46 protein-coding genes and 1 riboswitch are annotated in these 51,446 nt (G+C 70.8%); of the genes, 14 read left to right on the forward strand and 32 right to left on the reverse strand.

Annotation, left to right across the window (positions count from 1 at the left end):
* Positions 1 to 135: 135 nt before the first annotated feature.
* The 4 genes from ACFWXC_RS42530 to ACFWXC_RS42545 form a co-directional block, all read right to left on the reverse strand.
* The gene (locus ACFWXC_RS42530; protein WP_384487750.1) at positions 136 to 1,164 is read right to left on the reverse strand and encodes a 6-phosphofructokinase; all 1,029 of its coding nucleotides are present in this window, start codon (positions 1,162 to 1,164) and stop codon (positions 136 to 138) included.
* 135 nt (positions 1,165 to 1,299) lie between these two features.
* Positions 1,300 to 1,959, reverse strand: coding sequence for a response regulator (locus tag ACFWXC_RS42535; protein ID WP_384487827.1), 660 nt, complete (start codon positions 1,957 to 1,959; stop codon positions 1,300 to 1,302).
* Between the two features lie 11 nt (positions 1,960 to 1,970).
* Entirely contained in the window at positions 1,971 to 3,185 is a 1,215-nt protein-coding gene (macS, locus tag ACFWXC_RS42540) for a MacS family sensor histidine kinase (RefSeq protein ID WP_384487752.1), read from the reverse strand.
* A gap of 50 nt (positions 3,186 to 3,235) precedes the next feature.
* Positions 3,236 to 3,958, reverse strand: a complete 723-nt coding sequence (locus ACFWXC_RS42545; protein WP_384487754.1) for a lysophospholipid acyltransferase family protein — start codon at positions 3,956 to 3,958, stop codon at positions 3,236 to 3,238.
* 180 nt (positions 3,959 to 4,138) lie between these two features.
* Here ACFWXC_RS42545 and ACFWXC_RS42550 point away from each other — a divergent pair, with 180 nt between their 5' ends.
* The 4 genes from ACFWXC_RS42550 (at position 4,139) to ACFWXC_RS42565 (ending at position 7,265) form a co-directional block, all read left to right on the forward strand.
* Positions 4,139 to 4,918 carry an alpha/beta hydrolase gene (locus tag ACFWXC_RS42550; RefSeq protein WP_384487756.1) on the forward strand — a complete coding sequence of 260 codons (780 nt, stop codon included), beginning with the start codon at positions 4,139 to 4,141 and terminating at the stop codon, positions 4,916 to 4,918.
* Positions 4,911 to 5,474, forward strand: coding sequence for a hypothetical protein (locus tag ACFWXC_RS42555; protein ID WP_384487758.1), 564 nt, complete (start codon positions 4,911 to 4,913; stop codon positions 5,472 to 5,474). Before ACFWXC_RS42550 ends, ACFWXC_RS42555 begins: the two co-directional genes overlap by 8 nt.
* A gap of 170 nt (positions 5,475 to 5,644) precedes the next feature.
* Complete coding sequence (locus tag ACFWXC_RS42560; RefSeq protein WP_384487759.1) at positions 5,645 to 6,268, forward strand: RNA polymerase sigma factor; 624 nt, start codon at positions 5,645 to 5,647, stop codon at positions 6,266 to 6,268.
* The gene (locus ACFWXC_RS42565; protein ID WP_384487761.1) at positions 6,261 to 7,265 is read left to right on the forward strand and encodes a CU044_5270 family protein; all 1,005 of its coding nucleotides are present in this window, start codon (positions 6,261 to 6,263) and stop codon (positions 7,263 to 7,265) included. Before ACFWXC_RS42560 ends, ACFWXC_RS42565 begins: the two co-directional genes overlap by 8 nt.
* A gap of 105 nt (positions 7,266 to 7,370) precedes the next feature.
* On the opposite strand, the gene ACFWXC_RS42570 is transcribed toward ACFWXC_RS42565, so the two are convergent.
* The 6 genes from ACFWXC_RS42570 to ACFWXC_RS42595 all read right to left on the reverse strand — a co-directional run bounded on the left by ACFWXC_RS42570 (position 7,371) and on the right by ACFWXC_RS42595 (position 12,793).
* On the reverse strand, positions 7,371 to 8,117 hold the full coding sequence (locus ACFWXC_RS42570) for an endonuclease/exonuclease/phosphatase family protein (RefSeq protein WP_384487763.1): 747 nt from the start codon (positions 8,115 to 8,117) through the stop codon (positions 7,371 to 7,373).
* A 139-nt stretch (positions 8,118 to 8,256) separates the two neighbouring features.
* Positions 8,257 to 9,210: an ROK family glucokinase gene (locus ACFWXC_RS42575; protein ID WP_384487765.1), complete on the reverse strand. Its 954-nt coding sequence runs from the start codon at positions 9,208 to 9,210 to the stop codon at positions 8,257 to 8,259.
* Between the two features lie 277 nt (positions 9,211 to 9,487).
* Positions 9,488 to 9,949, reverse strand: a complete 462-nt coding sequence (locus ACFWXC_RS42580) for a DUF5304 domain-containing protein (RefSeq protein WP_384487767.1) — start codon at positions 9,947 to 9,949, stop codon at positions 9,488 to 9,490.
* 63 nt (positions 9,950 to 10,012) lie between these two features.
* Positions 10,013 to 11,167, reverse strand: a complete 1,155-nt coding sequence (locus tag ACFWXC_RS42585; RefSeq protein WP_384487769.1) for an ArsA family ATPase — start codon at positions 11,165 to 11,167, stop codon at positions 10,013 to 10,015.
* Between the two features lie 241 nt (positions 11,168 to 11,408).
* On the reverse strand, positions 11,409 to 11,849 hold the full coding sequence (locus tag ACFWXC_RS42590) for an SRPBCC family protein (protein WP_384487771.1): 441 nt from the start codon (positions 11,847 to 11,849) through the stop codon (positions 11,409 to 11,411).
* 146 nt (positions 11,850 to 11,995) lie between these two features.
* The gene (locus ACFWXC_RS42595; protein ID WP_384487773.1) at positions 11,996 to 12,793 is read right to left on the reverse strand and encodes a metallophosphoesterase; all 798 of its coding nucleotides are present in this window, start codon (positions 12,791 to 12,793) and stop codon (positions 11,996 to 11,998) included.
* A 316-nt stretch (positions 12,794 to 13,109) separates the two neighbouring features.
* Here ACFWXC_RS42595 and ACFWXC_RS42600 point away from each other — a divergent pair, with 316 nt between their 5' ends.
* Positions 13,110 to 14,906, forward strand: coding sequence for an AMP-dependent synthetase/ligase (locus ACFWXC_RS42600; RefSeq protein WP_384487775.1), 1,797 nt, complete (start codon positions 13,110 to 13,112; stop codon positions 14,904 to 14,906).
* 16 nt (positions 14,907 to 14,922) lie between these two features.
* Here ACFWXC_RS42600 and ACFWXC_RS42605 read toward each other — a convergent pair whose 3' ends face one another.
* Positions 14,923 to 16,506 (reverse strand): GMC oxidoreductase, encoded by a 1,584-nt coding sequence (locus tag ACFWXC_RS42605; RefSeq protein ID WP_384487829.1) that lies wholly within the window; start codon positions 16,504 to 16,506, stop codon positions 14,923 to 14,925.
* A gap of 127 nt (positions 16,507 to 16,633) precedes the next feature.
* The gene (locus ACFWXC_RS42610) at positions 16,634 to 17,776 is read right to left on the reverse strand and encodes a glycosyltransferase family 4 protein (protein ID WP_384487777.1); all 1,143 of its coding nucleotides are present in this window, start codon (positions 17,774 to 17,776) and stop codon (positions 16,634 to 16,636) included.
* 111 nt (positions 17,777 to 17,887) lie between these two features.
* Between ACFWXC_RS42610 and ACFWXC_RS42615 the strand changes: the two genes are divergently transcribed.
* The gene (locus tag ACFWXC_RS42615; RefSeq protein ID WP_384487779.1) at positions 17,888 to 19,123 is read left to right on the forward strand and encodes a glycosyltransferase 87 family protein; all 1,236 of its coding nucleotides are present in this window, start codon (positions 17,888 to 17,890) and stop codon (positions 19,121 to 19,123) included.
* Here the strand turns inward: ACFWXC_RS42615 and ACFWXC_RS42620 are convergent.
* A complete protein-coding gene (locus tag ACFWXC_RS42620; protein WP_384487781.1) occupies positions 19,084 to 20,409 on the reverse strand; it encodes an MATE family efflux transporter in 1,326 nt (441 codons plus the stop codon). The genes ACFWXC_RS42615 and ACFWXC_RS42620 overlap by 40 nt on opposite strands.
* 94 nt (positions 20,410 to 20,503) lie before the next feature.
* Between ACFWXC_RS42620 and ACFWXC_RS42625 the strand changes: the two genes are divergently transcribed.
* Positions 20,504 to 21,049 carry a PadR family transcriptional regulator gene (locus ACFWXC_RS42625; RefSeq protein ID WP_384487783.1) on the forward strand — a complete coding sequence of 182 codons (546 nt, stop codon included), beginning with the start codon at positions 20,504 to 20,506 and terminating at the stop codon, positions 21,047 to 21,049.
* Here ACFWXC_RS42625 and ACFWXC_RS42630 read toward each other — a convergent pair.
* The 5 genes from ACFWXC_RS42630 to ACFWXC_RS42650 form a co-directional block, all read right to left on the reverse strand.
* Positions 21,022 to 22,218: a hypothetical protein gene (locus tag ACFWXC_RS42630; protein WP_384487785.1), complete on the reverse strand. Its 1,197-nt coding sequence runs from the start codon at positions 22,216 to 22,218 to the stop codon at positions 21,022 to 21,024. The two genes, ACFWXC_RS42625 and ACFWXC_RS42630, sit on opposite strands and share 28 nt — an antisense overlap.
* Positions 22,219 to 22,248: 30 nt before the next feature.
* Positions 22,249 to 23,262, reverse strand: coding sequence for an NlpC/P60 family protein (locus ACFWXC_RS42635; RefSeq protein ID WP_384487787.1), 1,014 nt, complete (start codon positions 23,260 to 23,262; stop codon positions 22,249 to 22,251).
* 263 nt (positions 23,263 to 23,525) lie between these two features.
* Entirely contained in the window at positions 23,526 to 24,560 is a 1,035-nt protein-coding gene (locus ACFWXC_RS42640; RefSeq protein WP_384487789.1) for an NlpC/P60 family protein, read from the reverse strand.
* Between the two features lie 210 nt (positions 24,561 to 24,770).
* Positions 24,771 to 26,114: an NYN domain-containing protein gene (locus ACFWXC_RS42645; protein ID WP_384487791.1), complete on the reverse strand. Its 1,344-nt coding sequence runs from the start codon at positions 26,112 to 26,114 to the stop codon at positions 24,771 to 24,773.
* A gap of 40 nt (positions 26,115 to 26,154) precedes the next feature.
* Positions 26,155 to 26,394 (reverse strand): hypothetical protein, encoded by a 240-nt coding sequence (locus ACFWXC_RS42650; protein WP_009309707.1) that lies wholly within the window; start codon positions 26,392 to 26,394, stop codon positions 26,155 to 26,157.
* A 152-nt stretch (positions 26,395 to 26,546) separates the two neighbouring features.
* Here ACFWXC_RS42650 and ACFWXC_RS42655 point away from each other — a divergent pair, with 152 nt between their 5' ends.
* Together ACFWXC_RS42655 and ACFWXC_RS42660 are read left to right on the forward strand one after the other, a co-directional pair.
* Entirely contained in the window at positions 26,547 to 27,290 is a 744-nt protein-coding gene (locus ACFWXC_RS42655; protein ID WP_384487831.1) for a rhomboid family intramembrane serine protease, read from the forward strand.
* On the forward strand, positions 27,287 to 27,568 hold the full coding sequence (locus tag ACFWXC_RS42660) for an Lrp/AsnC family transcriptional regulator (RefSeq protein ID WP_024882613.1): 282 nt from the start codon (positions 27,287 to 27,289) through the stop codon (positions 27,566 to 27,568). Before ACFWXC_RS42655 ends, ACFWXC_RS42660 begins: the two co-directional genes overlap by 4 nt.
* Here ACFWXC_RS42660 and ACFWXC_RS42665 read toward each other — a convergent pair whose 3' ends face one another.
* From ACFWXC_RS42665 to ACFWXC_RS42695, 7 genes are all read right to left on the reverse strand, one after another.
* Positions 27,569 to 29,716: a PQQ-binding-like beta-propeller repeat protein gene (locus ACFWXC_RS42665; protein WP_384487794.1), complete on the reverse strand. Its 2,148-nt coding sequence runs from the start codon at positions 29,714 to 29,716 to the stop codon at positions 27,569 to 27,571.
* Between the two features lie 68 nt (positions 29,717 to 29,784).
* The gene (locus ACFWXC_RS42670; protein ID WP_384487796.1) at positions 29,785 to 31,161 is read right to left on the reverse strand and encodes an aminotransferase class V-fold PLP-dependent enzyme; all 1,377 of its coding nucleotides are present in this window, start codon (positions 31,159 to 31,161) and stop codon (positions 29,785 to 29,787) included.
* A 144-nt stretch (positions 31,162 to 31,305) separates the two neighbouring features.
* Positions 31,306 to 31,422, reverse strand: a riboswitch (SAM riboswitch).
* A gap of 99 nt (positions 31,423 to 31,521) precedes the next feature.
* Positions 31,522 to 32,586, reverse strand: coding sequence for an anthranilate phosphoribosyltransferase (gene trpD, locus ACFWXC_RS42675; RefSeq protein ID WP_384487798.1), 1,065 nt, complete (start codon positions 32,584 to 32,586; stop codon positions 31,522 to 31,524).
* A 133-nt stretch (positions 32,587 to 32,719) separates the two neighbouring features.
* On the reverse strand, positions 32,720 to 34,384 hold the full coding sequence (locus tag ACFWXC_RS42680) for a cytochrome bc complex cytochrome b subunit (protein ID WP_384487800.1): 1,665 nt from the start codon (positions 34,382 to 34,384) through the stop codon (positions 32,720 to 32,722).
* Positions 34,381 to 35,439: a Rieske 2Fe-2S domain-containing protein gene (locus ACFWXC_RS42685; RefSeq protein WP_384487802.1), complete on the reverse strand. Its 1,059-nt coding sequence runs from the start codon at positions 35,437 to 35,439 to the stop codon at positions 34,381 to 34,383. Before ACFWXC_RS42685 ends, ACFWXC_RS42680 begins: the two co-directional genes overlap by 4 nt.
* Entirely contained in the window at positions 35,436 to 36,248 is an 813-nt protein-coding gene (locus ACFWXC_RS42690) for a c-type cytochrome (protein ID WP_384487804.1), read from the reverse strand. The genes ACFWXC_RS42685 and ACFWXC_RS42690 overlap by 4 nt, the downstream gene beginning before the upstream one ends.
* Before the next feature lie 77 nt (positions 36,249 to 36,325).
* On the reverse strand, positions 36,326 to 36,946 hold the full coding sequence (locus tag ACFWXC_RS42695) for a heme-copper oxidase subunit III (protein ID WP_351695412.1): 621 nt from the start codon (positions 36,944 to 36,946) through the stop codon (positions 36,326 to 36,328).
* Between the two features lie 178 nt (positions 36,947 to 37,124).
* On the opposite strand from ACFWXC_RS42695, the gene ACFWXC_RS42700 reads away from it, so the two are divergent.
* Positions 37,125 to 37,526, forward strand: coding sequence for a hypothetical protein (locus tag ACFWXC_RS42700; protein ID WP_384487806.1), 402 nt, complete (start codon positions 37,125 to 37,127; stop codon positions 37,524 to 37,526).
* Between the two features lie 104 nt (positions 37,527 to 37,630).
* On the opposite strand, the gene ACFWXC_RS42705 is transcribed toward ACFWXC_RS42700, so the two are convergent.
* The 4 genes from ACFWXC_RS42705 to coxB all read right to left on the reverse strand — a co-directional run bounded on the left by ACFWXC_RS42705 (position 37,631) and on the right by coxB (position 42,130).
* Complete coding sequence (locus ACFWXC_RS42705) at positions 37,631 to 38,893, reverse strand: Ig-like domain-containing protein (protein ID WP_384487808.1); 1,263 nt, start codon at positions 38,891 to 38,893, stop codon at positions 37,631 to 37,633.
* Between the two features lie 152 nt (positions 38,894 to 39,045).
* A complete protein-coding gene (locus tag ACFWXC_RS42710; RefSeq protein ID WP_384487810.1) occupies positions 39,046 to 39,444 on the reverse strand; it encodes a cytochrome c oxidase subunit 4 in 399 nt (132 codons plus the stop codon).
* The gene (gene ctaD, locus ACFWXC_RS42715; RefSeq protein ID WP_384487812.1) at positions 39,441 to 41,171 is read right to left on the reverse strand and encodes a cytochrome c oxidase subunit I; all 1,731 of its coding nucleotides are present in this window, start codon (positions 41,169 to 41,171) and stop codon (positions 39,441 to 39,443) included. The genes ACFWXC_RS42710 and ctaD overlap by 4 nt, the downstream gene beginning before the upstream one ends.
* Positions 41,168 to 42,130: a cytochrome c oxidase subunit II gene (gene coxB, locus ACFWXC_RS42720; protein ID WP_384487814.1), complete on the reverse strand. Its 963-nt coding sequence runs from the start codon at positions 42,128 to 42,130 to the stop codon at positions 41,168 to 41,170. Before coxB ends, ctaD begins: the two co-directional genes overlap by 4 nt.
* Before the next feature lie 324 nt (positions 42,131 to 42,454).
* Here coxB and ACFWXC_RS42725 point away from each other — a divergent pair, with 324 nt between their 5' ends.
* Positions 42,455 to 43,831, forward strand: coding sequence for a cysteine desulfurase/sulfurtransferase TusA family protein (locus ACFWXC_RS42725; RefSeq protein WP_384487816.1), 1,377 nt, complete (start codon positions 42,455 to 42,457; stop codon positions 43,829 to 43,831).
* Positions 43,832 to 43,914: 83 nt separating this feature from the next.
* On the opposite strand, the gene ACFWXC_RS42730 is transcribed toward ACFWXC_RS42725, so the two are convergent.
* Positions 43,915 to 44,889 carry a carbohydrate kinase family protein gene (locus ACFWXC_RS42730; protein ID WP_384487818.1) on the reverse strand — a complete coding sequence of 325 codons (975 nt, stop codon included), beginning with the start codon at positions 44,887 to 44,889 and terminating at the stop codon, positions 43,915 to 43,917.
* Positions 44,890 to 45,022: 133 nt separating this feature from the next.
* Between ACFWXC_RS42730 and ACFWXC_RS42735 the strand changes: the two genes are divergently transcribed.
* The gene (locus tag ACFWXC_RS42735) at positions 45,023 to 45,232 is read left to right on the forward strand and encodes a hypothetical protein (RefSeq protein WP_093503947.1); all 210 of its coding nucleotides are present in this window, start codon (positions 45,023 to 45,025) and stop codon (positions 45,230 to 45,232) included.
* A gap of 103 nt (positions 45,233 to 45,335) precedes the next feature.
* Complete coding sequence (locus ACFWXC_RS42740; protein WP_384487820.1) at positions 45,336 to 47,192, forward strand: hypothetical protein; 1,857 nt, start codon at positions 45,336 to 45,338, stop codon at positions 47,190 to 47,192.
* A gap of 66 nt (positions 47,193 to 47,258) precedes the next feature.
* Here the strand turns inward: ACFWXC_RS42740 and ACFWXC_RS42745 are convergent, their stop codons facing one another.
* Entirely contained in the window at positions 47,259 to 47,615 is a 357-nt protein-coding gene (locus ACFWXC_RS42745; protein WP_124004201.1) for an iron-sulfur cluster assembly accessory protein, read from the reverse strand.
* Positions 47,616 to 47,936: 321 nt separating this feature from the next.
* Between ACFWXC_RS42745 and nadA the strand changes: the two genes are divergently transcribed.
* Positions 47,937 to 49,121, forward strand: coding sequence for a quinolinate synthase NadA (gene nadA / locus ACFWXC_RS42750; RefSeq protein ID WP_384487823.1), 1,185 nt, complete (start codon positions 47,937 to 47,939; stop codon positions 49,119 to 49,121).
* A gap of 16 nt (positions 49,122 to 49,137) precedes the next feature.
* Here nadA and ACFWXC_RS42755 read toward each other — a convergent pair whose 3' ends face one another.
* Positions 49,138 to 51,363, reverse strand: coding sequence for a protein kinase (locus ACFWXC_RS42755; RefSeq protein ID WP_384487825.1), 2,226 nt, complete (start codon positions 51,361 to 51,363; stop codon positions 49,138 to 49,140).
* Positions 51,364 to 51,446 lie beyond the last annotated feature (83 nt).

Here is a 51,446-nt window from a genome sequence, read left to right on the forward strand (position 1 = left end):
GTGGGGGGGTTGTTGCGGGCTCTGCGGCGGGCCCCGGGCCGTTTCACCGGGGGCCGCCCGCCCGGGTAGTCCCCGCCGCGCGCGGCCACGGTTACCGTGCGGGCGCGCGGGCCGCGGAGAGGTGTCCGGCGGCCGTCAGCCGAAGAACACCCCGACCTCCTCGTACAGCTTCGGGTCGACGGTCTTCAGCTTGGCCGTGGCCTCCGCGATCGGCACCCGGACGATGTCGGTCCCGCGCAGCGCCACCATCTTGCCGAAGTCGCCGTCCCGGACGGCGTCGATGGCGTGCAGCCCGAAGCGGGTGGCCAGCCAGCGGTCGAAGGCGCTGGGCGTGCCGCCGCGCTGGATGTGCCCGAGGACGGTGGTCCGGGCCTCCTTGCCGGTGCGCCTCTCGATCTCCTTGGCCAGCCACTCGCCGACCCCGGACAGCCGGACGTGCCCGAAGGAGTCCAGCGACCCGTCCTTGAGGACCATCTCGCCGTCCTTCGGCATGGCGCCCTCGGCGACGACCACGATCGGGGCGTACGACGCCTTGAAGCGGGAGGTGACCCAGGCGCACACCTGGTCGACGTCGAAGCGCTGCTCGGGGATGAGGATGACGTTGGCGCCGCCGGCGAGGCCGGAGTGGATGGCGATCCAGCCGGCGTGCCGGCCCATCACCTCGCAGACCAGGACCCGCATGTGGGACTCGGCGGTGGTGTGCAGCCGGTCGATGGCCTCGGTGGCGATGCCGACCGCGGTGTCGAAGCCGAAGGTGTAGTCGGTGGCGGACAGGTCGTTGTCGATGGTCTTCGGTACGCCGACGACGGGCACGCCGTACTCGTCGGTGAGGCGGGCGGCGACGCCGAGGGTGTCCTCGCCGCCGATCGCGATGAGCGCCTCGACCTCCAGCTTGGCGAGGTTGTCCTTGATCCGGCGGATGCCGTCCTCCTGCTTCAGCGGATTGGTCCGCGAGGAGCCGAGGATGGTGCCGCCGCGGGGCAGGATGCCGCGCACGGCGGGGATGTCGAGACGGACGGTGTCGCCTTCGAGGGGTCCGCGCCAGCCGTCCCGGAAGCCGACGAAGTCGTAGCCGTACTCCTGCACGCCCTTGCGGACGATGCCCCGGATGACGGCGTTGAGCCCGGGGCAGTCGCCGCCTCCGGTCAGTACTCCGACCCGCATGGAAATGTCCCTTCGCCGCGGTTGCCTGGTGGGACTCACGCTAATGGTGATCCAGCTCACACAGGGATGGGCGCGGAAGGGCAATTCCGGTGAATTGTCGGGCGGTTGGTTTACGTTCGGGCCGCGAAGATCAGATCAGTCGCCTTCCGGGCCGTCGTCGAGACCGCGCTCGATCGCGTACCGGACCAGCTCCACCCGGTTGTGCAGCTGGAGCTTGCCGAGGGTGTTCTGGACGTGGTTCTGGACCGTGCGGTGCGAGATGACCAGGCGTTCGGCGATCTGCTTGTAGCTCAGGCCCTTGGCGACCAGCCGCAGCACCTCGGTCTCGCGGTCGGTGAGCCGGGGCGCGTCGGGCCCGCCGGCGTCCGATGCCGGCGCCGGCTCGGAGGCCAGCCGGCGGTACTCGCCGAGTACCAGACCGGCCAGGCCCGGCGTGAACACCGGGTCGCCGACCGCGGTACGGCGGACCGCGTCCAGCAGCTCCTCGGTCGAGGCCGACTTCAGGAGGTAGCCGGTCGCGCCGGACTTCACCGCCTCCAGGACGTCGGCGTGCTCCCCGCTCGCCGAGAGCACCAGCACGCGCAACGCCGGGTTGTGGCCGACGAGTTCCTTGCAGACCTGGACGCCGGGCTTGGCGGGCAGGTTGAGGTCCAGGACGAGGACGTCGGGCGCGGCGGCCCTGGCGCGGCGCACCGCCTGCTCGCCGTCCCCGGCGGTGGCGACCACCTCGAACCCGGACTCCGCCAGATCCCGGGCGACCGCGTCGCGCCACATGGGGTGGTCGTCGACCACCATGACCCTGATGCTCATCGCCGCTCCGCCTTCCCCAGGGAGACCTTCGGTACCTTCAGCTCTACTTCCGTGCCCTGCCCGGGAGTCGAGAACAGCTCGGCGCTGCCGCCGAGGTCGCGCAGCCGCCCCCGGATGGACTGCGCCACCCCGAGCCGTCCCTCCCCCTCGGCCTGGGCGAGCCGGCCCTCCGGGATCCCGGGGCCGTCGTCCCGTACGGACACCACGATCTCGCCGGGCTCGTCCTCGACCAGGATCCAGGCCCGCGCCTCGTCCCCCGCGTGACTGCGCACGTTGTCCAGGGCGGCACCGACGGCCGCGGCCAGCTCGCGTGCCGCACCCGGCGGCAGCTCCACCGGCGCACCGGGCTCGGCCAGGCTCACCCGGGCTCCGGCGTACGGCGCGAGCAGCGTGCGCAGGTCGACGGGACCGGAGTCGTCCGGCTCCTCGACGAGGCGTACGAGCGCACCCTCGGCCGTGTCCTCGGAGGCCCGCGAGAGCGGCACCAGACCGCCGGAGACCAGGGTGCGCAGCGCCACCTCCTGCTCCCCCGCCATCCGGCCCAGTGCGGCCGCCTCGCCGCCGAGGACCGCGCCCCGGCGCTGCACCATCGCCAGCACCTGGAGCACGCTGTCGTGGATGTCCCGGGCGAGCCGCTCCCGCTCCCGGGTCGCCGCCTCGATCTCCAGGGCGCGGGCGAGGGTGCGCTCGGAGGCGCGGGCCACCTCGACGACGTACCCGATGGCGATGGAGGCGACCCAGACCAGGATCACGTTGTGGACGGTGTCACGGGCCGGGTGGCCGCGCTCGACGAGGTTGGCGGCGGCGACCGGCGTGGAGGCGAACGCGGCCCAGCGCCAGCCGCCCTTGAGGGCGTAGGCGAGGACCGAGCCGGCGGTCCATATCGACGGCAGGGTCGGGCCGCCGCGGTCGATATGGCCCTGGGTGACCACCCAGGGGGTCAGCACGATGCCGGTGAGCGCGATCACGAGGTCGACGGCGAGGAAGCGCTTGGTGCAGGCGGCCGCGTTCTGGACGCGGGGCAGGGTCGCCAGCGTCCAGACGGTCAGGACGGCGTAGTAGGCGATGGCGACACCCGGACGGTCGTACTCGTCGTAGGCGGACGCGAACAGGCCGATCGCGTACAGCAGGGTCAGCAGGCGGTAGCCGGTCAGGGCACGCCACAGGGGCAGCTCGACCGACATCCGTATGACGCGTTCCCGCTTGGTCATCTCCCCCAGTCCCCCCTGGCCCCCTGGCCCCGGCCCCCCGTACCGCCGGTCTAGGACTCGACGGCCTTCTTCTCGGCCTTCGCCGCCTCTTTCTCGGCCTTGGCGGCCTCCGCGATCCGCCGTTTGGCCGCGGTCGCGTAGATGTCGACGTACTCCTGGCCGGAGAGCTTCATGATCTCGTACATGACCTCGTCGGTCACCGCGCGCAGCACGAACCGGTCGTGCTCCATGCCCTGGTAACGGCTGAAGTCCAGCGGCTTGCCGATCCGGATGCCCGGGCGCATCAGCTTGGGCATCACCTGCCCCGGCGGCTGGATCTTCTCCGTGTCGATCATGGCGACCGGGACGACCGGGGCGCCCGTCGCGAGCGCCACGCGCGCGAGGCCGCCCGGCTTGCCCCGGTAGAGGCGGCCGTCGGGCGAGCGGGTGCCCTCCGGGTAGATGCCGAACAGCTCGCCGCTCTCCAGCACGTCTATGCCGCTCTGCACCGCCGCCTCGCCGGCGCCGCGCGCGCCGGAACGGTCCACCGGGAGCTGGCCGACGCCCTTGAAGAAGGCGGCCGTGAGGCGGCCCTTCACGCCGGGCGTGGTGAAGTACTCGGCCTTCGCGATGAAGGTGACCTTGCGGTCCAGCACCGCGGGCAGGAAGAACGAGTCCGAGAAGGACAGGTGGTTACTCGCCAGGATCGCCGGGCCCTCGGCCGGGACGTTCTCCAGGCCCTCCACCCAGGGCCTGAAGGCGACCTTCAGCGGTCCCCCGATAGCGACCTTCATCGCGCCGTACAACAACCGAGTGCCTCCCGTTTCCGTCGATGAGACCTTAACCCGGAGCGCCGGGAATGGCCCCGACGACCCTGGTCGGTGTCAGTGCGGTCGCGTACGGTGAAACACATCCGAAGTCGTCGTTCGTGCCTCTCTCAGTTCCTGCCCCCTCTCATGAATTGGAGACCGAAGGTGCCGGTTCTCCCCGGAGCCGAGCCGTACCGCCATGACGGCGGAGAGACCGGTGTCCTGCTCTGTCACGGTTTCACCGGCTCGCCCCAGTCGCTGCGCCCCTGGGCGGAGCACCACGCGGCACACGGCCTGACCGTGTCCGTGCCCCTGCTGCCCGGGCACGGCACCCGCTGGGAGGACATGCAGGTCACCGGCTGGCCGGACTGGTACGCGGAGGTGGACCGCGAGCTGCGTCTGCTGCGCGAACGCTGCTCGCGGGTGTTCGTGGCGGGCCTGTCCATGGGCGGCACCCTGGCACTCAGGCTGGCCGCCAAGAACGGGACGGGTGTGGACGGCGTGGTGATCGTCAACCCGGCGAACAAGGTGCACGGCCTGTCTGCGTACGCCCTTCCGGTGGCCCGGCATCTGGTCCGCACGACCAGGGGCATCGCCAGCGACATCGCCAAGCCGGGCGCCGCGGAGGTGGGGTACGACCGGGTGCCGCTGCACGCCGCGCACTCGCTGCGGAACTTCTTCCGCCAGGTGGACGGCGAGCTTCCGCAGGTGACCCAGCCGCTGCTGCTCCTGCGCAGCACCCAGGACCATGTGGTTCCGGCGGTCGATTCGGCCCGGATCCTGAGCCGGGTGTCCTCCACGGACGTAACGGAGGTAGTGCTGGAACAGAGTTACCACGTGGCGACGTTGGACCACGATGCGGACCGGATCTTCGAGGGGAGCCTCGCCTTCATCGGCCGGCTCGCACCCAGTGTCGGCAAGGAAGGGACGGCCGCAGTTGGCTGAGCACGACTCCGACCGCGAGGACCGCGAGCCGGACGAGACAGGGGTGCCCTTCGACGAGGCGGCCGCCTGGGCGGCGATCGTCGCCGGGTACGGCGACGAGCCGCCGGACCCGCCGGGCGCGAAGCCCTACAAGCCGGTGGAGGACCTGGCGCTGCCGGCCACGGACGAGGACGCCGCCGAACCCGGGGCGCCCGAGGAGCAGCGGCCTGCGCAGCCCCTGGGCAGCTCCGTCTCCTTCGCCCCCGGGGTGGGCCCGCGTGACTACACGGCGCCGGAGCCGTCCGAGGACGACTTCGACGATGACGACGAGGGTCACTTCGTGCCGCCCGAGCCGCCGCCGCTGCCGGCCGCCGACACGACCGCCAGGTTCGCCTGGCTGGGCGTGGTGGGCGGGCCGATCCTGCTGCTGGTCGCGGTGCTGCTCGGCTGGGACATGACCTGGTGGCTGGCGACGGCGGGGATCGGCGGGTTCCTCGGCGGTTTCGTCACGCTGGTGACCCGGATGAAGACCGACGACGACGAGGACGGCGACCCCGGGCGGGGAGCCGTCGTCTGACCGATCCACGCCCGCCCGAGGGCCCGTCCGGAGTCGCTCCGGACGGGCCCTCGCGTTTCCGCGTGCGCCCCTGCGCCGAAAAGGGAACTCGGTTCGGCCGACCGGCGAAGGAGAGGTGAACCGCCAAACCCAAGCCTTCGAGGCGTTCGCACGAACGGAAAGGAGCCCCGATGACCGTAGGACCACCGGGCACCGGTACCCGCGACGAGGATCGTGAGGACAGCGACGCCCGGGTGATCGCGCGGTCCCGGGACGAGCCCGAGCAGTTCGCCATGCTCTTCGACCGGTACGCCGACGCCGTGCACCGTTACGCGGCCCGGCGGCTGGGTCCGGAGGCGGCGGAAGACCTGATGGCGGAGACCTTCATCACCGCCTTCCAGCGACGCCACACGTACGACCTCGCTCGCGCCGACGCCCGCCCGTGGCTGTTCGGCATCGCGACCAACCTCGTGGGCCGGCACCGCCGGGCCGAGGCACGCCGGTTCAAGGCGCTGTCCCGGCTGCCGGAGCCGGTGGTGCACGAGGAGCCGGTCGCGGACCGCGCGGTCGCCAGGGCCGGTGCCACGGGGGTGCGCCGGGAACTGGCGGCCGCGCTGGGCGGGTTGTCCGCCCGGCATCGCGATGTCGTGCTGCTGGTGGCGTGGGCGGACCTCGACTACGAGGAGGCCGCCGAGGCGCTCGGGGTGCCGGTCGGCACCATCAGATCACGACTGCACCGGGCTCGCGGCCGACTGCGCGAGGCACTGGGCGGAACCGATCCGACGGCTTTCCGGGAGGTGGACGCCCGTGCGTGACATCGACGAACTGCGCGAACTGAGGGACTTCGACATGGGGGCTCCCCCGCTCGACGACGCGACCAGGCAGCGGGCACGGGCCCGCCTGCGCGCGGCGATGGCCGGGCCCGCCCCGCGGGTGCGGCAGCGCCGCCCGGTCCTGCGCGTCGCCCTGACGGCCGGACTGGCCGCCGCGGTCGCCGCCGGCGTCCTGGTCGCCGTACGGGACGACGACGGCACCCGCACGCACCGCACGGCAAAGCCGCCGGCGACCAGTGCGCCCGCGATGCGGAACGTGAGTGCGCAGACGGTGCTCATGAGGGCCGCCGCATACGAGCGCAAGCACGAGCGGACGGTCAGCCCGCGCGACGACCAGTTCATCTACACCAAGGAGATCATCAAGGAGACGAACCAGAAGACCGGTGCGACGAGGAGCTACACCGACGAGAACTGGCGCTCGGTGGACGGCTCCAAGCGGGGCTGGACGATGGAGATCGGCAAGGGCTGGTGGTCGCCGCCGCTGCAGAAGGGCGAGAGCGTCTGGCCGCCGCAGGACTGGGGCAGGCTGCGGAAGCTGCCGACCGACCCCGAGCAGCTGATCCTGTCGATCACGAACGAGTTCGGCGGCCGGAAGACCTCGCTCGACGACCTCACCGACGAGGACTGGTCGCAGGTCCACTTCAGCCTCGCCGGGCTGCTGAAGCTGGTCCCGGTGGAGCCGGAGGGGCTGCGGCCCGCGGCGTACGAGGCGCTCGGCATGGTGCCGGGGGTGAGGGTCGTGCCGGGCCAGAAGGACGCGAAGGGGCGCACCGGGGTGGCCATCACGTACGACGACCCGACGCTCCCGAAGGGCTCGGTGGGCTTCGGCGGCTACTTCATCTTCGACCCCGTGACCTACGAGTTCCTCGGCTTCCGCGACGTGCGTACCTCGGGCGACGGCGCGGCCATGAAGACGTACACCCAGCTCTCGTATCTCGACAGCTGGGCCGTCGTGGACAAGGTGAAGCAGCGGCCGTAGACGGCCGGGCAGCGGCGGGGACCCCGAGGGCGGCCAGGACCGGGAGACGGTCGGTGGCCGCCCTCAGGGCGTGGCCCCCGACGGACTCGCTCCGGTGGCTCCGGTTCAGGCCGCGGGCACCCGGAGCACGGCCAGCACGGGCAGGTGGTCCGTCGCCCTGGCCAGGTCGGCCGCGGCCACGCCCGGCTGGTCCAGGGGCACGCCGCAGCCGAGCACCTCGATGCCCTTCGTCGCGAAGACCGCGTCGATGCGCTGATGGGGGTCGGTGGACCCGGAGGTGAACTCGCCGCCCCAGGGTGCGGTGGTACGGCAGTCCTGGAAGGCGTCGGCCAGGCGGCGGAAGGTGCGGCCGTCGGGGCGGTCGTTGAGGTCGCCGCCGGCGACGGCGTGCTCCACGCCCATGCCGGCGACCCGGTCGAGGAGCATGCCGCCCTGCTCGTAGCGCTCCTCCTGCTGGAGGCTGAGGTGGAAGCTGGTGACGCCGAGACGGACGCCGCCGAACCGGACGACGGCGGTCGCGAAGCCGCGGCGGTGCAGGCCGGGGGTGAGGGGCAGGAGGACGTCCTCGGTGCGCTCCACGGTGGCGCGGAGGTCGCAGAGGACGGCCGGGCCGGCCGCGGTCGCTCCGCCGGTGAGGATCACCAGGTCGGAGGCGGCGGCCAGGCGGGCGAGCTTCTTGCGCCAGCGGAAGAACCGGGGCGCTTCCTGGATCAGGACCAGGTCGGGGGCGCAGGCCTTGATGACACGGGCCAGGGCCTGGGTGTCGTCCCGCATGGAGCGGATGTTGTAGCTGAGGACGCGGATGACGGCGGAACCGTCGGGCTCTGTGTGGGAGTTGGGGAGCGGCGCCATGTGGATCAATGTACGCCGGACGAGGGGCCGGGCGCCTATGGGGGTGGGGCGCGAGGTGGATGTGCGACTGCCGGTGCGTGGTGGCTTGTCGCGCAGTTCCCCGCGCCCCTTGAAGGAAAGTGGGACCAGTGGGCGGCGCTTACATGATCGGGTCGGGCTCCCGTGCCAGGTCCGCCGCTCCGACCAGTCCGGCCTCGTTGCCCAGCTGGGCCGCGATGACCTCTGCCACCGGGCGCCAGTTGCCGCCTACCAGCCAGCGCTTGTAGGACTTGCGGATCGGGTCCAGGACCAGTTCGCCCTCGTCGGAGAGGCCGCCGCCGACGATGAAGGCGGAGGGGTCGAAGAGAGAGGCCAGGTCGGCGAGGCCGGCGCCGGCCCAGCGGGCGAGCTCGCGGTAGGAGTCGACGGCGACCGGGTCGCCCTGGCGGGCGGCCATGGAGATGTGCTTGCCCTCGATGCCCTCGGGGGTGCCGTCACCGAGGCCGAGCAGGATCTCGGCGTTCTCGGGGGTGGCGTTCGCGCGCTGCGTGGCGTAGCGGACGAGGGCGCGGCCGGAGGCGTACTGCTCCCAGCAGCCCTGCGAGCCGCAGCCGCACAGCAGCCCGTCCGGAACCATGCGGATGTGACCGAACTCGGCGGCGACGCCGAAGTGGCCGCGGCGCAGCTTGTTGCCGATGATGATGCCGCCGCCGAGGCCGGTGCCGAGCGTGATGCAGATGACGTTGCGGTGGCCCTTGCCGGCGCCGAACTTGTACTCGCCCCAGGCGGCGGCGTTGGCGTCGTTCTCCACGACCACGGGGAGGCCGACGCGGGCCTCGACCTTTTCCTTCAACGGCTCCTGGCGCCAGTCGATGTTGGGCGCGAAGTAGACCGTGGAGCGCTGCCGGTTCACATAGCCGGCGGCACCGATGCCCACGCCGACGATCTCGTGCCCGGCGCGCGCACCCTCTACGGCGGAGGCAATGGCGTCCACGATGCCCTCGGGCGTGCCCGGGGTCGGCACCTTGTGGGTCGAGAGGATGTTGCCTTCCTCATCGACCACGCCGGCCGCGATCTTCGTGCCGCCGATGTCGACGCCGATGGTGAGTCCCATGAATCCCTCAGTTTCGGTCGAGCCCCGCTACGGCCAACCGTACCCGAGGCCCTGCCATCGGGTTCCCGTCGTCCGCCCGCAGGGCGGGCCCGGCGGGGCCTGGTGCGTGCAGCTGCAAGGCGGAGGAGGGAGTCGACGCGGTGGGGGCACCCCCGGCCGAAGGCTGGGGGACGTCGGCGACCGACGACAACGCCGCTGGGGGTACCCCCTCTGGGGGAGTGCGTGCCAGGCCCCGCCGGGCAGGCGGGAACCCGATGGCAGGGCCTTCAGGGGGCTGTCAGTCGAGGTCGATGCGTTCGCCGGGGCCGGGGTCGTCGCCCTTGTCGTGGCCGCCGGAGGTCCAGCGGGTCTCCTGGGTCTGGACCGCGGAGCGGTAGGCGGCGAGCAGTTCGCCGCCGGCCGCGGCCAGGTGGTCGAAGACGTCGGGGTTGCGCTCTATGACGGGCTCGACCGCGTTCTTCGCCTGCTGCACGACCTGCCGGACCACCTGCGAGGCGGCGGGCCCGGCGACCGCCCCGAGGAGCGGGCTCTGGATACCGGAGAGCTTGTCGGCGACGGCGTCGACGAGCTTGCGCAGCTCCTCGGCGGCCGACCCCGGGGGCGGGCCGTACTGGGCGCGACGGCGGACCTTCTCCGCCGCCAGGTCCTCGGCACAGGCCGTGGCCCAGGCGTCGGCGTCGGTCGCCCGTACGTCGTCCGCGGCCTCGGAGGCGTCGGCTGTGGGGCGCTCTTCGCTCATGACGGACTCCTGACTACGGTTCGTCTCTACGACGTTACCCGAACGGGCGTACCGGATTCACCGTCAGCGCGGCCACAGATCCGGGTCCGGCGTGAAGCGCATCCGCAGCTCGCCGTCGCGCAGCGCGGCCCCGGCGACGGTGCAGCGGCGCAGGGCCGACGGCAGTGCCACGATCCGGCGGAAGCCGCCGACGGTGATCACGAGTTCGTCGCCGCGCCGGACGAGGTCGAGGCCGTCCCGTATCGCACCGGGCAGCGGGATGTGCCAGACGAGGACGCCGTCCTCCTCGATCCGGTCGGCGACGGGCCACTCGACCGGTGCGGGCGCGGTGTTGACGCCGGGCACGGCGAGCGCGGTGAGGTCCTCGGTGCCGCGCGGGTCGTGCCCGAGGTGGGGCACGGCGGTGACGTCGAACGTCTCCGACCAGTCGGCGAGGGCCTTGCGCTGCTGGGCGACGAGACCGTGCAGGGGGGTGTCCTCGGGCAGGACGCGGTTGGCGACGAGGGCCTCGGTGCGCAGGCCGCGCAGGGCGAGGCCGAGGCGGGTGGTACGGACCGCGTCGGCGCCGGCCGGGCCGGGCTCGGCGACCAGGCGTACGGCGGTGTGGCGGTCGGCGAGGACGGCCTCCACGGCGGCCAGCTCGACGTCCCAGCGGGCGGCCGTCTCGTAGAGCCAGTCGGCGGGCATGGGGACGCCGGCGAGCCGGCCGAGGACCGGGCGCAGGGCGCGGGCCGCCTGCCGCTCGGGCGGGAGCAGGCGGCGCAGGTAGCGGCGCAGCTCCTCGGGGAGGGCGAGCAGGTCGAGGGCGTGCGGGGCGGGCGGGAGGTCCACGACGAGCAGCTCGTACCGCTCGGAGAGGGCGGCGTCGCGCAGGGCGCGCAGGAGGGACAGCTCCTCGGCGCCGGGCAGCGGGGTGAGCTCCTCGGCGTCCAGGCGGGAGGCGCCCAGCAGGTCGAGGACGCTCGCGGCGCGGTTCTGGAAGGCGGTGAGGTCCTCGCGGAACCGGACGGCCGCGTCGGGGCGCCAGGCGGTGAGGGTGGGGGTGACCCGGGTCGGCGCCGGTCCTGTCGCCGTGCCCAGGGCCGCACCGAGGGTGTCCGTGCGGTCGGCGCCGAGCACGAGGGTCGGGATGCCCTCGCCCGCGGCGCGCAGAGCGGTGGCCGCGGCGACGGCCGTACGGCCACTGCCGCCTGGTCCGGTGATCAGGATGGTGCGCATGGGGGTGAACCGTAACTGACGCGGACGTCGCTCGAAGGTGCCCGGCGCTGGTGCCGGGGCGGGGGTGGGGTCGCTTACCGGCGCTTGCAGGGTGCCTCCCCCAGAGGGGGTACCCCCAGCGCCCACCCGTGCCGCCCCAGCGGCACGACTGCCCGCGGCTGAAGAGAAACGGCAGGCGAAGCGCCCCTTCAGGGGCGCGGGGAACTGCGCGACCAGCCACATCGCGCCCGCAGCCGAACGACTACGCGCCCGCCTCCACCCGCTTCTTCAGCCCCGCCAGAGCACGGTCGATGATGACCTTCTCGGCCTTGCGCTTGATCATCCCGAGCATCGGGATCTTCACGTCCACCGTCAGCGAGTACGTCACCTCGGTCGCCCCCGCCCCCGCCGGCTTCAGCAGGTAGGACCCGTCCAGCGACCGCAGCATCTGGGACTTCACCAGCGTCCAGGAGACCTCGTTGTCACCGGTCCAGGTGTACCCCAGCGTCTGGTCGTCCTTGATCGCACCCGCGTCCATGACGAGACGGACCTGCTCGGCCCGGCCCTTCGCGTCGGTCTTCAGCACCTCCGCCTCCTTCACCTCACCGGTCCAGTCCGGGTAACGGGTGAAGTCGGCGATCACCGCCATGACGTCGGCCGGGGCCGCCTCGATCGTGATGCTCGAGCTGGTGTGTTCCGCCATCGCCGTGGCTCCTCCAGATGCGGGCCGGTGAGACCAGTACTGAGACCAGTACAAGGGGTCTCCGTGCGCGAGCGTGCGCACGCGTGTGCAGCGTGAAGGCTACCGCGCGCCCGACCAGGCGACTTCACCCCCGTCCGGGGCCGTCGTCACCATTCCAGCGCCCAGGGCCGCCCGGTACCGGCGAAGTGCCCTACGTTCACGCACTCGGTGGCCCCGATCCGCATCCGCTTCACCAGCGGCTGGTGGACATGTCCGAAGAGCGAGTAACGCGGCCTGGTGCGCCGGATGGCGTCGAGCAGCGCCCGGCTGCCCCGTTCGAAACGGCGCGCCACCGTGTCGTACACCAACTCCGGCACCTCCGGCGGAATGTGCGTGCACAGCACGTCGACCTCGCCGAGCGCCTCGATCTTGGCCGCGTACTCCTCGTCGGAGACCTCGTAGGGGGTGCGCATGGGAGTGCGCAGCCCGCCGCCCACGAAGCCGAAGACCCGGCCCCCGATCTCCACCCGCTGCCCGTCGAGGATCGTGGTGCCCGGTCCCGCGTACTCCGGCCAGAGCGGTGGGATGTCGACATTGCCGTAGGTGGCGTACGTCGGGGTCGGGAACGCCGCGAACATCTCGGCGTACTGCTTGCGCACCGCCTTCTCGATGGCCGTCGCCCGGTCCATGCCGATCCCGCCCCACAGCCGGGCCCCGAGCTCCCGGGCCTCCTTGAAGCGGCGGGCGGTGCGGAGTTCGACGAGGCGGTCGGCGTTCTCGACGCCGAACAGGTCGGGGAAGATGCCGCGCGAGTGGTCGGCGTAGTCGAGGAAGAGGACCAGGTCGCCGAGGCAGATCAGGGCGTCCGCGCCGTCACCGGCGCTGGCCAGGTCACGGGCGTTGCCGTGCACGTCGCTGACCACGTGGACGCGGGTCGTTCGGTTGCCGGAGGGTGTGGCTGCCATGGTGATCAAGCGTAGGCCTGTGCGGCAAACGTGAACAGGCGATGGCCGGACCTGCGGTTACTGGTCAGTCACTAAAGCCGTGGACTACCGTACGCGAAGGAACACCAACCTGTGTGACGCACCGAACATCTCGCCGGGACCCCCTGTCGAAGAAGCCATACCGGCGGGTAACGTCCGGGCAGTCCAGTCGTGCTCAGGAATTCAACCAACGGATCTTCCGGCCCGTGGCGAAGCCCTGAGTACCTGCCCGAGCCTTGGACCGCACCGTCGCATCGCACAACGTCGTGGCGTCGGCGCCCTATGAGGAGCAGCAGTCTTGCGCGAGTTCAGCCTTCCGGCTTTGTACGAGGTCCCCGCGGACGGCAATCTGACCGACATCGTCCGCAGAAACGCCGCGCAGCATCCGGATGTCGCCGTCATGGCCCGCAAGGTCGGCGGTGTCTGGCAGGACGTGACCGCCACCACCTTCCTGACCGAGGTGCACGCGGCCGCCAAGGGTCTCATCGCCTCCGGCGTCCAGCCGGGCGACCGGGTCGGCCTGATGTCCCGCACCCGCTACGAGTGGACGCTCCTCGACTTCGCGATCTGGTGCGCCGGCGCGGTCACCGTGCCGGTGTACGAGACCAGCTCGCCGGAGCAGGTGCAGTGGATCCTCAGCGACTCCGGCGTGACCGCCTGCGTCGTCGAACTCGACACCCATGCGGCCGCCGTCGAGTCGGTGCGCGAGGCGCTGCCGGCGCTCAAGCACGTCTGGCAGATCGAGGCCGGCGGCCTGGAGGAGCTGGGCCGGCTCGGCCAGGGCGTCACGGACGCGACCGTCGAGGAGCGCAGCTCACAGGCGAAGGCGGACGACCCGGCGACCATCGTCTACACCTCGGGGACGACGGGCCGCCCCAAGGGCTGCGTCCTCACCCACCGCAACTTCTTCGCCGAGTGCGGCAACATCGTGGAGCGCCTGCGCCCGCTGTTCCGCACCGGCGAGTGCAGTGTCCTGCTCTTCCTGCCGCTCGCCCACGTCTTCGGCCGGCTCGTGCAGATCGCCCCGATGATGGCGCCGATCAAGCTGGGCTGCGTCCCGGACATCAAGAACCTCACCGACGAACTGGCCGCGTTCCGGCCGACGCTGGTCCTCGGCGTCCCGCGGGTCTTCGAGAAGGTCTACAACTCGGCGCGCGCCAAGGCGCAGGCGGACGGCAAGGGCAAGATCTTCGACAAGGCCGCGGACACCGCGATCGCGTACAGCAAGGCGCTGGACACGCCGTCGGGCGCGTCCCTCGGCCTGAAGATCAAACACAAGACCTTCGACAAACTCGTCTACAGCAAGCTGCGCGCGGTGCTCGGCGGCCGGGGCGAGTACGCCATCTCCGGCGGCGCCCCGCTCGGCGAGCGCCTGGGCCACTTCTTCCGCGGTATCGGCTTCACGGTCCTGGAGGGCTACGGCCTGACCGAGTCCTGTGCCGCCACCGCGTTCAACCCCTGGGACCGGCAGAAGATCGGCACGGTCGGCCAGCCGCTGCCCGGCTCGGTGATCCGGATCGCGGACGACGGCGAGGTGCTGCTGCACGGCGAGCACCTGTTCCGGGAGTACTGGAACAACCCCGGCGCGACCGCCGAGGCACTGGCCGACGGCTGGTTCCACACCGGCGACATCGGCACCCTGGACGAGGACGGCTACCTCAGGATCACCGGCCGCAAGAAGGAGATCATCGTCACCGCGGGCGGCAAGAACGTCGCCCCGGCCGTGATCGAGGACCGCATCCGCGCGCACGCGCTGGTCGCGGAGTGCATGGTGGTGGGCGACGGGCGGCCGTTCGTGGGCGCGCTGATCACCATCGACGAGGAGTTCCTGGGCCGCTGGGCGGCCGACCACGGCAAATCGGCGGGCTCCACCGCGGCGTCGCTGCGTGACGACCCGGATCTGATCGCGGCGATCCAGGACGCTGTGGACGACGGCAACGCCGCGGTGTCGAAGGCGGAATCGGTGCGGAAGTTCCGCATTCTGTCCTCCCAGTTCTCGGAGGAGTCGGGCCACCTGACGCCGTCCCTGAAGCTCAAGCGCAATGTGGTGGCGAAGGACTACGCGGACGAGATCGAGGCCCTCTACCAGAAGTAGACGGGCACTTGGCGGCTCAGAAGTCCTCGGCGAGAACCCGTTCCATCGTCCGCTCGGCGAGCGCGGTGATGGTCACGAACGGGTTCACGCCGATGTTCCCGGGCACCAGTGAGCCGTCCGTGACGTACAGCTTCGGATACCCCTTCACCCGGCCGTAGTCGTCGGTCGCCCTGCCGAGCACGCAGCCGCCCAGCGGGTGGTAGCAGAAGTCGTCCGCGAACACCTTGCTGCCCGACCCGAACAGGTCGTACCGGTAGATCGTCGCGTTGGCCGAGTTGATCCGGTCGAAGAGCTTCTTGGCCATGGCGACCGAGACCGCGCTCTGCGCCGCGGTCCAGCCCAGCTTCACCCCGTCGCTCGCGGCGTCGTAGGTGAAGGAGGCCCGTTGCGGGTTCTTGGTGATCGCCAGGTACAGGCTGATCCAGGTCTCGAACCCGATGGGCAGCGGGGCGATCTCCGCGAAGACCGGGTTGTCGGTGTTGGCCCAGTCGTCGATGCCCATCACCGGCATGGTCGCCTGGTTGGCGCCGGTGGTGTCCCAGATGTGGTTGGCGCGCCCGAGCATGGTGTTGCCGTTGGTGCTCCACCCGGCGCCGACACCGGAGTTGAGCGCGGGCAGCGCCCCGGTGTCCCGGGCCCGCACGAGCAGTTCGGTGGTCCCGAGACTCCCGCCGCCGAGGAACAGGTAGGTACAGCTGTACTGCTTGCTCTCCACGACGGCTCCGGTCACGTCGATCCGGTCGACGCCGAGCAGCCAGCTCCCGTCGCTCGCCCGGCTGACGGACCTCACCTTCTCCATGGTGTGGATGGTGAGGTTGCCGGTGCCGAGGGCGGCGGCGAGGTAGGTCTTGTCGAGGCTCTTCTTGCCGTAGTTGTTGCCGTAGATGACCTCCTGCGCGAGCGCGGATTTGGTGGCGGTGCCGGCGGCTTCCTTCTGCATGTACCCGAAGTCGTAGACGTTGGGTACGAAGGTGGTCTTGAGGCCGGTGTTGGCGGCGGCCTTCCTGGAGGTCCGGGTGAACTGGTACCACTCGGTCGACTCGAACCAGGTGGCGTCGACGGTGTTGACGCCGAGCATGGAGCGGGCGCGCGGGTAGTACGTGCTGTACATCGCGCTCGCGTCCACGGTCGGGAACTGCTCGCTGAAGTACGACTGGAGCGGGGTCACCGCCATGCCCCCGTTGACCAGCGAACCCCCGCCCACACCGCGCCCGACGTACACGGACATGTTGTCGTAGTGCACCCGGTCCAGGACGCCCGGATAGGGGGTGATGTCCTTGTTGACGACGTCCAGCCAGAGGAAGCTGGCGAGCGGGGCCTCCGTGCGGGACTTGAACCACATGGATCTCTGGTCCGGGGCGGCGGTGGAGCAGAAGATCTTGCCGTCGGAGCCGGCCGTGTTCCACAGCCGGCCCATCTCGATCATCAGGGTCCGCACGCCGGCCTGCCCGAGCCGGAGCGCGGCCACGGCGCCGCCGTACCCGGAACCGACCACGATCGCGGGCGCGTTGTCGACGGCGGCCGCCTCCTCGGCGGCCTGCGCCGACTGGAGTCCGACACGGGTGAGACCGGCCGCGGCGGCGGTCTGGAGGGCGATCATGCCCAGGATGTGACGTCTAGTCAGCTGACGCTGCATCAGTTTTGCTGTCATGCGCGCAGCATGTGCGGATTTTCCGGTTCCGCCTAGGGGTACGGCGCGCTTTGCCGCAACCCCTTGAACCTGCCTTTTACAGAAGCTCCTCGAGCCGCTCCGCCAGCAGGTCCCAGCGCCACTTCTCCTCGACCCACAACCGCCCCCGCTCCCCCATCCGCCGCCGCAGCTCCGCATCCCCCAGCAGCACGACGATCCGCTCGGCGGCCTCCTCCACCGAGCCACCCCGCACCACCCACCCGGTCTCTCCGTCCAGCACCGCGTCGGGCGCCCCGCCGGAGTCCCCCGCCACCACCGGCAGCCCGGTGGCCGAGGCCTCCAGGTACACGATCCCGAGCCCCTCCACGTCCAGCCCGCCCCGCCGCGTCCGGCAGGGCATCGCGAAGACGTCGCCCGCGCCGTAGTGCGCGGGCAGCTCGGACCACGGCACGGCCCCCGTGAACCGCACCGACGCCTCCACCCCCGTCTCCCGGACCAGCCGCCGCAGCTCCTTCTCGTACGGGCCGCCGCCGACGATCAGCAGGACCGCGTCCGGCTGGGCGGCCAGGATCAGCGGCATCGCGAGGATCAGCGTGTCCTGCCCCTTGCGCGGCACCAGCCGCGACACGCACACGACCACCGGCCGCTCGCTCAGCCCCAGCCGTGCCCGCACCTCGGCACCCCCGGACTCGGGGTGGAACGTCTTCTCGTCCACCCCCGGCGGCAGCTGCACCATCCGCCCGGCCGCGGCCGGGCTGAGCGCGGTGGCGATCCGGGACCGCGTGTACTCGCCGAGATAGGTGATGGTGTCGGTCGCCTCGCCGATCCGCCCGAGCAGCTGCCGGGCGGCGGGCAGCTGGGCCCAGCCGGCCTCGTGCCCGTGGGTGGTGGCGACCAGCCGCTGTGCCCCGGCCTTCCGCAGCGCCGGCGCCATCAGCCCGAGCGGAGCCGCGGCCCCGAACCACACCGACGTGCACCCGTGCTCCCGGAGCAGCCCGGCCGCGGTCCGGGTCGCCCCCGGCGTGGGCAGCAGCATCGTCGTACGGTCGCGTACGACGGTGAAGGGCTGCTCCGCGTCGAACGCGGCGGTGGCCAGGGCGCCCTCCCGGCCCCGCTTCCACGTGGACGCGTAGACCACGAGCCGCTCCGGGTCCAGCCGCAGGGCCATGTTGTGCAGAAAGGCCTGGATGCCGCCCGGCCGGGGCGGGAAGTCATTGGTCACGATGAGGGTCTTGTGCATCGCGGCCGACCCTACCCGCACAGTGTGTTCGGCCGTGCTTCATGGCCGTCGCACAGGGCGTCGGGAGATCATGTGGCGCACTCCCAGGCAGGGCGACGGACAGGGGCTCAGGTGGACAGGACGGGCGAGAGGCGTGCCCTGGCGTTGCTGCTGGTCGTCTGGGGTGCCACCCGGCTGGTGCTGCTGCTGTTCGTGCTGAAGGTGTTCGTGTTCCCGGGCGCGGACGTCACGACCGACGTGTCGGTGATCTACCAGGGCTGGTACGAGGTCCTCCGGCACGGAACGTTCCCTCTGGACGACGTCACCTGGCAGTACCCGCCCGCGGCCGCCCTGGCGATCCTCGCCCCCGGGCTGCTGCCCTTCCTGGACTACCCGACCGCCTTCTTCGTGCTGGCCCTCCTGGCCGACCTGCTGGTGCTCTCCCTCCTCCTCTACACGGGCCGGCGCCCCGGCCGCACCCTGCGCGGCGCCTGGATCTGGGTGCTCGGCGTGCCGCTCCTCGGCCCGACCGTCTACTCCCGCTACGACCTGATGGTCACCGCGGTCGCCGTCGCCGCGCTGCTCGCCGGGGCCCGGCACCCCCGGCTGATGGGCGCGCTGGCCGGCTTCGGCGCGATGGTCAAGGTGTGGCCGGCGCTGCTCCTCGTGGGTGCCGTACGGCGGCGGGCCTGGGCGTCGGCGGCGCTCACGGCGGGCGCGGTCGGGGCGCTGTTCGCGGTGGCCATGCCCGGCGCGTTCGCCTTCCTGACCTTCCAGCGGGACCGGGGCACCGAGGTGGAGTCGCTGGGCGCGCTGGTCCTGCACATCGCCCGGCACTACGGCTGGCAGGGCGAGGTGCTGCTCAACTACGGCTCGATCGAATTCCTCGGCCCGCAGGTGAAGACGGTGAGCGCGGCGGCCCTGGTGCTGACCGCGTGCGCCTTCGGCTGGCTGCTGCTGTGGCGGCTGTGCGCGGTCCGCTTCCGGTCCCACACGCTCGCGGACGCCGCCTTCACGGCCGTCCTGATGTTCACGGTCACCAGCCGGGTGATCAGCCCGCAGTACATGGTGTGGCTGGTGGGCCTGGCCGCCGTCTGCCTCTGCTACCGGGCCGACCGGATGACCCTGCCGGCGGTCCTGGTCCTCCTGGCCACCTTCGTGACGGTCCTGGAGTTCCCGGTCGGCTTCTCGCACATCGTGGTGAGCGACTGGTACGGCATCACCCTGCTGCTCCTGCGCAACGGCCTGCTGGTCGCGGCGACGGTCACGGCGGCCCGGCAGCTGTGGCGCTCCACGGCGCCCGAGGCCCCGGCCGCCCCGCTGCCCGCTCAGACCGCCCGCACGAAGGAGACCTCGGTCCCCTCCTGAGCGCGGGCCAGGAGCAGCCCGACGGCCGCGCACTGCACGGCCATCGCGAGGGCCAGCGCCAGACAGACCCCGGGCAGCCCGAGCCCCGACAGGCCGTACGCGAGGGACAGTTGGACGGCCGTGCCGAGGACGGTCACCCGCAGCAGCGCCGGCGCTCCCCCGCTGCCCTCGAAGACCCCGCCGAGCGCGATGCAGCCGGCCGTCAGCAGCAGATACGGCCCGGCGCAGCGCAGGAACAGCACGCCCTGGTGCGCGACGGCGGGCCCGGCGCCGAAGGCCGCCATCACCCAGGGCGCCGTCACGGCCAGCAGCACGGCGGCGGCCAGTCCGAGCGCCCCCGACACCAGCACGGCCTGCCGCCCGATCTCGTTGCGCGCGTCCCGTCCCTCGCCCCGGGTGTGCGCGGTGTGGATGGAGGCCGCCTGGCGCACCGCGTAGAAGGCCATCGTCGCCACGTACATGACCTTGTACGCGATCGCGTACGCGGCCACCGCCGGCACTCCGAGCCGGGCCACGATCGCCACCAGCACCAGCGCGCCGCCCTGCCGCACGGTGAAGTCGGCGGACATGGGCAGACCGGTGCGCAGGGTCCGGCGCAGGGCGGCGGGTACCGGTGCGGCGGGCTCCGCGGCGGCGGCCGTGCGCAGGAGGGTGTTGCGGCGCAGGGCGCGCAGGCCGGCCGCGAGGGCCACGGCGCGGCACAGCACGGTCGAGGCGGCGGCGCCCCGGACGCCGTACAGGTGGATGAGGAGCGGGTCGCAGACCAGGATCAGACCGTTGGCCAGGAGGGCCAGGCGCAGGGGGGTGCGGGTATCGCCGGCGCCCTTGAGGATGCCGTCGACCAGTTGCTGGACGAAGAAGACGGTCATGCCCGGCAGGGAGACCGCGAAGTAGGCGGTGGCCAGGTGCAGGGCGGGGCCAGGGCCGCCGAGCACCAGCCGGGCCAGGGGTTCGCGCAGCAGCAGCCCGGCCGCCACGACCACCGGAGTGACCAGCCCGCACAGCGCCCAGCCGCCACGTACGGCGGCCCGCACGGCCCCGGGATCCCGTGCTCCTCTGGCATGCGCGACCAGCACGGTCGTACCGGAGGCGAAGACCAGGGCGATGCCGAGCAGCACGTTCTCGGCGTTGGTCGCCACGGCCACGGCGGCCACGGCGGCGGAACCGAGCCGGGACACCCAGACGGTGTTGATGATCCCGGCGGCGACGGAGGCCAGCAGTGAGAAGTAGACGGGGTGGGCGAGCGAGATCAGCTCTGTGCGGTGTGCGTTCGTCCGGCGTTTCATCCGGTAGGTCCCCCTCTTATCGAGCTACCTCGATTAGAGGTAGCTCGATAAGAGCTAGCATGGGGATCCCGAGACCCGCAAGGAGGAAACCGGCGTGCTGGAACTGTCGATCCTGGGCTTTCTCGCCGAGGAGCCCTTGCACGGCTACGAGTTGAAGGAGCGCATCAAAGCGCTGCACGGGCATGTCCGCCCGGTCAGCGACGGCGCCCTCTACCCGGCGATCGCCCGGCTGGTCGCCGCCGGCAAACTCGACCAGCACACCGAGGACGGAGCGAGCGCGGCCCCGCGCCGGGTGCTGTCGCTCACCGAGAAGGGCCGGGCCGACCTGCTGGGCCGGCTGCGTGAACCCAAGCAGGCGGAGATCACCGACCAGGTCCGCTTCAACACGGTCCTGGCCTTTCTGCGCCATCTCGGCGAGCCGGTGGAGCAGGCGGCCGTACTGCGCCGCAGGCTGGACTTTCTGGAGACCCCGTCGAGCTTCTTCCACCGGGACGGCGAGCCCGTGCGGGCCGAGGAGAGCGGGGATCTCTTCCGGGAGGGCATGCTGCGGGTGGCGCGGGCGACCGGGACGGCCGAGCGGGCCTGGCTGAAGGAGGCGATCGAGCGGCTGACTCAGCCGCCGAGCAGATCCGTCAGGTAGTCGCGCCAGCGTGCGGTGAAGTCCGGCAGGGTGGTGCCGAGTTCCTTCCGCAGCGCGTCCTCGACGGCGCCCGTACGGCCCTGGTGGGCGCCGACGGCCCGGTAGAAGGCGCCGAGCCGCTCCTCGCCCCAGTGGGCGGCGATCATCCGGCAGGCCAGCCAGCCGCCCTCGTAGGCCTCGGCCAGCTTGGTGGGGTCGTCGGTGAAGCCGAAGTCCTTGTCCTCCGGAAGGTCCGCGGGAAGGTCCCCGTCCCGCACGGCGCGGGCCAGTTCCGGTGCGGCCTCGGTGGGCGTACGGCCGCTGTCCAGGTAGCCGATCCAGTCGGCGTACCCCTCGGAGAGCCAGAGCGGGGTGGCGGCCGAGGTGTGGGCGCGGGTGGCGACATGGGTCGTCTCATGGGTGAGGACCACCTGCTTGCCGACCGAGCCGAGGACGGCGTACGCCTCCGGGTTGAGGATGACCCGGTCCGCCGGGGCCTGGCCGGAGCCTCCCGCCTCGCCGGTGGTGACGGCGGCGATGCCCCGGTAGTTGGAGGCGGGGGCACCCAGCAGGCCCGCCATGCCGTTCAGCGACTGGGGTACGACCAGGACCACCCGCTGGGTCCAGTCCGTGCCCCAGGCCTTGGAGACCTCGGGGACGGCGGTGTCGGCGAGACCGGCGTAGTCCCGCAGGGTGTCCCGGGACTGGCCGACGCCGAGAACCAGGCTGTGCGCTCCCTTGACGGCCGTCACGGTGCCCTGGTCCCAGAGCTGCTGCCCCGACTTGCCGGCGGGCTTGTCGGCGGCCACGTACCAGTGGCCGTCGGCGGTGCGGCTGAGGGTCAGGGTGCGGTCGGTGGTGACCGGGGCCTTGTCGTAGCCCTCGATGCGGTAGCGGAGCTGGGCGTCGGCAGTGGCCTCGGCGCCGTCGGGGTGGAGGGCGGTCAGCCGGTAGCTCCACTCCGCGAGCGGTACGGCCCGCAGGTCGGCGTACGAGCTCCGGGTACCGGTCTCGGCGTAGGCCCCCTCGTCATGGCCGAGGACGGCGGCCGCGCGCCGGTCCAGGACCTGCTGCACCTCGGCCATCGCCGACCCGGTCGCCGCCTGCCCGCCGCCGCATCCCGTCAGCGGCAGGAGCAGCAGACACAGCCCCGCCGCTCCTGAGCGCCACGCCCGCCTGCCACCAGCCACTTTCCGATCGTACGGGTCGGGGCCCGAAAGTCAGGGCCGGGTGACGGAGGAGATGGGCATCATCCCGACCGGGTCGTAGCGGACCGGGGCGCCCGGGTAGGGGGCGTGGATGACCTGTCCGTTGCCGACGTACATCCCCACATGGCTGGCGTCGGAGCGGTAGACGACCAGGTCACCGGGTTGCGCCTGGGAGAGCGGGACCTGGTGGCCGGCGTTGCGCTGCTCCTGCGAGGTGCGCGGCAGATGGATCCCGGCCTGCGCGTACGACCACTGCATCAGGCCCGAGCAGTCGAAGCCGGAGGGGCCGCTGGAGCCCCACACGTACGGCTTGCCGAGGGCGGCGCGGGCGGCGGCCACCGCGGCGGCGGCGCGGCCGTCGGGGGCGCCCACCCCGGAGAGGTCGGGGAGGTCGGCGCGGTCGTCGCCGCGGGAGGCGTGCTCGAAGGCGGCGCGGTCGGCGGCGGGCAGCGCGTTGAGCAGCCGCCGGGCCTTGGCGAGCTTCTTCTCCACGGTGGCCTTGTGGGAGGCGACCGCCTTGCGGCTGCGCTCCAGCTGGGTGAGTTTCCCGGCGGCCTCGCTGCGTTCCTGGGCGAGTTCGCGCATCGCCGCCTGGAGCTGCCTGAGCTGCCCGGCCTGGCGGACGTCGATGCGGTCGAGGAGGGAGGCCCGGTCGAGGTAGTCCTCGGGGTCGTCGGAGAACAGCAGGGCGACGGTGGGGTCGATGCCGCCGGAGCGGTACTGGGCGCCGGCGAGCGAACCGAGCGCCTCCCGCATGGCGTTGATGCGCTGCTGCTGGCGGGCGATGCGGTCCTGGGAGTCGTTCACCTCGTGACGCAGCGCGCCGGCCCGCTCGTCGGCCTTGTTGTAGGCCTCGGTCGCCTCCTCGGCCTGCCGGTACAGCCGGTCCACCTCGGCGCGGCTCCCGTGCGGGGCCGCGCTCGCGGGTACGGCGCCGAGCGCGGCTGCCGCGGCCGACAGCACACAGAGGGCGGCACCGGCGCCCCGGTTGAACCCGGACGGTGCGAGACGGCGATGAAACCCCACGGCGGTCCTTCTGCTGGCGGACAGGTACCGCTTCCTCCGGCGCCGGGGACGGGGATGCCCGGGCGCCGGAGGAAACGCGCCAGACAGTAGCCGTGCGAGCACACCCCGGCCAAAGACCTCGCCGGGCACATAACGTGACGCCCCGCCGCTGACGCAGGTCACCGGCGGGGCGTGGAGTCATCTTCGGTTGTCGCGATTCGCCCGTTCGGGCGCCACCCCGGGTTGATCTTGGGCCGTACGGGTGTCGCCGTAACCCGCTGGGGTCAGATCCGGACGCCGAACTCGAACGTCATGTTGCCGATCGCCTCGTAGCGCACCACGGCGCCGGTGTGCGGGGCGTGCAGTACCTGGCCGTTGCCCGCGTAGAGGCCGACGTGGTGGTAGTCGCCGTAGAAGATCACCAGGTCGCCGACCTTGAGGTCGCTCTGGCTGTAGATGCGGGTGCCGGCGTTGGCCTGGGCCTCGGAGGTGCGGGGGATGGTGACGCCGGCCTGGGCGTAGGCCCAGGAGGTCAGGCCCGAGCAGTCGAAGGAGGACGGTCCGGAGGCGCCGTAGACGTACGGCGAGCCGATCACGGACTGGGCGGCGGCGAAGGCGGAGGCGGCCCGGCCGGAGGCGGAGCCGGTGTTGCCGAGGTCCACGCGGGAGGAGGCGCGGCTGGCGGCCTGGGCCTGCTCGGCGTCCAGGGCGGCCTTCTCCTTGGCCGTCAGGGTGTTGAGGAGCTTCTGCGCGTCGGCGAGCTTGGACTGGACGGCGCTCTTCTGCTTGGCCAGCTCGGTGCGGGTGGCGGAGAGGTCCTTGAGCTTGTCCGTCGCCTCTGCCCGCTCCTGGGCGAGTTCGCGCTGTTTGTCCTGAATCTTCTTCAGGGCCTCGACCTGCTGGCCGCTCAACTGGTCGAGCGTGGACGCCTTGTCGAGGTAGTCGTCCGGGTCGGACGAGAGGAAGAGCTGGACCGACGGGTCTATGCCGCCGGAGCGGTACTGCGCGGTGGCCAGCGAACCGAGGCTGTCGCGCAGCTTGTTGAGGTCCTCCTGACCACGGGCCACATTGTCCTGGATCGTGGAGATTTCCTTCTGCAGCTTCTGCTGCTTCTCCTTGGCTCCGTCCAGCTTCTCGGTGGCCTGCTCGGCCTCCTCGTAGAGCTTGTCGACCTTCGCCTTGACCTCGTCCTTGGTCAGCTTCTCACTGGGCGCCGCGTTGGCGGCGTTGGCGCTGAGGACGACGGCAGCGGCGGCTGCGGTGGTCAGCACGGTCACGCGCGCGCGACTCGGCTGCTTGGGTCGACGATGGGACGCCACGGAGACGGGCTCCTTCGTTTGAGTGATCACCCGTGTGGAGGTTCGAGGCCCGACCCTAGTGACCTTCCTGTGATCAGTTCAAACCCAACAGCGAAAAAACTGGTCACGCAACGCACTCTTTGCACATAACTCACGTGCCGTAATGCTCGATTGACGCTACGTTGCGTGACGGTTCGGTCAATTCGGGCATTGCATATGTCCGTTGAACCTTCAGGACAGTCGCTTCAGAAGCATCGCAGAAGCCACCGGACGGGCACCCGCCTTGGCGACCCCGTCGGCGACCTCGCGGTCGGTCGAGGCGACGATCACCGGGCGGCCCGGCGGCTCGGCGCGCACCAGCTGGCGGATCAGTTCGTCCGCGGTGACACCGGGCTTGGAGAAGAGGACCCTGACCCCGCGCGGCGGGGCGAGCAGCACCGGCGCGGCCAGTTCGGCGCCGTCGAAGACGCAGGTGACCTCGGCGCCGGTCTGCGCGGCCAGCTGGGAGAGCTGGCCGAGCAGCCGCAGCCGCTGCTTCTCCAGCGGCATCTGCGGATAGCCGGTCTTGGTCACGTTGTAGCCGTCGACGACCAAGTGCGCCTGAGGCAGGGCGAGTAGCTGATTGAGAATGGCCGGGTCGTTCTCGGAGAGCGCCCGGGCCGCGATGTCCTTCGGGGTCATTCGTCCCGGTTCGACCGCATCCACGGTCTCGGCGGGCCGCACCGACACCGGCGGCAGCGCCAGTTCGCGGCGCAGGCCCTGGGCCGCGTCCAGGACGGTGTCGAGCAGCAGCCGTACTCGCATGTCCTCGACGCTGCGTCCCTCGCGGGCGGCCCGGCGGCTGGCCTCCAGGGCGGCCTCGACCTCACCGAGCCGGGCCTTGAGCCGCCGGCCCTCGCTCTCGGCGGCGGACACCTGGGCCTGCCCCTCGGTGCGCAGCGACTCCGTCTCGGCCTGCATCTTGCGCAGCGCGGCCTCACCGCGCTTGACGTCACTGAGGGCCGCGCGCAGCTTGCGGTGAAGCGATTCCGCTTCCCTCTTCGCCGAGTCCAGCTCGGCGCGCAGCCGCTCCGTCTCGGCACGGGTCTGTTCCCGGGCCCGGTCCAGCTCCTCGCGCAGCCGCTCCAGCTCGGCCCGGCTCTCCTCGTCGGCGCGTTCGGCGTCGGCCCGCTGGGCCTCCTCGCCGGCCGCCGCCACCAGCTTCACCCAGCCCGTGGGGCGCAGCACGTAGGCCGCGGCCGCCACGTCGAGCGGGTCCGCGGCCGGGGGCGGGGAGCCGGAGTCGAGGGCGCCGGCGAGTTCCGGCTGGGCCTCTCTGAGCTTCTCCCCGATCCGCTGCCGGAAGAGGGTGTCCGTCTCCAGCGCCGTCGCCATGGCGTTCCCGGCGAACTTGGCTCGACGATTCGGTGCGAAACGGGCGTACTGCCGCAGCTGGGCGGGCAGTTCGGCGACGGTCAGCCCGCCGAAGCCGTCCGACACGATCTGTACGACACGCCGTCGCACGCCGTCGGGCAGCGGACGGTCAAGCACCTCAGCGGTGCCGTCGCCCGGCCCCCCGCCTGCGGTCTCCACCATCCGTCACACCCCATCACCTGTGCGAGGCCGCCTCCCGGTCTCAGGAGTCGGCACCCGGCCTGTCCACGAGTTCCACCTGGTCCACCGCGTTGCACCAGCGGCAGCGCACCGACTCGATGGTCTCACTGACCACCTCGCGCTCCTCGACCTTGGGCTCACCGGCCAGGTCGAGGTGCACGTACTCCACGACCTTCGACGAGCGGGTCACGTCGAAGCGCGTGAGGTTGCCGCAGAGGGTGCAGCGCCACCGCGTCGTGGCGGTCGGCAGGGGAACCGTCATCGTGGCTGTTCGCTTCCTTCTAGTGTCCGTGACGCGCCGTCCCGACGCGTGTGGCTCGTTACCCTACGGCCTGGCGCGTACTCGACGCCGCCCTGTCCACGGCGGCGAGGCGATCCGCACCGGTGCATCCCGTTACGCCATGCTCTATGTCCATGATCGGCAACTGGAACACGACGGCCGTCCGGACCCTGCGGAGCCTGCGGAGCACGTCGGCACCCATGACGTACACCCTGATCGCCGTGTGCTGCCTGATCTTCGTGCTCGGCCCGGCGTCCGGCTTCACCCCGTCCTACGGCACCGGGGACGCCCTGGCGGCCGCCCAGCGCGCGTACTTCCGGCGCTGGGGGGTGGTTCCCGCCGACCTGTTCGACGGTCCGGCGCGGGAGGCGCTCACCCCGGCCACGGCGCTGTTCATCCACGGCAGCTGGGTGCACCTGCTCGGCAACATGCTCTTCCTCTTCGTCTTCGGGGCGATGACCGAGGAGCGGATGGGCCGCGTGGAGTTCACCCTCTTCTACCTCGGCTGCGGCTACCTCGCACTGCTCGGCTACGCGGCCGCCAACGCCTCGTCCCAGCAGTCGCTGGTGGGGGCGTCCGGGGCGATCTCGGCGGTCCTCGGAGCGTTCCTGTACCTGTTCCCCAGCGCCCGCGTGACCAGTCTTCTGCCGTTCCTCTTCTTCCTTCCGCTCCGGTTCCCGGCCTGGGTGGTGCTCCCCTTCTGGGCGGCCCTGCAGTGGCTCGCCCTGGACCAGGCCCCCTCCGGCCCCGGCGTGGCCTACCTCGCCCATCTGGTCGGCTTCGGACTCGGTCTCGGCTACGCGTGGGTGCGGTACGGCCGTGGGACTAAAGTGAAGGCCGCCCCAGCTCCGGCTCCCGAGGGAGAGAACCAGCCGTGATCACCGCGATCGTCCTCATCAAGACCAGCGTGGACCGGATCCCCGAGATCGCGGAACAGATCGCCGCGCTGGACAGCGTCAGCGAGGTCTTCTCCGTCACCGGTACGTACGACCTGATCGCCATGGTCCGGGTGCGCGAGCACGAGGACCTGGCCGAGGTGATCCCGGGGCGGATCAGCAAGATCCAGGGCGTGGAGGGCACGGACACGCACGTCGCGTTCCGCACGTACTCCCAGCACGACCTGGAGGCGGCGTTCGCCATCGGCCTGGACAGCTAGTCAGGCCTTGAGGGCGAGGACGGTGATGCCGTCGGCGGTCGCGACGTAGATCCGGCCGTCGCGGGCGACCGGGCTCTGGGTCCCGGTCGACGCCCCGCCCTCGACGCGCTTGCGCCAGGTGCGCCCGCCCCGGCGGTTCACGCCGAAGAGCGTCGAGCCCTGGCGTACGTAGAGGGTGCCGCCCGCGACCGTGGGATCGCTGTACTGGGTGCCCTCGCCGGTGAGCATGAGGTCCCACGCCTTCGATCCGTCGGCGGGGTCCAGGGCGACCAGCTCGTAACTGCTCGCGGTGACCGCCAGGCCGCCGAACGACACGCTCGTGAAGTAGCGGCCGCCGCTCGGCAGCTCGTTGCCGGACTTGTGCCAGAGCGCCTTGCCCGTCCGGCTGATGCCGTGCAGCATCTGCTCACCGCCCGACCCGGCCACCAGGACGTCCCCGATCAGCGCCGGGCGGCCGGTGTCACTGCCGGCCGCCGTCGCCCAGAGCCGCTTCCCGCTCTTCGCGTCCAGGGCCCGCACCTGATCCCCGAACGTGCCGACGTAGACCACCCCGTCCGCGACCATGGGCTCGCTGGTGGGCGCCGGCCCGGTCGGCGTGCTCCAGGCCACGCTGCCGTCGGGGGTGTACGCGCGCACCCCGCCCGCGTCCGTGGGGCCGTAGGACACCAGGACCAGGTCGCCCGCGGCCACCGGGACCTGGCTGTTCCCGGCGACCGGTCTGGTCCAGCGCACCCGGCCGCGCCGGTCGAGCGCGCAGAGCTTCGTGGAGCCCTCCCCGTTGTCGTACAGCAGGCAGTACACGCCGTCGGCGGTGGCGAGCGGGGGCATGACCGGGCCGCCCAGCGCGGTGCTCCAGACGGGGCGGCCGTTCGGCGTCACCGCGTGCAGCGAGCCGTCCGCCCCGCCGACGTACACCAGGTTCCCGTCGGCCGACACCGCCGCACACGGGCCGCGCTGCCCGCCCAGCCCCTGGACCGGGTACTGCCACCCCACCTGGGTCGCCGACGACGAGACCGTGCCGGTCCGCCCCTCCCGCACCGCCGGACCCGTGCCGGCCGAGGAGTCCCGCAGCCACAGCCACCCGCCGACGCCCCCGCCCGCCACGACCGCCGCACCGCCCGTCAGAGCCGCCAGCAGCCGCCGCCGTGAGGCCGGGGCGGCAGCCGGTGCGGCCACGGGCATGTCCGTGACTGTCGCGGGCGCCACGTACTCGACGCGGCTGTCCCGTTCCCCCGACCCGTGTTCCGGCACCCAGCGCTCATCGCTGTCCACGGTCCCCGATTCCGCCGTGGCGCGGCCGGCGTACCACCCCGCCCCGAGGCCTGCGCGGAGGGAACGCCCGGTGTGCCCCACCGCCGCGACCACGTCCGCGGGCGTCGGCCGCGCCCCGGGGTCGTCGCGCAGACAGGACTCCACGAGCTCCAGATGGTCCTTCGGTACGGCGGACAGGTCGACGTCCCCGGTCAGGATCCGCAGCAGGACGACCGAGTCCTGCCCCTCGCCGAAGGGTTCCCGTCCGCCCGCCGCGTACGCGAGGACCGCGCCCAGCGAGAAGACGTCACTGGCCGGTCCCACGTGGGCGCCGTTGCGGATCTGCTCGGGCGAGACATAGCCGACCGACCCGACGATCACCCCGGTCCGGGTCAGCGCGGTCCCTTCCAGGGCCCGGACGATCCCGAAGTCGATGACCCTCGGGCCGTCCGGCGCGAGCATGATGTTGGAGGGCTTCAGGTCCCGGTGCACCAGCCCCTTGGCGTGGATCGCGGCCAGCGCCTCGCCCAGCGCGGCCGCCAGCAGCCGTACCGCGCCGCCGGCCAGGGGACCGCCGTCGAGGATCGCGTCCCGCAGGTTCGGCCCGTCCACGTACTCGGTGGCCATCCACGGCCGTACGGCCTCGGTGTCCGCGTCCACGACGCGGGCGGTGTACGTCCCCGTGCCGCCGACGGTCTGCGCGGCCCGCACCTCGTGCCGGAACCGGGCCCTGAAGGTCCGGTCCTCCGCGTGTTCGGCGCGCACCACCTTCACGGCGAGCCGGAGACCACCGCGCGCCTCGGCGAGATACACCTCGCCCATGCCGCCGGATCCGAGTCTGCCCCGGACCTCGTAGGGACCGATGGTCCGAGGGTCCGTCTCGCGCAGCTCCTCCACCCCGTGCTCCCCCTGCCCTCCGTACAGCTGCCGAAGGAAGCGTATACGCGCGGCTGGACGTCAGTCCGTCAGACGGCCGGTACGCAACGGCCGTCCTCCGTACGGTAGTTCCACTTCGCGCCATCCCGGACCAGCTCCTTGACGGCATTCACGAACCGCTCCACATGCTCGTCCGGCGTCCCCGCCCCGAAGCTCACCCGGATCGCGTTCAGGGACTTCTCGCCCGGTGCCGCCTCCGGCGCCCCGCACTCGCCCTGGGTCTGGGGGTCGGAGCCCAGCAGGGTCCTGACCAGCGGGTGGGCGCAGAAGAGGCCGTCGCGGACGCCGATGCCGTACTCGGCGGAGAGGGCGGCGGCGAAGTGGGAGCTGTTCCAGCCGTCCACCACGAAGCTGATCACTCCGACCCGCGGGGCGTCGTCGCCGAAGAGGGAGAGGACCCGGACCTCGGGGACCTCGGCCAGCCCCGCCCGCACCTTCTCGATCAGGTACCGCTCGCGGGCGACCAGCGTGTCGAAGCCGGCCTCGGTCAGCGCCTTGCAGGCCGCGGCGATCGAGTAGGCGCCGATCACGTTCGGGGAGCCCGCCTCGTGGCGTGCGGCGCTCTCGTGCCACTCCACGGCCACTCCCCCGTCCTCGCGCCGGGTGACCTTGCGGCTGGCGCCGCCGCCGGCGAGGTACGGCTCGGCCGCCCGGAGCCAGTCGGCGCGGCCGGCCAGGACGCCGGAGCCGAAGGGGGCGTACAGCTTGTGGCCGGAGAAGGCGATCCAGTCGACGTCCAGCTCGCGGAGGCTCACCGGGTGGTGCGGGGCCAGCTGGGCCGCGTCCAGGACGATCCGGGCGCCGTGCGCATGGGCCGCCGCGGCCAGCTCCCGCACCGGCCACAGCTCGCCGGTGACGTTCGAGGCGCCGGTGACACAGACCAGGGCCGGGCCGTAGCCCCCTTCAATGGACACGGTGCGGTCGGCGAGGGCCTGCTCCAGGGTCTGGACGGCCTGGCGCGGGGTGCGCGGGGCGTCGAGGTAGGTGACCCGGGCGTCCTGCCAGGGCAGCAGGCTCGCGTGGTGTTCGGTCTCGAAGACGAAGACCTGGCAGTCGGCGGGGAGCGCGCGGGCCAGGAGGTTCAGGGAGTCCGTGGTCGAGCGGGTGAAGACCAGCTGGTCGTCGGGGCGGCAGTCGAGGAACTCGGCGACGGTCCGGCGGGCGTTCTCGAAGAGGTCCGTGGAGAGCTGGGAGAGGTAGCCGGCGCCGCGGTGGACGCTGCCGTAGTAGGGCGCGTAGGCGGCGACGTCGTCCCAGACCCGCTGGAGGGCGGGGGCGCTGGCCGCGTAGTCGAGGGCGGCGTAGGTGACCTCGCCGCCGGTGACGAGCGGGACGGTGACATCCTGGCCCAGAACGGGCAGGGGGGAACAAACCGACGGGGCGGAGACAGCGGTGGAGACGGACATGGCGGAACTCCCGTGAAAGGAAAGAAGAAAGTGAAAAGGGGTGCGCGGAAGTGGGGCTCGACGCCCTAGCGCATTCGCTTGCTCACGGGAGACTCCCTCGACGACCAGGATCCCTGGGCTGTGCTCATTCGGATGAGCGTGAGGGATCCGCGCTTGCCGCAGACCTCGCTGCCTGCGGCCTGGTCTTCACCCGGGGCACCCCGCCACGGACGGAGGGTTGCCGGACAGTCGGCCGGGGCCTCATGACTGTCACTCATGACCTGGATGGAAAAGTAGAGGAAGTGATCGCCGGCGCGCAACTTCTGTCCGGATGACGGACTGCCGAAGGCGCCGGCGTCACATGCTCCTGCGGCCCGGCGTCTACCGGTTGGTCGCCGCCGCCCAGCGCTCCAGCGTCCGCTTGGCCGCGCCCGAGTCGATCGACTCCGCCGCCTTGTCCATGCCGGCGCGGATCTGCTCGGCGAGCGTTCCGGTGCCCGGGTCCAGGGCCACCAGGGCCGCCGCCGAGTTCAGCAGGACCGCGTCGCGGACCGGGCCCGTCTCGCCGTCCAGGAGCCGGCGGGCGACCTCCGCGTTGTACGACGGGTCGCCGCCGCGCAGCGCCTCCACCGGGACCAGCTCGATTCCGGCGTCCCTCGGGTCGAAGGTCTCCTCGGTGACCTTGCCGTCGCGGACGATCCAGACGTGGGACGTGGCGGTGGTCGTCAGCTCGTCGAGGCCGTCGTCGCCGCGGAAGACCAGGGAGGAGTTGCCGCGTTCCGCGAAGACGCCCGCGACGACCGGTGCCATGCGCGGGTCCGCGACGCCGACCGCCTGGGCCCGCACCTGGGCGGGGTTGGTCAGCGGGCCGAGGATGTTGAACACCGTGCGGATGCCCAGCTGGCCGCGGGCCGCGCCCGCATGGCGCAGCGCCGGGTGGAACTTGACGGCGAAGCAGAAGGTGATGCCGGCCTCCTCGGCGACCTCGGCGACCCGCCGCGGGGTCAGGTCGAGGTTGACGCCGAGCTTCTCCAGCACGTCCGAGGCACCGGACGCGGAGGACGCCGCCCGGTTGCCGTGCTTGACGACCTTCGCCCCGGTGCCGGCCACCACCAGCGCCGACATCGTGGAGATGTTCACCGTCTTGGCGCCGTCACCGCCGGTGCCGACGATGTCGACCGTGCGGCCCGGTACCTCGATGACGTTGGCGTGCGCGTACATCGTGCGGACCAGGCCGTTGATCTCGTCGACCGTCTCGCCCTTCGCCCGCAGGGCGACGACGAAGCCGGCGATCTGGGCGTCGGTCGCCTGGCCGCGCATGATCTGGTCCATCGCCCAGGCCGTCGCGTCCGCGCTCTGGTCCTGGCCGTACAGCAGCGCGTTCAGCACCTCGGGCCAGGAACGGCCCGCCGCGGTGTCGCCTCCAGCGGGGGTCACAGCGCTCATAAGGCCGCTCCTGATGGTCGTACCGGCAAAACAACAGTGTCACGCCTACCCTATCCAGCCCCGGGCACGGCGAAGGGCCCCCATCCGTACACCGGACGGGGGCCCTTCGACCGTGGCGTGGCGACGCGGTCGATCAGTGGTGGCCGTGGCCGCTCGTGATCTCCTTGTACTCCTCGACGGTGGGCTTCGGGATCTGGTTGTCCTCGCCGTAATAGGCGCCGCTCAGCTTCGCGCGGAGCTTCTCGGATCCCTTGATCTTGCGCTCGACACCGTTCTCGTCCACCGCCGCGCCGACCTGGGCCGGCTCGTACTGGTGGTGGGCCGTGAGGGTGTGCAGCTGCTCCTGGCTGAGCGGCTCGTGCACCTCGATGAACTCACCGTGCGGCAGCCGCTTGATGATGCCGGTCTCACGACCGTGCAGCACCTTCTCGCGGTCCCGGCGCTGCAGGCCGAGGCAGATCCGCTTGGTGACGATGAACGCGATCACCGGTCCGGCGAAGAAGAAGATCCGGACGAACCAGGTCACGTCGTTGATCGACAGATGGAAGTGGGTGGCGATGAGGTCGTTGCCACCACCGATCAGGCCGACCATGTACACGGTCACCCAGGCGACACCGAACCCGGTACGGGTCGGGGCGTTGCGCGGGCGGTCCAGGATGTGGTGCTCGCTCTTGTCGCCGGTGACCCAGGACTCGATGAACGGGTAGAGCGCGATCGCGCCCAGCACCAGACCGAACAGGACCAGCGGGATGAAGACGCCCAGGACCAGGGTGTGGCCCCAGAAGTTGATCTCCCAGCCCGGCATGTAACGGATCAGACCCTCGGCGAAGCCCATGTACCAGTCGGGCTGGGCGCCAGTGGACACCTGGTCCGGACGGTAGGGGCCCATGGCCCAGATCGGGTTGATCTGGGTGGTCGCCGCGATGGCCGCGACGACACCGAAGACCAGGAAGAAGAAGCCTCCGGCCTTGGCCATGTAGACCGGCAGCAGCGGCATGCCGACGACGTTCTTCTCGGACTTTCCGGGACCCGCGAACTGCGTGTGCTTGTGGTAGAAGACCAGGATCAGGTGGCCCACCACCAGGCCGAGCATGATGCCCGGCAGCAGCAGGATGTGGATCGAGTAGAACCGCCCCACGAAGTCGTGGCCGGGGAACTCGCCGCCGAAGAGGAAGTACGAGATGTACGTGCCGACGATCGGCATCGACAGGATGGCGCCCTCGGTGAAGCGGACACCGGTGCCGGAGAGCAGGTCGTCCGGGAGCGAGTAACCGGTGAAGCCGGTGAACATGCCCAGGACGAACAGCAGGAAGCCGAAGAGCCAGTTGATCTCACGCGGCTTGCGGAACGCGCCGGTGAAGAACACGCGCATCATGTGCACGAACATGCCGGCGAGGAAGATCAGCGCGGCCCAGTGGTGGATCTGCCGGATGAGCAGACCACCGCGCACGTCGAAGGAGATGTGCAGGGTCGAGCTGAACGCCTCGGACATCAGCTGTCCCTGGAGCGGGACGTAGCTGCCGTGGTACACCACCTCGTTCATCGACGGGTGGAAGAACAGCGTCAGATACACACCCGTGAGGATGATGATGATGAAGCTGTACAGGCAGACCTCGCCCAACATGAACGACCAGTGGTCGGGGAAGATCTTGCGCATGTTGGACTTGGCCAGGGAGTAGATCCCGAGCCGTCCGTCGGCCCAGTCGGCGACACGCTCGCCGGCCGGGGCCTTCCCGCGCTCGTCGCGGCCCGCCGCGCCAGCGGCTGATGCCTGCGTGGAGTTCTCGTTAGTGCTCATCCGCGCTCCCAGAATGCAGGACCGACGGGCTCCTCGAAGTCGCCGAGCGCCTGGAGGTAGCCCTCCTCGCTCACACCGATGCGCAGCTGCGGCAGGGCGTGACCGGCCGGGCCGAAGATCACTCGGGCACCGTCGGAGAGGTCGAAGGTGGACTGGTGGCACGGGCAGAGCACGTGGTGGGTCTGCTGCTCGTACAGCGAGATCGGGCAGCCCACGTGGGTGCAGATCTTCGAGTAGGCCACGATGCCCTCGTGGGACCACTCCAGCTCGCGCTTGTCCTTGATGTTGTCCGGCTGCAGCCGGATGATCATCAGGGCCGCCTTCGCCATCACGTTCTGGAAGTCCTCCTGGGACTCCTCGACGCCCTCGGGCTTGGCGAAGGTCAGCGAGCCGACGGCGACGTCGGAGGGACGCAGCGGCTCGTTGGTGTTCATGTTGACGAGCAGCTTGCCCTTCGACCACGCCGTGTGGCGCAGCGAGGTGCCGGGCAGCGGGCCGAGGTCGCGCAGCAGCACGACACCGGAGAGCGGGACCAGGGTCAGCGCACCGAACATGGTGTTGCGGATCAGCTTGCGCCGGCCGAGCGCCGACTCCTTGGCACCCTCCTTGAAGTCGGCCAGGACCTTGGCCTTGACCTCCGGCGGGGCCGAGATGGCGTGCCGCTCGTCGGCGACCTCCACGTCGGACATCAGGGTGCGGGCCCAGTGGACCGCGCCCGCGCCGATGCAGAACAGCGCCACACCGAGGGTCAGACCCAGCGCGAAGTTCAGCGCGCTGATGTGACCGATCGGGAAGACGAAGATCGACTTGTCTTTCGGGATCGTCACATAGGAGGCGATGAAGCCGACGGTGGCCAGCATCGACACCGTGAACAGCAGGGCCACCACACGCTCGGACCGCTTGGCGGCCCGCTCGTCGATGTCCTGGATCCGGTGCTCGTGAGGCGGCAGACCGGGGTCCGCGAACGGGTTTTTCTCGTCCGCGATGCTCACGGCGCCGTGCGCGTGGCCCTGCTCAGCGGGCAGGTTCTCTTCTGGAATCTCTTGGCTACTCATGACTTCTTGGCCTTTGCGGTCCGAGCGGCGACCCAGACGGCGACCGCGATCAGGGCACCGAGACCGAAGATCCACGCGAACAGACCCTCGCTGACCGGCCCGAGGCCGCCCAGGTCGAGACCGCCGGGGTTCACCGTCTTGGGGCTGTTGACCGCGTCGAGGTACGCGATGATGTCCTTCTTGTTCTTCTCCGACAGCGTGGTGTCGGGGAAGGACGGCATGTTCTGCGGGCCGGTCTGCATGGCCTCGTACATGTGCTTCGGGGCGACGCCTTCCAGGCTCGGCGCGAACTTGCCCTTGGTCAGCGCGCCACCCGCACCCACGAAGTTGTGGCACTGCGCGCAGTTGGTGCGGAAGAGCTCGCCGCCCGCGGCGATGTCGGCACCGCCCGGGCCGTACTGCTCCTTGGTGGGCACCTCGGGACCGGCGCCCAGCGAGGCGATGTACGCCGCGAGCTGGTCGATCTGGGCCTGGGTGTAGATGTTCTTCTTCGCGACGACCTGCGGGCCCTGCGAGGTGGCGGCTGGCATACGGCCGGTGCCGACCTGGAAGTCGACGGCCGCGGCGCCCACGCCGACCAGGCTGGGACCGTCGGACGAACCCTGACCGCCGGTGCCGTGGCAGCTGGCACAGCCGACCGAGTAGAGCTTCTTGCCCTCCTCGATGGTCAGGGACTGGGAGGTTTCATCGGCCTGCGCCTGGCCCGCGGGCGCGAACGCGGCGTACAGCCCCCCAGTGGCCGCCAGCGCAAAGAGTAGGACGACGACCGCCGCCAGCGGATGGCGTCGTCGTGCGGAGAGCTTTTTCACGGATTACCCCGGTGTCAGGATCTTCTGCGTCGATGCTTCTGGGTTGTGCGCTTCTGCAGCGCGTGGAGCCGGCCTGGCTACTTGATCAGGTAGATCGTGGCGAAAAGGCCGATCCAGACGACATCGACGAAGTGCCAGTAGTAGGACACGACGATGGCCGCGGTCGCCTGCTCGTGCGTGAAGCGCTTCGCCGCGTAGGTGCGGCCGAGAACGAACAGGAAGGCGATGAGGCCGCCCGTCACGTGCATGCCGTGGAACCCGGTGGTCAGGTAGAACACCGAGCCGTACGGGTCGGAGGAGAGCGAGATCCCGTCCTCCTTCACCAGGCTGGTGTACTCGTAGATCTGACCGCCGATGAAGATCGCGCCCATCACGAAGGTGACGATGAACCAGCCCCGGAGCTTCTTCACGTCCCCGCGCTCGGCGGCGAACACGCCGAGCTGGCAGGTGAGGGAGGAGAGCACCAGGATCGTGGTGTTGGTCGCGGAGAACGGAATGTTGAGATGGCTCGCCATCTCCTTCCAGTGATCCGGACCGGTCACCGATCGCAGGGTGAAGTACATCGCGAAGAGGGCCGCGAAGAACATCAGCTCGGAACTCAGCCAGATGATGGTTCCGACGCTGGTGAGGTTCGGCCGATTGACCGACGGGTGCGCGTGCCCGGTTTCTACTGTCGTTGCTGTCGCCACGACCGACATTATGTCGGTCGCTTATCTCGCGCTCACTCCGGGGGGTGCCGTTCGGGGTGTCCGCAGCGTGTGTACTGCCCGGATGGCCCATCGAAGCGGTGTTCCAACAGGTGTTGACGAGGTGTCCGGGGGAGTAGCATCCGGCGCATCGGTCCTGTCCGTACGACGCTGACGTCTCGGAGGAACAATGCAGCCGACCGCCACGGTGCTGGTCTACAGCGACGATTCCAACACCCGCGAGCAGGTACGGCTGGCCGCCGGCCGGCGACCGGCTCCCGATGTGCCGTTCGTCGAGTTCCTGGAGTGCGCGACGCCTCAGGCGGTCGTCACCGAGCTGGACAAGGGCGGCATCGACGTGTGCGTGCTGGACGGCGAGGCCGTGCCGCTGGGGGGCATGGGGGTATGCCGGCAGATCAAGGACGAGGTGTTCAACTGCCCGCCGGTGCTGCTGCTCATCGGGCGGCCGCAGGACGCGTGGCTGGCCACGTGGAGCCGGGCGGACGCGGCTGTGACGCTGCCGGTGGATCCGGTGGAGTTCGCCTCGGCGCTGGCGTCTCTGCTGCGGCAGCAGAGGCTGCAGAGCGCCTAGGAGAGGGCGGGGCGCGGTGGGTTCGCGCGTGCGGGCCGCATGTGGCTGGTCGCGCCCGCGCGGCGGTAGCCGCATATCGACTACCGCCCCGCGCCCCTGGTTTCTCACACTGACGTCGGCTGCAAACGCACCGCGTCCTGGGGCTTCGGGCCGTCCGGGGTGCCGTTGACGAGGGCGCTGCCGTTGCGCCAGTCCTTCCAGGCGAGGTTCCAGTCGCCGAAGCCGTTGCCGAAGTTCTCCATCTCCTTGCCGTTGGAGTTGACCACCTTCACCACGTCACCCGGGTGGAACGTGTCGTAGAACCACTCGGCGTTCGAGGTGTTCATGCCGGTGCAGCCGTGGCTGACGTTCTCGTACCCCTGGGAGCCCACCGACCAGGGCGCGGCGTGCACGTACTCGCCCGACCAGGTCACCCGGGTGGCGTAGTAGACCGGGAGGTCGTACGAGTCCGAGGTGCCCTCGGCGATGCCGACCGTGGTGCCGCGCATGCGTACGAAGTACTGCTTCTCCAGGACGACCTTGACGCCGTTGCGGGTCTCGAAGCCCGCCTTGCCGGTGGTGATGGGGATCTGGTCGATCTCCTTGTCGTTCTTGTACACCGTCATCTGGTGGGCGGCGGCGTCCGTGACGGCGAGGAGCTTGTCGCCGATGGTGAGCTTCAGGGGCTTGGCCGCGCCGCCCCACAGCCGGTCGCTGATCTTGACGCCGTCCAGGTTGCTGTGCACCTGGAGGGTGGCGTGGGCCGGCCAGTAGTCCTTGGGCCGGTAGTGGAGTTCCTTGTCGCTCACCCAGTACCAGGCCCCCTCGACGGCGGGGACGGAGTCGACCCTGAGGGCACGCTCCACGACGGCGCGCTGGGCCTTGTCCTTGACCGCGTGGTCGAGTTGGGCGGTGACGGGCTGGCCGACGCCGTACTCGCCCCCCTTGGGGCCGAAGGTGACCTTCAGCCGCTGCTGGGTGGTGGGCATGCTGGTGTCGAAGGTGAGGACCTTGCGGCCGGGCGCGCCGTCCTCGTCCTCGGTGCTGACCTGGACCGTGTAGCGGGCGTTGGCGGCCAGCGGGGAGGTGCTGTGCCAGCGGCTGCCGTCGGCGTCGAGTTCGCCCGCCACATGGCGACCGGTGGCGTCCTCGGCCGTGACGTCCGTGATCCGGTCCTCGTCGTTCTTGACGACGACCTCCAGCGGCTTGTCGGGGTCGGCCCGCTTCCCGGCGCCGGTAGGGGTGTTGAAGGAGACCTGGTCCGCGGCGTCGTACGGCTTGTCCGACAGCGGGTTGCCGTCCGATCCGCAGGCGGTGACGCCCGCGCCGAGGGCGGTCACCAGCAGGGTGCAGCTGACGACGGTACGGGCGCACGGAGAGTGACTCATATGGTCACGCTATGAGAGGTTTTCCGGACCGGCACGCCAGGTACTCCGAACGGGGGACCCGCGCTGCGCCGAAGGCGGGAAGGGCCGTACGAGCGAGAGCCCGGACCCTCCTGACGGAGGGTCCGGGCTCTCGGTGCGCGTTCGGCGCGTGCTTACTGGGTGCGGCTCTCACCGCGGTAGTACTCGAACACCCAGCCGAAGAGGCCGATCATGATGATGGGCGCCGAGAAGTACAGCAGCCACCAGCCGACGGCGACACCGAGGAAGGCCAGCGCGCCACCGACACCGAGGGCGAGCGGCTGCCAGCTGTGCGGGCTGAAGAAGCCCACCTCGCCCGCCTCGTCCGCGACGTCGGCCTCCTTGTTGTCCTGGGCACCGGCGTCCACCCGCGAGGCCGTGAAGCCCAGGTAGAAGCCGATCATGATGCACAGGCCGAAGGCCATGAAGAGCGCCGTGGTACCGGCCGCCTCCTTCGACCACACGCCATAGACGATCGCCATGGCGAGGACGAAGACGGCAAGCCACACGAACATGCGGCCCTGGATCTTCACTTGCCGGCCTCCTTGCTGCCCGCGACAGCGGCGGCGACGTGACCGTGCTCCAGCTGCTCCAGGGCGGCGATCTCAGGGTGGTGCAGGTCGAACGCCGGGGATTCGCTGCGGATCCGCGGCAGGGTGACGAAGTTGTGCCGCGGCGGCGGGCAGGAGGTCGCCCACTCCAGCGAACGGCCGTAACCCCACGGGTCGTCGACCTCGACCTTCTTGCCGTACTTGGCCGTCTTCCACACGTTGTAGAGGAACGGCAGGATCGACAGGCCGAGCAGGAAGGAGCTGATCGACGAGATCGTGTTCAGGGTGGTGAAGCCGTCGGCCGCCAGGTAGTCGGCGTACCGGCGCGGCATGCCCTCGGCGCCCAGCCAGTGCTGGACCAGGAAGGTGCCGTGGAAGCCGATGAACAGCGTCCAGAAGGTGATCTTGCCGAGCCGTTCGTCGAGCATCTTGCCCGTCATCTTCGGCCACCAGAAGTGGAAGCCGGAGAACATCGCGAAGACGACCGTGCCGAAGACCACGTAGTGGAAGTGGGCCACCACGAAGTACGAGTCGGAGACGTGGAAGTCCATCGGCGGCGAGGCCAGGATGACACCGGTCAGACCACCGAAGGTGAAGGTGATCAGGAAGCCGGTGGCCCAGAGCATCGGGGTCTCGAAACTCAGTGACCCCTTCCACATCGTTCCGATCCAGTTGAAGAACTTCACACCGGTCGGGACCGCGATGAGGAACGTCATGAAGGAGAAGAACGGCAGCAGCACACCGCCGGTGACGTACATGTGGTGCGCCCACACCGTCACGGACAGACCCGCGATCGAGATGGTCGCCGCGATCAGACCCATGTAGCCGAACATCGGCTTGCGGGAGAAGACCGGGATGACCTCGGAGATGATGCCGAAGAACGGCAGGGCGATGATGTACACCTCTGGATGGCCGAAGAACCAGAAGAGGTGTTGCCAGAGCAACGCTCCGCCGTTTGCAGCGTCGAAGACATGTGCCCCGAATTTCCGATCCGCCTCCAGCGCGAACAGCGCGGCGGCGAGGACCGGGAAGGCGAGCAGGACCAGGACGGCGGTCAGCAGCACGTTCCACACGAAGATCGGCATCCGGAACATGGTCATGCCGGGCGCACGCATGCAGATGATCGTGGTGATGAAGTTGACCGCGCCGAGGATGGTGCCGAAGCCGGAGAAGGCCAGACCCATGATCCACATGTCGGCGCCGATACCCGGCGAGCGGACCGCGTCCGACAGCGGGCTGTAGGCGAACCAGCCGAAGTCGGCCGCGCCCTGCGGAGTGAGGAAGCCGCCGACGGCGATGGTCGAGCCGAACAGGTAGAGCCAGTAGGCGAACATGTTCAGCCGCGGGAACGCGACGTCGGGAGCGCCGATCTGGAGCGGCATGATCCAGTTCGTGAAGCCGGCGAACAGCGGCGTCGCGAACATCAGCAGCATGATCGTGCCGTGCATCGTGAACGCCTGGTTGAACTGCTCGTTCGACATGATCTGCAGACCGGGGCGAGCGAGCTCGGCGCGCATCAGCAGCGCCATCACACCGCCGATCAGGAAGAACACGAACGACGTGACCAGATAGAGCGTTCCGATGGTCTTGTGGTCGGTGGTCGTCAGCCACTTCACCACGACATTGCCGGGCTGCTTGCGCCTGACCGGCAGCTCGTCAGCGTACGAGCCTTCAGCCGCGGCACCCTGGGGTTCGTTGAGGATGCTCACAGGTTGTTCGTCTCCCGGTTCTTCTCGTGGCTCGTCTGCGCGATGCCGGCGGGAATGTAACCGGTCTGCCCCTTCTTGACGAGGTCCTTGAGGTGCTGCTGGTAACGCTCAGGCGAGACGACCTTCACGTTGAACAGCATCCGGGAGTGGTCGACGCCGCAGAGCTCGGCGCACTTGCCGAGGAAGGTGCCCTCCTGATTGGGAGTCACCTGGAACGCGTTGGTGTGGCCCGGGATGACGTCCAGCTTCATCAGGAACGGCACCACCCAGAAGGAGTGGATGACGTCACGCGAGGTGAGGACGAAGCGGACGGTCTCACCCTTGGGCAGCCAGAGCGTCGGACCGGGGTTGCCGGTCTGCGGGTTCTTGGTGCCCGGCGTACCGACGTCGTAGACGCCACCGGCGCCGGCCGGGAATTCCTTCTTGAACCGGTCCGGAATGGCGTCCAGGTTCGCGTCGGTCTTCGCGTCGCCGGTGACACCGTCGACGGGCGTGATGTAGTTGAAGCCCCAGCTCCACTGGAAGCCGACCACGTTGACCGTGACGTCGGGCTTCTTGTCGGTGAGGCTGAGAAGCTTTGTCTCGTCACGCGCGGTGAAGTAGAACAACACCGAGACGATGATGAGCGGAACCACCGTGTACAGCGCCTCGATCGGCATGTTGTACCGGGTCTGGGCCGGAACCTCGATCTTGGTGCGGCTGCGCCGGTGGAAGATGGCGCTCCAGATGATCAGACCCCACACCAGCACGCCGACGGCGAGCGCGGCGGCCCAGGAGCCCTGCCACAGGGAGAGGATCCGCGGAGCCTCTTCCGTGGTCGGGGTGGGCATACCAAGGCGGGGGAAGTCCTTGTATGTGCAACCGGTAGCGGTCGCAAGGACCAGGCCCGCGGTCATTGCCTGCAGCAGCTTCCGCCGCATCGGGCGCCGCGGCGAGCGGTCGGAGCCGTTGGGACTCACGTAGCGCCTTCCCGAGAGTCTCGCCCGCGCGGTTCGGCTGCGGCCTTCTCGCTGGTCGGTCGCCGCCCTGCGTCGGGCAGGGGTTTGGATGTTTATGCGGACCAAACCCTAGCCGACGCGATTCGGGGGTTCGCGGGGAGGGGGGCATACGCGCCGCGGGTCACTCCCTAGGGGTGGGAAAGCGCGCCCAATAGCTCGGGTTGTCGCGGTTTGTGTTGCGAGTGCGAGTGCGATGTGGCTTGTCGCGCCACGCGGCGGAGCCGCATATCGGTACGGCCCCGCCCCCTGGGTTCGCTGCACTTGAGGACGCTTTAACGTTGCCGTGTGTCCTACTTTGACGCTGCGTCCGCTGCCCCCCTCCATACTGTGGCCCGCCAGGCGTTGTTGGCCGCACTCGAAGACGGGTGGGCCGACCCTTCCCGTCTCTACCGCGAGGGGCGGAAGGCGCGCATGCTGCTGGACGCCGCCCGGGAGGCGGCTGCCGAAGCCGTCGGATGCCGTCCGGACGAACTGACTTTCACCCCGTCCGGAACCCGCTCCGTCCATACGGGTGTCGCGGGGGCTTTGGCCGGTCGCCGTCGCACCGGACGTCACCTGATCGTGTCAGCCGTCGAACACTCCTCGGTACTCCATTCGGCCGAGGTGTTCGAGGCCGAGGGCGGAGAGGTGACGCAGGTGCCGGTGCGGCGGAGCGGCGCGGTGGACGCCGAGTCGTACGCCGCCGTCCTCCGCCCCGACACCGCGCTCGCCTGCCTCCAGTCGGCCAACCACGAAGTGGGGACCGTGCAGCCGGTGGCGGCGGTGGCCGAGGTGTGCCGGGCGGCCGGGGTGCCGTTGCTGGTGGACGCGGCGCAGTCGCTCGGGTGGGGGCGGGTGGAGGGCGACTGGTCGTTGCTGACGGCGAGTGCGCACAAGTGGGGTGGGCCGAGCGGGGTCGGGCTGCTCGTCGTACGCAAGGGGGTGCGGTTCGCCGTCCAAGGGGCCTCGGACGAACGGGAGTCGGGGCGGGCGCCCGGCTTCGAGAACCTGCCGGCGATCGTCGCGGCGGCCGCCTCGCTGCGGGCCGTACGGGCGGAGGCCGAGCGGGAGGCCGTACGGCTGCGGGAGCTGACGGCGCGGATCCGGGCGCGGGTACCGGAGTTGGTCCCGGACGTGGAGGTGGTGGGGGACGCGGAGCGGCGGCTGCCGGGCATCGTCACCTTCTCCTGTCTCTATGTCGACGGAGAGACCCTGCTCCACGAACTCGACCGCGAGGGCTTCTCCGTGTCGTCCGGATCGTCCTGCACGAGCAGCACGCTGACGCCCAGCCATGTGCTGAAGGCGATGGGCGTCCTGAGCGAAGGGAACGTGCGGGTGTCCCTGCCGACGGGAGCCGCCGAGGCGGACGTCGACCGCTTCCTGGAGGTGCTGCCGGGGGTGGTGGCCGGGGTGCGGGAGAAGCTGGGGGCGCCGGTGCCGGTGGCGGCCGTCCAGGAGGACGTACTCGTCGTGGACGCCTTGGGCAAGCGGTGCCCGATCCCCGTGATCGAATTGGCGAAGGTCATCGGGACAGTGCCGGTGGGCGGCAGGGTGCGGGTCCTGTCCGACGACGAGGCGGCCCGTCTGGACATCCCGGCGTGGTGCGAGATGCGGAATCAGGAATACATCGGTGAGGAACCGGCGGAGCAAGGAACGGCGTACTTGGTCCGCCGGACCACCTGAACTGCCTCGGGGCGCGGGGCTGTGTCGATTTGCGGCTGCCGCCGCGTGTGCGCGACCAGCCCCCACGCCGCCGCACCCGAAACTCAGACCAGGTACCCGCGAACCTCTTCCGCGGCCTCGTCCCCGTACGCCTTCGTGAACCGCTCCATGAAGTGCCCACGGCGCAGCTGGTACTCCTGCGTCCCCACCGTCTCGATGACGAGGGTCGCCAGCATGCAGCCCACCTGGGCCGCCCGCTCCAGCGAGACCCCCCACGCCAGGCCCGAAAGGAACCCCGCGCGGAACGCGTCGCCGACGCCCGTCGGGTCGGCCTTGCGCTCCTCGTCGGGGCAGCCGACCTCGATGGCCTCCTCGCCGGCCTTCTCGATCCGCACCCCGCGGGCGCCCAGCGTGGTGACCCGGTGGCCGACCTTCCCGAGGATCTCCTCGTCGCTCCAGCCGGTCTTGGTCTCGATCAGCCCCTTCTCGTACTCGTTGGAGAAGAGGTACGTCGCGCCGTCCAGCAGTATCCGGATCTCGTCGCCGTTCATCCGGGCGATCTGCTGGGAGAAGTCGGCGGCGAAGGGGATGTCGCGGGCGCGGCACTCCTCCGTGTGGCGGAGCATGCCCTCGGGGTCGTCCGCGCCGATCAGGACCAGGTCGAGGCCGCCCACGCGGTCGGCGACGGTCTTCAGCTCGATCAGGCGGGCCTCGCTCATCGCGCCCGTGTAGAAGGAGCCGATCTGGTTGTGGTCGGCGTCGGTCGTGCACACGAAACGCGCGGTGTGCAGGGTCTCGGAGATGCGGACGGAGTCCGTGTCGACGCCGTGCCGGCCGAGCCAGGCCCGGTACTCGTCGAAGTCGAAGCCCGCCGCGCCCACCAGGACCGGCCGGGTGCCGAGCTGTCCCATGCCGAACGCGATGTTCGCGCCGACGCCGCCCCGGCGTACGTCCAGGTTGTCGACCAGGAAGGACAGCGAGACCGTGTGCAACTGGTCCGCGACGAGCTGGTCGGCGAAGCGGCCGGGGAAGGTCATGAGGTGGTCGGTGGCGATGGAGCCGGTGACTGCGATGCGCACGGCTGGGACTCTCCTGAGGGGGAGGCGTAATTGACAGTTAACGCTACCGGGTCGGCGGGCGCGCCCTGAAGGTGCCAAAACTACCCGATAGTAGATCTTTCTTCGCGGCGCCCGACGTGCATACCGTTCGGTCATGACGAACCTCAAGGTCCACGCCCCCGCTCCGGCCGACCTCGACGGCGACCTGGCGTCGCTGCGCGGTGACTGCGCGCGGATGGCCCCGCACTGGGCGGTTCCCGATCACAGCGATGCCCGGCCGGTGCCGCCGTCACTCATCCACGGGGTGACCGTGCCGAAGAAGTCCGCCAGGCTGCTGGACGCGATGTCCGACTACGGCGACTGAGCCGCCCGGCGCGTTTCAGGGAACCGCGCGCTCCCCTCCCGCGTCCCATCGCCGTCCCCCGTGAAGGGGAGGCGGGATACGACGTGCGGCAAGGAGCGATGCGGTGAAGAGCGAGCGACCCGAGAACGACGACGGCGCGGCCGCGGGCAGCACCGGGGAGTCCCCCGAGGCCCAGCAGACCACGGAGTCGCCGAAGGCGGCCGAGCCCGACGCCCGGCCCAGCGCGGAGCCCGCCGAGAGCACCGCAGGCCCGGACCGGGACGGGGCCACGGCGGAGCCGGAAACCGCCCCGGCCTCCGAAGAAGCCCCGGAGCCGGCAGCGCCGCCTGCCGCAGAGACGGACCCCGAGCCCACGGCGGGCTCCGAGCCGACCGCGAGCCCCGAGCCGACCGCGGCCCGCGCCACGGCCGAGACCGAGGCTCCCGAGCCGGATGAGGCCGAGGCTCCCGAGCCGGACACGGCCCCGGAGTCGCAGGAAACCCCCGGCCCCGAGACGGATCCCGAGTCCGAGGTGGCCTCGCTCTCCGGTGTCGACGCGGTCTTCGGGGACGACGCCGGTCATCCCGCCCGGCGGCGGTCCCCCGCTGTCATCGCCTCCGTGGCCGCCGCCGTGCTGCTGATCGGTGGCGGTGGGGCCTATCTCGCCGCGAGCGGCGGCTCCGGCTCCGGCGGCGGTACCGGGACAGGGACCGCCGCCTCCGGTGGTTCCACTCCCCCGCCGCTCGCCCTGGACGGTTACTCTTCCGGGGGCAACGGCATAGCCGCGGGCGAGCCCAACCCCTACGGCATGACCTACAAGGCAGCCGGAACGCTCCCCGACGGGCCCGGCTCGGCCGCCGTGTACCGGCCCGGCGAGGTCTCCAAGGACCGGGTGGCCGCGCTGGCGAAGGCGCTCGGGGTCGACGGGACGCCGGTCGCCGAGGACGAAATGTGGAAGGTCGGCACCGACAACGACGGCTCCGGCGGGAGCCTGCAGGTGAACAGGACCGCCCCGGGCATCTGGACGTACAGCCGCTACGCCCCCGGCACCGACAACTGCAAGAGCGACCTGGTCTGCGCCCAGGATCCGGTGGCACCGGCCGGGGACCCGGTGAGCGTCTCCGTCGCGGAGAAGGCGGCGGCGCCGGTTCTCAAGGCGCTCGGCCAGGACGACGCGAAGCTCGACACGAGCCAGGTCATGGGCGCCCAGCGCGCGGTGAACGCCGATCCCGTGGTGGGCGGGCTGCCGACGTACGGCTGGACGACCGGGCTGACCGTCAGCAAGCAGGGCGAGGTCGTCGGCGGCAACGGAATGCTGGCGACGCCGGACAAGGGCGACACGTATCCGGTGCTGAGCGCCGAGAAGACGCTGGGCCTGATGAACGCGGCGCCCCGCTCCGACCACCGGATGGGCATCGGCGGCTGCGCCAGTTCCGTACCGCTGAAGGACCGGCTGGAGCAGCCGTGCTCCGCCTCGACGTCGTCCGCTTCCCCGGCCGCCTCGGCCGTGATCGACAACGCGGTGTTCGGGCTGGCCGCGCAGTCCGTCGGCGGCCGGCAGGCGCTGGTGCCGTCCTGGCTGTTCCAGGTGCGCGGCGCGGCGGACTCGTACACCGTCACCTATCCGGCGGTGGACCCGAAGTACCTGGGCTCCGCCGCCTCGCCGACGCCGAGTTCCTCGCCGGGGACCCCGAAAAGCGTGAAGGTGGACGGCTACACGGCCGACGGCAGCGAGCTGACCGTGGCCTTCACCGGCGGGGTGTGCGCCGACTACAAGGCCTCCGCGGACGAGGGCTCGGAGCAGGTGGTGGTCAAGGTGACCGAGACTCCCTGGCCGGACAAGGTGTGCATCCTGATCGCCAAGCAGTACCACCAGACGGTGCATCTCGACGCGCCGCTGGACGGCCGGAAGGTGGTCGGCACGGACGGCACCGCGGTCCCGAAGGAGAAGGCGACCACCCTCGACCCGCAGGTGGGCTGAGGACACACGAAGGCGGCGGCCCCTGAGTGAGGGACCGCCGCCTTCGCTCTGCCGTGCCGGGCCGGCTCAGCTGAAGGAGTCGCCGCAGGCGCAGGAGCCGGTGGCGTTCGGGTTGTCGATCGTGAAGCCCTGCTTCTCGATGGTGTCGACGAAGTCGACCGACGCGCCGCCCAGGTAGGGAGCGCTCATGCGGTCGGTGACCACCTTGACACCGCCGAAGTCCTTGACCACGTCTCCGTCGAGGGAACGCTCGTCGAAGAACAGCTGGTAGCGCAGGCCGGAGCAGCCACCGGGCTGGACGGCGACGCGCAGGGCGAGGTCGTCACGGCCTTCCTGGTCGAGCAGGGCCTTGACCTTGGCCGCGGCGGCGTCACTGAGGATGATGCCGTCGGTGACGGTGCTGGTCTCGTCCGATACGGACATCTACATCTCTCCCGGGTTGTACGGAGACTGCTTGCCGACGAGTGCAACCGGCGGGTCCGCTGTTTCATTCCGGGCCGGCGTTCGCGTTCCCGCGTTCTCGCGTTTTCGCGCCTTCGTCTACGTCTCCATGCTCGCACATGCCCGAAGTCACGCACAGCGGCCTGTTGACCACCCCACCACCACTCCAGGGTCACCCTCCCGCAACCCTCCCGTATGGCTCCGGGATTCACGTCACATCGACACAATGGGCATCGTCAAAGTGACGTGAAGCGGTTATGATAGATAACGTCAGAACGACGAAAAGTAGAAAGGGTGCGTGTCGTGACCACCGCCCAGACCACGGAGCTCGACGTACAGCCGAGTCCGCTCGCCCTGCTGCTGCTCGGCCGTGAGGCCGACCCGAAGAGCGAGCGGGGCGTCGAGTGTCCCGGCGACCTGCCCTCGCCGTCCGACCCGGACCTGGTCGCGCGCGCCCGCGCGGCCAAGGAGAAGCTCGGCGACAAGGTCTTCGTGCTCGGCCACCACTACCAGCGCGACGAGGTCATCCAGTTCGCCGACGTCACGGGCGACTCCTTCAAGCTGGCCCGGGACGCGGCCGCCCGCCCGGAGGCCGAGTACATCGTCTTCTGCGGTGTGCACTTCATGGCCGAGTCCGCCGACATCCTGACCTCGGACGACCAGAAGGTGGTCCTTCCCGACCTGGCGGCCGGCTGCTCGATGGCCGACATGGCGACGGCCGAACAGGTCGCCGAGTGCTGGGACGTGCTGACGGAGGCCGGGATAGCCGAGCAGGTCGTCCCCGTCTCGTACATGAACTCGTCCGCGGACATCAAGGCGTTCACGGGCAAGCACGGCGGCACCATCTGTACCTCGTCCAACGCCCAGCGGGCCCTGGAGTGGGCCTTTGAGCAGGGTGAGAAGGTCCTCTTCCTCCCCGACCAGCACCTCGGACGCAACACCGCCGTCCGCGACATGGGGATGAGCCTGGAGGACTGCGTCCTCTACAACCCCCACAAGCCGAACGGCGGCCTCACCCCGGAGCAGCTGCGCGACGCCAAGATGATCCTGTGGCGCGGCCACTGCTCGGTCCACGGCCGCTTCTCGCTGGACTCGGTGAACGACGTCCGCGAGCGCATCCCCGGCGTGAACGTCCTCGTCCACCCCGAGTGCAGGCACGAGGTCGTGTCGGCGGCGGACTACGTCGGTTCGACCGAGTACATCATCAAGGCCCTGGAGGCGGCCCCGGCCGGTTCCAAGTGGGCGATCGGCACGGAGCTGAACCTGGTCCGCCGGCTGGCGAACCGTTTCGCTCCCGAGGGCAAGGAGATCGTCTTCCTCGACAAGACCGTCTGCTTCTGCTCGACGATGAACCGCATCGACCTCCCCCACCTGGTCTGGACCCTGGAGTCGCTGGCCGAGGGGAACCTGGTCAACCGGATCGAGGTCGACAAGGAGACGGAGGCGTTCGCCAAGCTGGCGCTGGAGCGGATGCTGGCGCTGCCGTAGCCGTACGGCCCCTGTGTCACCCCGAGCCGACGGGTTTCCGCTCGGGGTGCGCGGGGTCGAGGGTGAAGATGGTGCCGTCGGAGGTCGAGAGGACCAGGGCGCCCCGGTTGAACCACACGGTCGGCAGCAGACCGCTGTTGCCGAGCACCTGGGCACGTGCGGAGGACTCCCACAGCAGGGTGCCCTTGGCCGCGTCGAGCGCGACCACCCGCCCGCTCGCGCCGGCCGTGTACACCGTGCGCCCGCTCGCGTCCACCGAGGCCTCGCCCGGCGACTCGAGGTTCGTGTGGCTGTCCCACAGCCGGGCCCCCGTCATGGGCGAGAAGGCGGTGACCAGGCCGCTGGAGGTGGCCAGGTACAACGTGCCGTGGGCCAGCGTGGGCAGTCCGCCCCGGTAGTGCTCGGGCAGGGGCGTCAGGATGCGTCTGCCGGAGTCGGGGTCGATGCGCACGATGCGGGTGTAGATCAGGTCGGGGCCGTTGTCGACATCCTGGTCGTCCGTCTCCAGGAAGACCAGCTGTCCGGAGAGCACGCCCACGAAGCTGGCCTGCTGGGCGGGGGACGAGAGCGTGCGGACCGACCCGTCGGGGTCGACGAGATAGAACTTCGTGGCGTGCGAGCCGTCCTCCTGGTCGGCGCACTCCACGTAGGGAAGGCCGTCGGCGGCCATCGCCGAGCAGAGGTAACCGATGGGCACGGGGATCGTGCGGCGTACGGTGCCGTCCTGTGCCGAGCGGACGGTCACCGCGCTGCCGTCGCCCTCCTCGGTCAGGGTCACCCCGTCGGCGTAGGCCGATCCCAGGCTGTCCGTGCGTACCGCGTGGGACCAGAGCTCGGCGCCGGTCTCCCGGTCGAGCCCGAGGACGGACTGGGCCTTTCCCAGGCCGCTGTCGTCGGTGATCTGCAGTTCGACGAGGACCTTGTCGCCGTCCACGCCGAGGACGGTCGTGATGTAGCGGTCCGCCGGCACCCCGGTGGGTGCGATGTCCGCGCGCCACAGGGTCCGGCCGGTGCCGGCGTCGACCCGGGTCGGGAGGAGCGCGGTGCCGCCGCAGTAGACGGAGCCGCCGTCCGACACACAGGTGGGCGAGGTGTCGCCTTCGTAGCCCGGCGCCTTCTTCACCCCGCGCTGGGCGGGCGCGGACACGGTGGTCTGCCAGGGCTTCCAGCCGGTGGGGAGGGTGCCCCAGCGGGAGGCCGAGGACCCGGTGGCACCGGTGCGGGCCTCGCCGTCGCCGTGCCACGGGTCCAGCAGGAGGAAGCCGGTCAGGGTCGCGGTGAGGGCGGCGGCCAGGACAGCGGACAGCACGAGCAGGGCCCGCCGGTGCGGGCGGCGGGTGACCGGCCGGACGGTGGTGCCGACGGCCGGGGCGCCGGGGCGGGCCGCGGAGGGCAGGCGCAGGGTCAGCGTCTCCGGTTCGCCGGGCGCCGGCTCCGGCAGGACCCGCTCGAACTCCGCCGCCAGTTCGTCGAGTCCGGGCCGGTCGGCGGGTGCCTTGGCCAGGCAGCGCTCCAGGACCGCGCGCAGCGGCCCGGTCACCCCGTCCAGGACCGGCGCGTTGTGGACCACCCGGTAGCCGGTCAGATAGGGGCTGTCGGCGTCGAAGGGGCCGCGTCCGGTGACGCAGTACACCAGCAGCGCGCCGAGCGAGAAGACGTCCGAGGCGGGGCCGACCGTACGGGCGTCGGTGAACTGCTCCGGGGACATGAACGGCGGGGTGCCGACCAGCTGCCCGGTCTCGGTGAGGGTGTTGTGGTTCTCGGCCGCCCGGGAGATGCCGAAGTCGATGACGCGGGGGCCGTCCTCGGCGATCAGGACGTTGGCCGGTTTCAGGTCGCGGTGCACGACCCCGGCCCGGTGGATGTCCCGGAGTGCCTCCACCAGGCCCAGCGCCAGGGGCCGCAGGTCGGTGACGCGCAGGGCGCCGTGGTCGCGGATGCGGGCGGCGAGCGACTTCCCGGGCACGTACTGGGTGGCCATCCAGGGCGGTTCGGCCTCCGGGTCGGCGTCCACCACGGCCGCGGTGAAGGCACCGCTCACCCGGCGGGCGGCCTCGACCTCCTGCCGGAACCGGGCCCGGAAGACCGGGTCCTGGGCGTACTGGGCGTGCACCACCTTGACGGCGACCTCGCGCCCGGAGCGGGACCTGGCCCGGTAGACGACGCCCATGCCGCCGGCTCCGAGCCGGTCGACGAGTCTGTGGCCGCCGATCGACCTCGGGTCGTCCTTGTGCAGCGGCACCAGAAACTCCCCTTCGCCGCATGGCAGTTCGAGCCGACAGCATACGGAACCGACAACACGCCGACGGCCGGTTCCCGGCGGGT

The sequence above is a fragment of the Streptomyces sp. NPDC058683 genome, assembly GCF_042716195.1.
GTDB lineage: Bacteria > Actinomycetota > Actinomycetes > Streptomycetales > Streptomycetaceae > Streptomyces.

Coding starts and splice junctions, on each gene's coding strand:
- macS (WP_384487752.1), bottom strand. CDS start 3,185: ATGACCAAGCGGGAACGCGTCATACGGATGTCGGTCGAGCTGCCCCTG.
- ACFWXC_RS42735 (WP_093503947.1), top strand. CDS start 45,023: ATGACGAACCTCAAGGTCCACGCCCCCGCTCCGGCCGACCTCGACGGC.
- ACFWXC_RS42535 (WP_384487827.1), bottom strand. CDS start 1,959: ATGGTGGTCGACGACCACCCCATGTGGCGCGACGCGGTCGCCCGGGAT.
- ACFWXC_RS42685 (WP_384487802.1), bottom strand. CDS start 35,439: ATGAGTAGCCAAGAGATTCCAGAAGAGAACCTGCCCGCTGAGCAGGGC.
- ACFWXC_RS42705 (WP_384487808.1), bottom strand. CDS start 38,893: ATGAGTCACTCTCCGTGCGCCCGTACCGTCGTCAGCTGCACCCTGCTG.
- ACFWXC_RS42645 (WP_384487791.1), bottom strand. CDS start 26,114: ATGGTGGAGACCGCAGGCGGGGGGCCGGGCGACGGCACCGCTGAGGTG.
- ACFWXC_RS42580 (WP_384487767.1), bottom strand. CDS start 9,949: ATGAGCGAAGAGCGCCCCACAGCCGACGCCTCCGAGGCCGCGGACGAC.
- ACFWXC_RS42650 (WP_009309707.1), bottom strand. CDS start 26,394: ATGACGGTTCCCCTGCCGACCGCCACGACGCGGTGGCGCTGCACCCTC.
- ACFWXC_RS42610 (WP_384487777.1), bottom strand. CDS start 17,776: ATGCACAAGACCCTCATCGTGACCAATGACTTCCCGCCCCGGCCGGGC.
- ACFWXC_RS42545 (WP_384487754.1), bottom strand. CDS start 3,958: ATGAAGGTCGCTATCGGGGGACCGCTGAAGGTCGCCTTCAGGCCCTGG.
- ACFWXC_RS42680 (WP_384487800.1), bottom strand. CDS start 34,384: ATGAGCACTAACGAGAACTCCACGCAGGCATCAGCCGCTGGCGCGGCG.
- ACFWXC_RS42695 (WP_351695412.1), bottom strand. CDS start 36,946: ATGTCGGTCGTGGCGACAGCAACGACAGTAGAAACCGGGCACGCGCAC.
- ACFWXC_RS42575 (WP_384487765.1), bottom strand. CDS start 9,210: ATGGGACTCACCATCGGCGTCGACATCGGCGGCACGAAGATCGCGGCC.
- ACFWXC_RS42620 (WP_384487781.1), bottom strand. CDS start 20,409: ATGAAACGCCGGACGAACGCACACCGCACAGAGCTGATCTCGCTCGCC.
- ACFWXC_RS42570 (WP_384487763.1), bottom strand. CDS start 8,117: ATGGCGCCGCTCCCCAACTCCCACACAGAGCCCGACGGTTCCGCCGTC.
- ACFWXC_RS42530 (WP_384487750.1), bottom strand. CDS start 1,164: ATGCGGGTCGGAGTACTGACCGGAGGCGGCGACTGCCCCGGGCTCAAC.
- ACFWXC_RS42655 (WP_384487831.1), top strand. CDS start 26,547: ATGATCGGCAACTGGAACACGACGGCCGTCCGGACCCTGCGGAGCCTG.
- ACFWXC_RS42595 (WP_384487773.1), bottom strand. CDS start 12,793: ATGGCAGCCACACCCTCCGGCAACCGAACGACCCGCGTCCACGTGGTC.
- ACFWXC_RS42585 (WP_384487769.1), bottom strand. CDS start 11,167: ATGCGCACCATCCTGATCACCGGACCAGGCGGCAGTGGCCGTACGGCC.
- ACFWXC_RS42560 (WP_384487759.1), top strand. CDS start 5,645: ATGACCGTAGGACCACCGGGCACCGGTACCCGCGACGAGGATCGTGAG.
- ACFWXC_RS42605 (WP_384487829.1), bottom strand. CDS start 16,506: ATGATCGCCCTCCAGACCGCCGCCGCGGCCGGTCTCACCCGTGTCGGA.
- trpD (WP_384487798.1), bottom strand. CDS start 32,586: ATGAGCGCTGTGACCCCCGCTGGAGGCGACACCGCGGCGGGCCGTTCC.
- ACFWXC_RS42590 (WP_384487771.1), bottom strand. CDS start 11,849: ATGGCGGAACACACCAGCTCGAGCATCACGATCGAGGCGGCCCCGGCC.
- ACFWXC_RS42670 (WP_384487796.1), bottom strand. CDS start 31,161: ATGTCCGTCTCCACCGCTGTCTCCGCCCCGTCGGTTTGTTCCCCCCTG.
- ACFWXC_RS42745 (WP_124004201.1), bottom strand. CDS start 47,615: ATGTCCGTATCGGACGAGACCAGCACCGTCACCGACGGCATCATCCTC.
- ACFWXC_RS42700 (WP_384487806.1), top strand. CDS start 37,125: ATGCAGCCGACCGCCACGGTGCTGGTCTACAGCGACGATTCCAACACC.